The sequence below is a fragment of the Fusobacterium sp. genome (assembly GCF_030528405.1).
GTDB lineage: Bacteria > Fusobacteriota > Fusobacteriia > Fusobacteriales > Fusobacteriaceae > Fusobacterium.
The window spans coordinates 1-47029 of record NZ_JAUMYY010000011.1; the positions used below are offsets into that span (position 1 = coordinate 1).

Sequence of the window (47029 nt, forward strand, 5' to 3'; positions counted from 1 at the left end):
TTCCAAAGAAAAAGAATATAAACAAAGATATATAAAAAAACATTTAGTTATCCTTCCTTTTCAAATATTTAAAATAAATTTCTTTTAGGATCTGAAAGTAAATAATAAGTGTTATTATTTGCAATAAAAACCCTATTCCAATTGTTAAATAAAGGTTATTATAAAAAGTTAAAAATATTGCATAAGCTAATAATAAAAAAGTTAAAATATATATTCTTTTTAAATTAAAACCAAAGTTTATTAATCTATTTGAAAAATATGTTCTTGCACTAAAAAATACAATATAAGATATACCTGTTGAAATTGCTGCTCCTTTAGCTCCTAAATATGGTACCAAAAGAAAATTCCCTACAAGATTTGATAAGGATGAAATTATAGAAACATACAAGAAGTATTTAGTTTTTTTCTTGAATCCTATTCCTAACATAGTTGTTTCTGATAATAAGTACATTATAGGTACTAATACCAATGAAGGCATAACAAAAATAGAAAGATAAAATTTAGGACCTAATATAAACTCTATAACATTCCTAAATAATAATATATTTATTCCTAAAAGAAAAAATATTAAAGATAAATAATCATTTGCTTTTCTATAAAAAATAATATCTTCTGGGTTATTTTTATAATGTTCTAATGCTGTAGGTGTCCAAAAAGAAGTAAAACCACTTTGAATTACTGTTAGCAAAGAAATTATCTTGAAGGCACCAGAGTATATCCCAACTTCATTTAAATCTGTAAATATTTTTATTGTAATTTTATCTAAAGAAGCAAATATCCAATTTAAACCCATTGTTATAATTAAAGGAAAACTAAAATAAAGTAGTTCTTTATAGTCTGTTTTACATTTTTTTTCACTATATAATCCTTTTAAATTCCACATGTTTTTTTCAATTATAATAGCTATTAGTCCTACAACTATATTGGCAATCAAGCTTGCAAAAACTAAAGTTTTATAAGAGTTTCCTAAAAATCTAAATAATACTAAAATAAAAAGAAACTCTAATAGTTTTATAAAAGCGGTAAAAAAAGAAAATAATTTAGCCCTTTGCTTCATTCTTATAACTAAAAAGGAAAATAGATTTATAGTTCTAAAAAAAATTGAAGAAATCAAATATATCCACATGTAATTCTCTTTTCTATTGATAAGAAAAATAAATATATGATTTCTAAAAATAAAAATTAATATTGCTACTAAGCTCCCTAATATAAAAAATGGAGTCAATGACATATACAGCAATTTATTTCTATCTTTCTCCTCTTCTTCATAAAAAAATCTAACAAAAGCTTGCTCCATGGATAAAGAACTTACAATAACTAGTATTTGAACTGTTATCTCTATTATTGAAGCTACTCCATATTGCTCAGGTGATATGATTCTTGTAGTTATAGGAACTGTTAAAAAACCTATAATTAAGTTTATATATCCTCCAATAGAAAAAGATAGAAATTTTTTTATTAAACTATTAGTTTTCAATTCTTTCACCATAGAATTCTTTTATTTTTAATATTACTTTGCACACATCTTCTTCTTTAATACCAAAATAAAGTGGTAATCTTAAAAGTCTTTCACTCTCTTTAGTCGTATATTTATCTTCACCACAAAATTCTCCAAATCTTAAACCAGCTTCTGCTGAATGAAGAGGTATATAGTGAAATACTGTCCATATACCATTTTCTTTTAAAAATTTCATTAAATTTGTTCTTTCATTTAAATCTTTACATTTTATATAAAACATATGTGCATTATGTTTACAATGCTCAGGTATAAAAGGTAACTCTATACATTTTTTAGCTTCCAAAGCTTTTAAACCTTCGTTATAGATATTCCAAGTTTTCATTCTATCATTATATATCAATTCCGCATTTTCTAATTGTGCATAAAGATATGCTGCATTTAATTCACTTGGTAAATAAGAAGAGCCCATATCAACCCAAGTATATTTATCAACTTGTCCTCTGAAAAATCTGCTTCTATTTGTACCTTTTTCTCTTATTATTTCAGCTTTTTCAATATTTTTTTCTTCCTTTATAAGTAATGCTCCACCCTCTCCCATAGAGTAATTTTTAGTTTCATGGAAACTAAAACAGCCATAATCTCCTATAGTTCCTAAGGCTTTTCCTTTATATTCAGACATCACACCTTGGGCTGCATCCTCTACTACATATAAATTATATTTTTTAGCTATTTCCATTATTTTATCCATCTCACAAGAAACACCAGCATAGTGGACTGGAACTATAACTTTAGTTCTTTTAGTTATAGCTGCTTCGATTAGGTTTTCATCTATATTCATAGTCTTAGGATTAATATCAACAAAAATAATTTTTGCACCTCTTAAAACAAAAGGATTTACTGTTGAAACAAATGTGAAAGATGGAGCAATAACTTCATCACCTTCTTTTATATCTAGTAAAATTGCTGCCATTTCAGTTGCATGAGTACAAGATGTTGTTAAAAGAGCTTTTTTTGTATGAAATTCGTTTTCAAACCATTCATTACATTTTTTAGTAAAAGGTCCATCACCACAAATTTTCTTATTTTTTTCCATAGCTTCTTTTATATATTCCATTTCTTTGCCTATATACGGTGGTATATTAAACGCTATCATAAAAACATCCTCCTCTTTTTATAAGATTTCTTCTATTTCACCAGTGAAAATAAACTTATTAGCTTCAGCCCCGCAGTTAAAAATAACATCTAAAACACTAACATAGTGATTAAAATCTCCATATAATTGATTATACTCAGGGTATTTATAATTTATATAAGCTAATTTTATATTTTCTTTTTGAAATTTTTCATTTATTATATAATCTTTTGCAGCTGGGCCAGATAAATAATAATCTCCATTTAATGCCTTTACAATCTCTATTAATTTATCATCTTTAGTTCCATTTGTTTTCAAATCTTTTGAGTTAAAAAATTTAGTTTTAATTCCTAATTCTTTCGCTAAAAAGATACATGTTTCTATATTAAATTCAGATAAATTTCTCCATTCTTTTTCCAAATAAATTCTATCTAGAATATACTTATATTCATCAAAAAATTTAGCTTTCTTATAGTACTGAACTATAGTTTTATAATGTTTTTCTTGCCAATTTTCTTCTTGTGAAATTTCAATTTCATAAATTTTAGTACCCCTTGATGCTTTTTTTACTGGAACTGTTAGCCAAATTTCTCCTTCTGGAGTTTTAATTTTATTTCTTGTTCTCCAATCCCTCTTTGTAAAATCTACATCTTCAAAAAAAACAAAAGTATCTACCTTATTCATCATATCAAATACACCTTTCCAAGGTATATAATTTGATTGAAGTATTGCTATTTTTTTCATACTTATTCCTCTTCTAAAACTGCTAGACCTATGCCAGTCTTCCCATATCCATTCCCATTGTATAGCATATATAGCTTTTTATTGTATTCAAATACATAAGGATAACAAACCATTTCCGAATCCCATCCTGTTTCAGAAGAATAGAAATTACTTTCTTTTACTTTCCATTCATCTAAATCATCTGCTTCTGCATATCCTATCTTATATTTATCTTTATTTCCTCTATAAGAATACCACATTCTCCATTTATTTTTCCATTTAACAACCGTTGGTCTAGAAAAAGCTTGGGATTTACCAATTTCATATGGAACACATTTTTTTCTATTTTCAAAGTTTTTACCATCTTCACTTATAGCTAAATTTATGGTATGTACCATTTCTCCATTTCCAAAATCCCATGTATCTGTTGAGCCATACCACATATAATATTTATTATTTTCTTTTATTACAAATGGATATGATAAACTAACTTTATCAACATCATTATTTATAGACATTAAAAAATTATTATCTCTTTCCATAATATTATTTTCTAAATCTAATTCTGCTCGTGCTATATCTCCTCTCCAATGTTCATTTTTTGGGGTTTGCCAAGCCATATAATACAAATATTTCCTTCCTAGTATTTCTATTATATTTCCTATTCCTATACCACTAGAATCTATTTCATTTTCATTACCATGAAGCATAACAGGTTCTTCATTTATATTTATTATTTTATTTTCTTTCATTGAATAATCGAAAGAACCTACATTTGATTTTCCTTCTATATCTCTAGTTGAAAAATATACCCTTATCTCATTAGAATTTAACTTTATACAAACTGGATTTGCAGAATGACTCCTATTCCAACTTTTCTGATTTTTTTCATCTATCTCAAATATTTTTCCTAACTTTTTCCATTTCATAATTTTCTCCTTAAGAAATTTTTATTTCTGTACTTTTCTTATCTATTTTAGTTGATTGAGGAGGCAGATAGACACCATATTCTTCTGTATCTTTTGATATCCATACTCCTGCTGCTATTAAAGTCTTATATTTTACTCTAATATGATCTCTAAGTGTGCTATTAACCCCAAGAAAACAATTATCTTCTATTACACATCTACCAGAAATTACGACATGTGAAGTTATAAAACAGTGATTTCCTATAGTTCCATGATGCCCTATATGGCTTCCACTCCAAATTACATTGTTATTCCCTATTTTTACAAAAGGTTGAATAGTGTTGTCCTCTAATATAAAATTATTTTCTCCAATATCATTTGTAAAAACATTAGCTTTTGAAGAAATATAGTTTACAAACTTATACCCTCTTTCCTTAGCATTTTTATATATCTTCTCTCTAACCTCATTCATAGAAGTGTAACCAATGGCTATGAATAAACAAAATTTTTCTGGGGGATATTTTTTTTCTAGTTGTTCAAATTCAACAAGAGGTAAACCTTTAAATTCATCAGTTTCAATATATTCTTTTTGAACAGTAAAAGCTTCAACTTTATAAATATTTTTATACTTCTCATCATTTTCAAAATAATATCTCGCTAATTCTGCATTATCCCCAGCTCCAAATATAACAATTTTTTTCATTTTATCACCCATTCTTAACTATTAAATATTCTTTCCCATTGTTTGATTAATTCTTTTTCAGAAAACTTTTCTTTCATTATCTTTTTATTATTCTTTAATGTTTCTTCATCAAACATTTCTAAAGTATTAAGTTCATCAAAAGTTTTAACTTTGATTCCCATATCAGTTAAAGTCTCATAAGTTGAAGTTTCTTTCTTTAAATAGATTGTTTTTTCCATACTTAATAAAGAAGTTGTATTTCCAAAAGCTTGAGCTCTGTTATGTGCAAATATTGCTATATCAATATTTCCTAAGAATTCTAAATATTCATCATATGGCATAAACGAAGTAACAGGGACAAAATTTTCTTTAAAATACTCTCTTCCTTTTTTTATTACATTTTTCTTGTATTCTGTCAATTCATCTACATAAGATAAAATACAGAAACATTTTATTTTTAAATCTTTAAATTTTTTTATTTTTTCTAGGATTTCAAAATGGTTATTATCTGGATCTTCAGAATTTCCTAACTGTATCCATATTTCTTCTTTTTTTTGTTTTTTTAGATTTATTTCTTTATAAAAATTACTCGGATATGTGAAAGAAAGTTCAAGTTTTCCTTTTCCAGAGCAATATTCTTGCATTATTCTATAGTCACCTTTCATAAAAGTTATATAACTATTAAAACTCCCTTTTACTTTCTTATCAAAATAAAAATATATTTTCTTTTTTAATGTAAGCCTTGTATCTTTTTTAAAATAGTAATAATATAGATCCCCTCCCCACATTATCCATGAAGATTTCTTTAAAAAAAATCTAAAAATATATAAAAATAAAATATGTCTAGGCTCAAATAAGCCGTGAAAGTAAATTTTATCTGCTTTAACATAGTTAATGAATAGCTTTATGAATAAAAAAGGAAGTTGTAAAATCATAAGAATTATTTTCACATTTTTACTATTATTTTTCCCTATAGAAATATATCTTTCAGTATTTTTATAGTCTACTAATTCTATTTCTGTTGAACCATCTATTACAATAAATTTATTATTGTCGTTGGAAAAATTTTTATTTATAAAAGTTATAAAAGGGTTTATAAATTTATCATTTCTCATTATGTGTAAAAATTTCATTCAATTAGCCTCTCTATTGACAACTTCATTATAAATTTTCTCATATTTTTCTGCTATATACTTCCAATTAAATTTATTAACATACTCTTTTGTTTTTGCACTATATTTATCATAATTATTATATATTTTTATTATTTTTTCTATAATTTCATCTATGTCATTATATTTTACACTATACCCTACCTTCCCTTCTGGGATTTGTTTATCAAACCCTTGTCCTCTAGTGTAAATTATAGGCAACCCTTGTGATAAGGCTTCTGCATATACTAAACCAAATGTCTCGTATTTGGAAGGCATTATAAAAATATCACTTTCTGATAAATATTCTTTTATTCTCTCTTTAGAACAAAAAGGTATATATTCTATAAAAGGCTCTTTAATTTCTTTTAAATTTATTTCTAAATCTCCAATAATTGTAAATTTAACCTGGTATCCTTTTTCAATTAATCTCCTACAAGCTAGTATTGAAGTTTTGACATTTTTATTTTCATTAATACTCCCAACATATATTAATCTTAGTTCACTATTTCTTTTTTTATAATCAACTAGATTTTCTATCCAATATTTATCAATTCCATTAGGAATTACAATACTTTTTTTCTTAAACTCCTCGTATTTATCTTTAGGTATATATTTACTCAAACAATATTCTTCATAAGAAGGTGACAAAAAAATTATTTTATTGGCATTTTTTAAAATTTTTATCCCATATTTTCTTAAGAAAAAAAAATATTTAAAAAATACGTTAATATCCGTATTTCTAATAGCAACAATATACGGAATATTGTATTTTTTCTTTATTTTATATGCTACATAGCCATTTGTAAATAATGTATGAGCATGTAAAAGAGAAATATTTTTCTTTAGAATCTCTGTTTTCATTAGAGCTTCTAGTATTTTTTTATTTTTTTTAAAAAAAAAGAGTCTATCAGTACTGTTAAAACATTTTTCAATATAAATCTTATTATTCTCTTCTAGATCATCAGATATATTAATTTTTTCATTATTATTAATAGGCACAAAAATATAATTTCGAATACTTTTATTTAAATTATTAAACAAATTCTTATATAATTTACTTCCTAAATAATATGAGCATATATGTAATATCTCCATTAATTCTTCATCTCCATTGTCGAAAACTCTTTAAATTCGGCAAACTTAACAGGCATTCCTGTTTTTCTTGATTTATATGCAGCTAATATTATTTTTACTGCTAAAAGCCCAGCTTCTCCATCAACTAATGGTTTTCTATTTTCTTTAATAGAGTCTATAAAGTCTTTATAAAGTGCTTCATGTCCATATCCGTATACAGAATTAGGATCTCCACAATCTATTGACAAGTATTCCTCTTCTTTTTCTCCGTCAACTCTCCATGTATCAATTTTGTTAACAGCGGTTCCGCCAACAACAATCGTTCCTTTTTCACCTACTATTGTTAAAGTTTCCTCTAAGTTTTTAGGATAAGTTATAACACTTCCCTCAATTGTACCAATTTTACCATTTTTATATTTTATACAAATAACTCCATAGTCCTCTCCTTCAATTTTTCTTGAAAAAGTATTTGCTATAGAGTACACTGTATCTATTTCAGAATCCATCATCCAATTTAGTAAATCAATATTGTGAATACATTGGTTCATAAATGTCCCACCATCTAGTTCCCAACTTCCTCTCCAAGAAGCCTGCTTATAATAATTATCATCTCTATACCATAAAACTCTAGCTGTTCCAGTAAAAATTTTTCCTAATTTTTCATCAATAATAGCTTTTTTTAAAAGTTGAATAGGATAGTTAAATCTATTTTGATGACATGCTGCTAATTTTAATCCTTTTTCCTTTGCTTTATCAACAAGTTTTTGAGCACCTTGAATAGACATAGCAATAGGTTTTTCAATAATAACATTAATTCCATTTTCAAGAAAATATAAGCCTATTTCTTCATGACAACCACTCTCTGTTGCTATAATTGCTACATCTATTTTAACTTTATTTAAAATCTCTTTATAATTTTTTTCTTTTATTATCGAGATTTTATCTACTGTTAAATCTTCATATTTTTTTTCTATAAAATCCATTTTTGTTTCTACAATATCTGATAAAGCAACTAATCTCGCATTATCTGAATTTTTTATAATCCCATCAGTAATTTTACTAGCTATTCTTCCACAACCTATTATTGCAAAATTTAACATTTTCCACTCTCCTGAAAATATTCCAACATAATCTTAACTATTTTTTCAGTTGCATTTCCATCTCCAAATTCATTTCTAGGTGAATCCCATTTAATTTCATTATTATTAATAGCATCCTTCAAATTTTCAATATTTACAAAGTGATTCCAACCATCATGAACGGTTTCACTCCATCCTCCTCTTAATAATGTAACACAAGGAACTCCATGTAAATACGCTTCTTTATGTAATCCACCTGAATCTGTGACTATTTTTTTCGCTTTTTTACTAAAATATAGAGTTTGTAAATAAGATAATGGTTGAACAAAATATATTTTTTTATAATTTTTATAAATTTTTCTTATAATATTTTTTATACGAGGGTGTACACTGAAAATAACAAGTATACCTAATTGGTCTATAACATCTAAAATTTTTTTTATTTTCTCTATCGAATCAGTATTCTCTGGTCTATGTAGTGTAAATAAATAATAAGTTTCTATATTTTTTATTTTATTCTCATCATTATATAATGGTTTTAATTCATTTAGCATATAAAAAAAATCATTGTTTTCAACCAAAGTTGTATAATGCTTTAATGAATCATACATAATATCTCCTACTACAAAAGAGCGATTCTGAAGCCCCTCTGAAATAGCATCATTAAGATTTTCTTCTGTACTAAGAAAAATTAAATCTGATAAGTGATCTGTTAATATACGATTTTGTTCTTCTGGCATATCTTTACAATGAGTTCTTACTCCACCTTCAATATGAAAAATCGGAATATTCATTTTTGCTGCTACAAGAGCTCCAGCTAAAGTAGAATTAGTGTCTCCGTATACCAAAATAGCATCAGGATTTTCATTTTCTATAACTTTTTCTAATTTGATCATTATTTCTGCAGTTTGTTTTGCATGTGTATTAGAGCCAACCCCTAAATTATATTTAGGTTTTGTCATTTTTAATTCATCAAAAAAAATATCTGACATATCACTATCATAGTGCTGCCCTGTATGTACTAAAATTTCTTGAAAGTATAACTCTAATTTTTTAGAAACTATATTTGATTTTATAAATTGAGGTCTTGCCCCTACAATAGTAAGTATTCTTTTCATTTGTCTATCTCCCTTAAACATTACTTATATACTGAAATATTTTTTCAAGTTCCAATGATAAAACTTTCCAATCAAATTTCTGAATTGTTTTTTGAGTGTTTTTTTGTAACTCTTCATATTCATCTTTACTTAAAGTAAGAGCTGTATCAATAAGTTTTTCATACTCTTCAATTGTATGACACTGTTTAACTAATCCACATTTATGAAAATCTACTATATCATATTCTCCATATTTTTGATTACTAATAACAGGTTTTCCACTAGCCAAATATTCAAAAAGTTTGTTTTGACTACTTCCATATTTATTCACTAAACTTTCTTTGATTGGAAGATATGTCAAAATATTGAAATCTCCTTGCGACAAAATACTAGGGATTATCTTTTTTTCAACTTTTCCCTTATACTTAATATTCTTAATATCATTATCCAAAATATAAGTCTCTATTTCAGAAACCTCATCTCCTGAACCATAAAGTAGTAATAATGAATCTTTCCCAACTCTTTCAAACGCTTTTACTAACGTTAATACATTATTAGCTTTTCTAATTGATCCTGTATAAATAAATTTTTTCTTTTGAGACCTCAAATCAATATCATCTAGTTCAATAATAGACTTTCTGAATTCTTCCAAGTCTACCCCATTATTAATATAAAATATTCTTGACTTAGAAATTTTATTTTCCCAGTGTCTTTCCCTTATATATTCCTTACCTCCAGGAACGGTAAAAATAATCGCATCTGATTTTACATATATTATTTTTTCTATTATTGAGAGTATATAAATCAGAATATTATATTTAGATATTTTTTCACTATAGTCAACAATACTGTAAGGCCAAATATCTCTGACCTCTATAATAATTTTTGCTTTTTTTATTTTCCCTACTATTAATCCAAAAAAGCTTGCTATCAAACATGGTGAAGACAAGTATACTATATCTGGATCTCCATATTTTTTGGAAGCTAAAAATAAAATTTTGATAGAAAATTCTAACATATTTATTAGTCTTTTTACAGAATTTTTACCATAATCTATATTTTTTATAAAGTTAAATTTTACACCTTCATAATATAAAGTTTTTATAAATCTGTTCTTTTCTTTAATATTTATATTTGAATTATGAATTTGGCTAGAAGTAAAAATTTCAAAATTATATTTTTCTTTTAAAATTTTTGCAAATTGAAACTGTCGAACAAATGTCCCTAATTCAGGAGGAACAGCATAGTGATTAATCACCCATATTTTTTTCAAGGTCTTCTCCTTTTATATTTTCTTTAAATTCTCCATAAATTTAGAATGCTCTATAGCTAAATTTCCTGTAACAGTCTTTCCTGACTCAACACTCCTACTTACAACAGCACCCATGCTCACTCGAGATTCTTCTCCTATTTCAATTCCATTTCGTAAAGTTGCATTGATACTAATATATGACTTTTTGCCTATTCTAGTTCTTCCCCCTATAACGCTACCAGCAACTATAATTGCTTGATCTTGGATTTTAACATCATGACCTATTTGCACTAAATCATCAATTTGAACATATTTCCCAATGTACGTTTGACCAAAAACTCCCATTTCTACTGTTGAATTAGATTGTATATTAACAAATTCATCAATAAATATTTCTCCTATTGGTATTATAGGAATATTTTTATCTGAAAGTGTTAGCACTTCTAATGGTCTACTTCCAACAATTGTCCCTGCACCTATTCTTGTTCCTTTTCTTATAGTAACATTTGAATAAATAACAACATAATCATCAATAATTACATCATCTTCTATTACTATATTTTTCCCTCTGATTTTAACTGTGTCTGCTATATTTGCTTTTTTAGAAATTTTGTTTGCAACTATATTTTTATTGTAAAAATTAGTTTCAGCCAACTTATTATGAAGTTCAAAAAAATCAGTCTTAGGATTTTGTACAACTAAAATTCCTACATTTTTACTTATACAAGGTACTAACTCTTTAGTTGTAATAACTGCTGAGACACTTTTATTATTATTTAATTCATCAATATATTTATCAGATGTCAAAAATGTTAAATGTTTTTTTTGAAAATATTCCTCAGCTGTTAAACCTAACCAATTAAATTCAGCATCTCTTATTAGTTCTCCAAAAGATAAGTCAGATAATTTCATTTTATTCTCCTACATTATTTAAAATATTACTAATATGTTTAATTTCCTCTTCTTTTAATTCAGGATCTACCGGAATAGCTATTGTTCTATGTGATAAGTATTCAGCTATAGGCAGATCTCCCTCTTTGTAACCTAAATTATTATAAACCTTTTGTAAATGTAAAGGTACTGGATAATAAACTCCGTATCCTATACCATTCTTTTCAAGAATTTCAATAATTTTTTCTCTATTTTCAACTTGTAATATATACATATGGTATACATTTTTATTTTCATTATCTAATTTCATCTTTTTGTACTTTTTATTATCTAAATTTTTATCATAGTAATTAGCAATCTCTATTCTCTTCTGATTCCAACTATCTAAATAAGGAAATTTTATATTTAAAATTCCTGCATGAAGCTCATCTAATCTAGAATTATGTCCAATCAAATAATTATAATATTTTTTAGGATTATAAACAGTGTCATCTACACTAGCTTTGTTTTCTTTATTTATACCTACTTCATTTCCAGTTAATAATGAATATGCCTCTGCTCCTTGTTCACCACTTCCATGAGCTTTTAAAGCTCTACAAATTGTTGCCAGGCTGTCATTATTTGTAGTTATTAGCCCCCCATCACCATAAGTTCCCAAATTCTTTGTTGGAAAAAATGAAAAACATGCTAAATCTCCAATGCTCCCTACCATTTTATCCTTATATTTTGCCCCTATTGCTTGGCAAGCATCTTCTATAACAAAAAGATTATGTTTTTTAGCAATTTCATTAATCTTATCCATATTTGCTGGGGTTCCAAAAATATGTACTGGCATTATTGCTTTTGTTTTAGCATTTATTTTTTCTTCTATTTTTTCAGGATTTACATTAAAATCCGTTTCATTTACATCAACAAAAACAGGCTTTGCTCCAACAAAAGTTATTGCTTCAGCTGTTGCAAAAAATGTAAATGGTGTTGTTATAATTTCGTCATCTTTCCCTATATTTAATGCTTTTAAAGCTATTATTAAAGCATCTGTCCCATTAGCAACTCCAATAGCATGCTTAACTCCTAGATATTTCTCTAAACTTTTTTCAAAAGTTTTTACATTATTTGCATTTATATATGCTCCACTTTCTAAAATTTCAGATATTTTATCTTCTATATCTTTTCTTAAATAAGAATATTGTCTTTTTAAATTTAATAAAGGTATATTCATTATTCCCTCCCATTATAATCGCCAATAATCAAAAATATCTTCTGCATCTTTTTTACTATAAATTGACTTCACATCTATAAGTAATGGTTTTTTGTGGTCTTTTTTAAATAATTTTTTTAATTCTTCCAATTTCATTTCTCTATATTGTTTATGACCAACAGCTACAACAACAGTATCAACATCTTTTACATTTTCTAAATTTTCTAATTTTATTCCATATTCTTCAATTGCTTCTTCATTATTCGCCCAAGCATCGACAACTATAATTTCTACTCCAAACTCTTTAAGTTCTATTATCATGTCATTTACTTTAGAATTTCTCAAATCAGGACAATTCTCCTTAAATGTTAAACCCATTACTAAAACTTTAGAACCTTTTATAGTCATATTGTTTTCTATCATTTTCTTTATTATTTTTTGCGCAACAAAGTTTGCCATTCCATCATTAATTCTTCTTCCTGCTAAAATTACCTGTGCATGGTAACCTAATTCTGCTGCTTTGTCGGCTAAATAATATGGGTCAACTCCTATACAATGCCCACCAACTAGTCCCGGTCTATAAGGAATAAAATTCCACTTAGTTCCTGCTGCTTCTAAAACTTCTAAAGTATCAACTCCTATTTTATCAAATATTAATGACAGTTCATTAACAAAGGCAATATTTATATCTCTTTGGGAATTTTCAATTACTTTTGCAGCCTCTGCAACTTTTATTGAGCTTGCCTTATGAATTCCTGCCTCTATAATTTGACCATAAATATCAGCAATTATATCTGAGCTTTCTTTATCTATTCCTGAAGTAATTTTAACTATCTTAGTTAAAGTATTAACCTTATCTGCTGGATTTACTCTTTCTGGTGAATAACCTATTTTAAAATCTGAGCCACATTTCATTCCAGATTCTTTTTCCAGAATTGGTAAGCATACTTCTTCTGTTGCACCTGGATAAACTGTTGATTCATAAACAACTATTGTTCTTTTTTTCATATTCCTACCAATAATTCTTGATGCACCTATTAGTGGTCTAAAATCTGGAGCTTTATTTTCTAAAACAGGAGTAGGTACTGCTACTACTATAAAATCAGCCTCACTTATTTTTTTTTCATCTGAAGTGAAATCTATATTTTTTATATTTTTTATTTTTTCATTCCCTACTTCATTTGTAGGGTCAATCCCTTCTAAATATTTTTTTATTTTTTCCTGATTTAAATCAAAACCTATAACATTGAATTCTTTTTCAGCAAAGGCTATTGCTAATGGTAAACCTACATACCCCAAACCAACTACACATATTCTTTTCATCTTTTTCCCCTATTAAATTAAATTTTTAATAAAATATATACTTTTTTCCTCTTTTTTTTCAATTTCATATCCGCACTTTTTATAAAAATGTATAGCTCTTTCATTCTCACTTTTTACTGATAAACCGACTTTTTTTATATTATTTTTTATTAATGCTTCACAAAAAAATTTTTCCATATTGTATGCAATGTTTTCACCTCGAAACTCTTTTCTAATTGCTATAGAAAGTAGCCTTTGTGATTTACTTTCTGGTAGTTTTTTCTCTCCACTTCTAGAAAAAAACTTTATAAAAAAAGCCTCTTTTATGAAAGAAATTCTTTTCCAAATTCCTCCCCATAAAACTTTATTTCCTTTAAGTAATTCTTTTAAAATAATTAATGATATTTTATTAAAGTTCTCTTTAAAAAAATTTTTTCTAGAATTTGAATCACTGCTCCCTAGAATAAAACCTAATATTTTTTCTTTATTCTCTACAACAACAAAAATTTCCTTGTTTTCCAAATAACACTTATAAAATTTGTAAATTAATTCTTTTCCAAAAGCTGTTAAAAAATAATCTGAAAATTCCTGTATATGTATTTCGGCTATCTCATCTAAATCACACATTTTCGCTAATCTATATCTGTATTGATTATTCATAATTTATTTATAGCCTCCCATAAGTAATTTATTATATACTTCACATCCTCTTTACTTATAAAATCATGAATAGGCAGTGAAATTTCATTTTTATACATATTATATGCATTAGGATAGTTTTTAATATCAAAGCCTAAATTTTTATATGCAGTAAATAAAGCCAATGGTTGAAAGTGAACGTTAGTAGCTATACCTTCTTTTGCCAAATCCTCAATTACCTTATCTCTAAAATCTTCTTCTCTATCTTTTAGACGAATCATATACAAATGCCTACAGCTTTCATTATCATCTTCTTTAAAAATTGGAAGCTCTATTTTTTCTAATAGTCCTTTTAATTCTTTCTCATACCAAGAAACTATTTCCTTCTTTTTTTTCAAAATTTCATTATCATATCTTTTTAATTGTGCAAGTCCGATTGAAGCCATAATATCAGTCATATTACATTTATATCCTGGAATTAAAATATCGTATCTCCAAGCTCCTGCCTTCATTTTTGCTAAGGCATCTTTGTTTTGTCCGTGAAGAGCAAGCAACATTAATTCTTTATAAAGAGTTTCACTATCTTGCCATTCTTTGTTACACCAAGTTAAAGCGCCTCCTTCAGCTGTTGTTAAGTTTTTAATTGCATGAAATGAAAAAGATGTAAAATCTGCAACACTACCAACTTTTTTTCCCTTATAAATACTACCAAATGAGTGTGCTGCATCAGCTAAAACCATTATTCTTCCTAATTTTTCCTGATATGTTCCCTTTTTAGGATTAAATATGTTTTTTTTCTTTTCAACTATTTCAAAAATTTCTTCATAGTCTGCTGGGTATCCTGCTATATCAACTGGAATTATAACCTTTGTTTTTTCCGTTATTGCTTTATCTATTTCCTTAGGATCTATATTAAAACTTCCAGGTTTAGTATCTACTAAAACTACTTTCGCTCCGCAATGTAGTGCTACACTTGCAGAGGCTGAATATGTATAAACACTTGTTATAACCTCATCTCCAGGTCCCACATCAAATAATCTTAATGCTAACTCCATTGCCGCTGTTGCTGAATTTAAGCAAACTGTTTTATCTGAGTTACAATATTTGCTTATTTCCTCTTCAAAGATTTTAGTTTTAGGTCCTGTTGTTATCCAACCTGATTTTAGAGTATCTACTACTTCATCTATTTCTTTTTGCCCTATATCAGGTGGTGAAAATTGTATAATTCTTTTTTCCATATTTCCTCCCACTCACTTAGCTTTTTATTTCTACTCCAATTATTTTTAATATAGTTAAAACTATTATTTTTATATCCGTTATAAGTCCCATTTCTTCTATATATTTTTTATTTAACTCTATTTTATATGGCATTATATTTTTAATATAGTAATCTTCTGGATCCTCCTGTATGCCTAAAATTTCACTTTCATTTGAGAAATAAATTGATGCATAATCCGTTATTCCCGCTTTTACTTTCAATATTTCTTTTTGTTCTTCTGTATAATAAGCAACATATTTAGGAACTTCTGGGCGTGGCCCTACAAAACTCATCTCTCCTTTTATTATATTAATTAATTGAGGTAATTCATCTAATTTGGTTTTTCTCAAAAAATTTCCTACTTTAGTTACTCTACTATCTTGCCCTACTGTTATTTGTTTATTTCCCTCTGTATCTTTTTTCATGGTTCTAAATTTATAAATTTTAAACTTTTCTCCATCCTTAGTTATTCTTATTTGTCTAAAAAAAACTTCTCCTGATGAGTCTAATTTTATAAAGACTGCAATTATTAAAAATATAGGAAAGAAAAATATTAATCCAAGTATTGAAAAAAATAAATCAAAAACCCTTTTCCTTATCATAGCTCCCTCTTTTTAGCATATTCAACCTCTTTATAAGACCTTACTAAATCTTTCATTACACATTTAATTTCATCTATATTTGCTCTTTTTACACAATCTTCTAATAATCCATAAAAGTTTCTTATATCAACTTGACCATCCTCAATATTTGTTATAAATATTTTTTTATTTTCTGTTTTTATAGCTGAGTTTACATCATAAAGTAATTCCTCATACAACTTTTCTCCAGGTCTTAATCCCACTATATCTATTCCAATATCTGCATTTGAAAGTTTAATCATCGTCTTAGCTAAATCATATATTTTAACAGGTTTTCCCATATCTAGTATAAAAATCTCACCACCATTGCCTAATGCACCCGCTTCTATAACAAGCTGTGCTGCCTCTGGAATGGTCATGAAATATCTTGTAATATCTTTATGAGTAATAGTCAAATTTTTACCTTCATCAATTAATTTTTTAAATATAGGAATTACTGAACCATTGCTTCCTAAAACATTTCCAAATCTCACTGCCATATATTTAGTATGTTTTGAAATTTTTGTCATATCTTGAATTATAAGTTCACAAGCCCTTTTTGTTGCCCCCATTATATTTGTAGGATTCACTGCCTTGTCTGTAGAAATTAAAACCATTCTATCCACTTTATATTTATCAGCACATTCTGCTACATTTTTTGTTCCAAATATATTATTTTTTATTGCTTCTTCAGGATTATGCTCCATCAAAGGTACATGCTTATGTGCAGCTGCATGAAAAATTATATTGGGTCTATATTTTTCAAACAATAATTCCAACTTTTCTCTATCTCTTACACTACAAATTTCTGAAACTAAATCTAACTTAGGATAAAATCTTTTTATTTCTAGTTCTAAAAAATAAATAGAATTTTCATTTATATCAAGATTTATAAGCTTTTTAGGAGAATATTTAGCTATCTGTCTTGAAAGCTCAGAGCCTATACTTCCTGCTCCTCCTGTTACAAAAATTACTTTGTTTTCTATAAGAGTCCTTATATTTATATCATTTATCTCTACTTCATCTCTTCCAAGCAAATCTTCAACCTTAACTTCTCTAATTTGATGACTAAGATCTGTTTCACTTACCAAATTAGTAACTGATGGTAACATTTTAATTTTTATATTTCTGATTTCTTTTATTCTATCTATTATTTTTCTCAATTCAGAACTATGTACTGAAGGTAAAGTTATAATAATTTCATTTATCTTTTCCCTACTAACTATTTTTTCTATCGAATTTCTATCCCCTAAAACTTTTATATTATATATATATGTACCTACTTTTTTTGTACTGTCGTCTATGAAACCAACTATATCATAGGGAAATTTATTATTAGTTAACGATTCTTTTGCAAGCATTGCTCCTGCTTCTCCAGCTCCATATATTAGAACCCTCTTTTCAATAGCTTGACCTTTATTTCTGTTAGAATAATATCTTTTAACTCTAAACAAATATCTAAAAAACAATTGAAAAAAAACAGAAATTATCAGGTTAAGAAAAACTAATAACACAGGGTATCTAATTAATCTCACATATATAACCATTAAAAATACTATTGCTGATATTGAATTTAAAATTATCAATGAAAGAACATCTAAAATATTTGTATAAGACCAACTCTTTTCGTTCATTCGTGTATGAAAATATCCTACCAAAAATATTCCTAAATATAAAAGTATAAATCTCTTATCAAGATAACTAAACCATAAGTTATCATATTTAAAAATATAGGTTATAAGCATTCCTAAGACTATTGCAATTGAGTCTAAAAAAACTTTCACTACATTTCTAACGCTGATATATCTATCTATATAATACTCTTTTTTATCAAATATTTTAATTATTACTCTATCCAAAAATAGCTGAAATAATGAAAAAATAACAAATATCATAAAAATAGAAAGCGATCTATAATATATAAAAAATATTCCAAAAACAAAAGTATTTAAAAAAATACTACTGCATTTGGAATCTTTAGTAGTAAAATTTAAGTTTCCACATATAAAATATAAAAAAAACAGAGCAAACAAAAAAGAATAGATAATCAGGTTTCTATTTATGTTTACTATTCTAAAAAGCCCTTCATACAAAGCTATTAAAAGTCCAATATAAATTACTCTTGTACAAATTAATCTATTCCTTTTCATCAGTAACACCTTTTATTTCAATGGTTTAATTATATTATAATTTAGAATTAATCCTTGCTAAGTAGCAATTCTCAATATTATTTTCTCACTATATAAATAAAAAAATAATTACTTTTATATTTATTGTCTAAATATTTCTGTAATTATCTTTAAATTTTTTATAGCCTCCTCCCCTATAAAAATAGGAAGTTTATTTTAGAGATATTATAGCACTTTAAAACGTTTTTTTCAATTAAATTTTTTATATTTTTACTACATTTCTTATCGAATTTCAAAAAATCTACTATTTTTTTAATACAGTTCTGACATAAATCGATATATTTTCTATTAAAATTATCGTAAAAATAAGTATTAAAAGTAGAAACCAAACTTTCTCCCAGTTTCTATAATTAATATGATTTATTAAAAGCTCTCCTATTCCTCCAGCTCCTACCATTCCTAAAATACTTGAATTTTTCATATTGGATTCGAATCTATACAGTAAAATTGAAATGAAATTTGTATATGTCGATGGTATCCAAAATCTTAAATAAGTGTAGAATTTTTTTAAGCCTATACTTTTCCCATATAGTCCGTAATCAATTTCACTACTTTCTAAAATATCAGTATAAACTTTTGAAATAACTCCAGTTGTATATAAATAAAGGGCAAAAAAACCACTTATAAAGCTAGGACCAAAACCGGAGAAAAATATTATAGCTACTATTACAGGTGGAAAAGTTCTGATTAAATTTATAAAAAATTTAGCCAGTATTGATACTTTTGAATTTGAAATGTTAGAATTTGCAAAAAAACTTAATATTATAGCTGTAGGTGCTGCTAAAAAAGTTGCAAAGAAAGCTAAAGAAAAGCTTTCCAATAGTGCTAATATTGCTTTTTTATAATACGAAAAATCTATATGCCCCATCTTTTTTAAAAATTCAAAAAATCTTTCAAAAATTGTAGATAAAGATGGCATATCTGCAGATAAATAAAGTATTTTTAAAAAATAAAATAATATAAAAAATAGGAATAGTGCAAAAAATATCTTTATATTTTTTTGAATACTATATGCTCTATAACTACTAGTTTTTAAAAAATCATCTTTTTTTCTAAAAAAATAACTAATTGAATCCGTTATAAAAATAAAAAGCAAAAGTAGAACTATGATAAAAGATACTTTATCATATCTCAAATAATTTAAATTTTTCCATAGTTCCTGCCCTATTCCTCCAGCACCTACCATTCCCAAAACGCTTGCTCCACGCATACTTGATTCTAAACTTAAAAAAAATATAGAAAGTATATAGGGCTTAGATATTGGATAGACACAGGCTCTAAAAAAAGTAAATTTAGAAAAAGCTAAACTTTTAAAGGAGTTTATTCTTTCCTTCGCTATTTCTTCCAAATATTCTTTTATTAGCTTACTTGCTGAAAAGAAAGTAATTATAAAAAGACTTATAAAACCTGTAAAACTTCCTGTCCCAATTAAATTAACTAAAATAGCTGCAAAAACTAAAGCTGGAACTGTTCTAAAAATTGAGAAAATTGAATTTAAAATTTTTAAAATATACTTATTTTTTATTGTATAAGATGAAAAAAAAGGTGAAAATAAAGCTGCAAAAAGAACCCCAAAAAACGAAGATACAAAGGCTATAATGAAAGTTTCAAAAACTTTAAAAAGAACTTTTCCATAGTCTGAAAAATCTATCCTACTCATACCTTTTAAAATATAAGTTAATTTTATAAAACCTTGCAGAAAATCTTCAAAAGAAAGATTTATTTGTAGAAAAAAAAGCAATAAAAATATTGAATACAAACTACATTTTATTAAATTTTTAATTTTCTGAATTTTTATAAACTTTTCTAATGTCATCTTCACTTACCTTTTCACTTTCCTTAAAAAAGAATATTTTGCCATCTTTTAATGCTAAAATTTTATCTGAAAATCTCTTTGCTATATCTACATTATGCAAATTTAAAATTATAGTTTTATTTTTCTTATCATTTATTCTTTTAAATATTTCCATGATTTGTTTTGCATTTTTTTCATCTAAACTACTTATTGGCTCATCTGCTAAAATTAGATCAACATTTGGTGCTAAAGCTCTTGCAATTGCAACTCTTTGCTTTTCTCCACCCGATAAATACTTTGCCTTTGTATAAGCTAATTTTGTAAGTCCTACTTTTTCTAAACAATACATAGCTCTTTCATATTCATTCTTAGAGTAAGAATTAATTAAAACCTGAAAAGCATTTTTTTTAGCTAAAAAAGGAAGCATTACATTTTCTATGACATATAGGTTTTCTATTATATTAAAATCTTGAAAAACAAAAGCCATTTTTCTTTTCACTTCATTTTTTTCTTTTTCTTTTAAATTTGTAATTTCTTTACCATAAAATTTTATACTTCCAGAATTTATTTCTTCAAGTGCATTTAAACATCTCATAAGTGTTGACTTTCCAGCTCCACTTTCTCCTATTATTGAAATAAATGCTCCTTTATCAATAGAAAAAGAAAGTTCTTTTAAAATTTCTCTATTTCCATAGCTTTTAACTAATTTATTTACTTCTATAATTTTTTCCAAAATAACCCCTCACATTTATATAAATTTAGTTTACATGTTATTACTTTCTTCTTTACGATATTATACCGACTTTCTCTAAACTTTAAAAGCTACTTCTTCAAAATTAAATCTTAATATATTTTGTTGAACGACCATTTCCTATTTGTTTTATCTTTTTATTATCTTGCAATTCTTTTAAAGCTCTTTCTATAGTTCTTTGTGATATGTCTGGGCAAAGAATCATAATATCTTTTTTAGATAATGGTCCCAATGATCTTCGAATGATAAATAGTACCCTTTCAGGAGATGTCAATTTCTTTTCTCCAATCAATTTAAATCTGTCATCACATTCTTTATAGGCTTTTAGGATGATTCCAAGCATATATTTCATAAACGGAAGTTCATCATTTTCTCCTGTATGCCATTTTTCACTAGAATTTCTTAGTCCTTCATAATAAGAATCCTTGCTTTCCTCAATTAACATTTCCACACTGATATATCTTCCAACAAAATACCCAAATTTATATAATAAAAGAAGTGTTAGTATTCTACTCATTCTTCCATTTCCATCATCAAATGGGTGAATACATAAAAAATCATGAATAACAACAGGTATTAAAAATAATGGTGGAATATTTGCTTTCACTGCTTCATTATATGCTTCTACCATTTTATCAAAATATCTTTCAGTTTCAAAACTACTAACAGGCTGAAAACGAATTTTTTTATTGCCTTTTATATCAACTTCAACAATGGTGTTGTCAAATGTCTTGAATTTTCCCTTATTCTTTGCATAGGAATAAGAATATAGTTGATTATGCAAGGTTAAGATATCATTTTTATTAAACTCAATATATGGATAATTTTCATGTATAATGTCAAGTACATGTCTATATCCTGCTATTTCTTCTTCATCTCTGTTTTTAGGCTCTGCTTTTTTTTTCATTAATTTTTGTAGTCTTGTATCATTAGTATAAATTCCTTCAATAGCATTAGAAGACTTTGTACTTTGTACTTTTGCAACATAGATCATCTTTTCCAAAACATCTGGATAATTTTCTACATATAGCTCTTGTTTCCCTTTATATTCATGAATTTCTGCTATAATATGATAGATATTAGCTGGTAAAGTTAAATCCATAAGTTTTAAATAGTTAAACTTTCTCAAAATAACACCTCCTTTTTCATAGCCATTATATCATATATGGCTTATATAAATCAATAATGGCGAGATTAATCTCGCCATTATTTAATCTTTGACAAAGTATTTTAATTCAATACTTTCTCTCTTTATTTTATAAAAAACTTTTATATTTATTTTTTTAAATATTTTTAAAAGCTATATAATTGATATTATCTAAAAATATTATATTGCAATTCTATTTTTTTATTGATATAATTGTATTGACAATATATATACAAAATAAAGGAGGGAATATTATGGCTATTATAAATATTAGAGTTAATGAAGATATTAAAAAAGAAGCTGAAAATATTTATAAGGAAATAGGTTTAAATATGAGCACTGCTATAAATTTATTTTTAAGAAAATGTATACTTGAACAGGGTATCCCTTTTGACTTAAAACTTCCTAATAAAGATACTCTTGAAGCTATTGAAGAAACTGAAAAAATTTTAAATGAGGAAATTAAAAGACCTGTTTATTCAAATGTAGATGATTTATTTGAGGAGCTAAACAAAAATGTATAAATATTAAATAATAACTACTACAAAATTTGAAAAAGAATATAAAAAAATCAAAAAAAGAGGATATAATGAAAACTTACTAAAAAAAGTTATTGAGATTTTAGCTCAAGGAAAGGAATTACCTATAATCTATAAGGACCATGAATTAATTGGAAATTTTAAAGGATATAGGGAATGCCATATTTTAAATGATTGGCTATTAATATACAAAATAGAAAAAGAAAAGTTAGTTTTAGTTCTATCAAGAACAGGAAGTCATTCAGATTTATTTGGATAAGGTATATATCACTATAAATGGGGCTGTCACAATTATAAAAATTGCGGCAACCCCATATTTTTTTTAAAGTAACTTATCATTAAACCTTATATAATTTTATTAATATTTATTTTCTTCTACTAATTCGGGTAAATATGAAGTATTATTTAAATTATAATATTTTTCATCTTTTCCATTAAAATTATCATAATATCCAAATTTAAATTCTTGTTCATATCTATTACCAATTAAGTCATAGTATTCTATTTTAAATTTCAAAAAGTCATTCATTAGTTTTTCTTTTCTATCAGTCATCACTGAAAAACTTATTCTATCTCCTACCATAGCATAATATTTATCTATATATCTATAGATAGTATAGTTATTTTTACTATATCCTTCAGTTATAATTTCCTTTCTATTTTCCATTTGACATATTCCAATATTTGTTGCAGATTCTTTCCCTATATTAATTAATGAAACTTCTAAATATATTTTCCCATTTTCTTCTTTAATTTTTGAATCATCTAGAATTAGATTAAAATATGGAATTAAACCTGCTCTACTATTTAATTTCTTAAAAATATCATCAGTTATTTTTTCTTGTTGCCTTATCTTTTCTTTATTTTCTTCAAAATATACTTGCCAAGTTTTAAACATTAAGCCTATTTTATCTTGTTTTCTTGTATAAAAAAAGTTTATTATGCTTACAACTATTGAAACTATTGATAAAATCGTTGGATCTAAAAATTTTATATTCATTATTACTCCTTCTTAAAAAATCTTGTTTTTATAATTTTAATATTTCAATAATCAATTTACTACAATAAAATTACATTACTTTTTTTGAATAATTATTCAGGATATATATTTGTACTTTTCTTTTAAAATATTCCTTAAAATATCTTACCTTAAAAAAGTCTTACAAAAGGCGAAAACCAATATTGTTGTTCCTATTGGAAGCATCATTCTTATTACGATTAGAAACCTCGCAATTGTTAGCACTATTGTTCCAAGAAGCACCTATATAATATATACCCTATATTAAATTAAATTTTTTTATTAATTTTATTCTTAAATTTCTAGTATTATATTTTTCCAATAACCAAATATACTATTTAAAGTCTTGTATAATTCCTCTTCAGTAATCTCTTTATTTTGATATTCTTTGAGTTTTTGTTTTATTTTAGTTTGACTTATAGTAATACTCTCTCTTTTTATTCTTATAAGATTTTTAAATATTCTAACTCCACAAAAAGAAATCCCATTATCAACTTTATTAAAATAAGTAGCTTCCTTTTTTAAAGATAAATTTAACATATTTAAAAGATACTCTTCTATTTTTTTATTATTTACAAATTTATCTAATATTTCATTGTTAAATTCACATATTTTTTTATCAAAAGGAATCGTTATTATTTTAAATGCCATTTTTTCTCCAAAAAACTTTTATATTTATTTTTTTTTGATACTTTGGTATACTTATATTAATATAATTGTTACTCAGAAAGGAAGTTTTAAATGAATACAGAATTTTATCCAAGCATTGAACCTTTTAAATCTTACATGCTTGACGTTGATAGTACTCACAGTATATATGTTGAAGAGTGTGGAAATCCAAATGGGGAAGCTATAGTTTTTTTACATGGTGGACCGGGAGCTGGTTGTGGAAAAAAAGCCAGAAGATTTTTTGACCCAGAATTTTATCATATAATTTTATTTGACCAAAGAGGTTGTGGTAGGTCTAAACCCTTTCTTTGCGTAGAAAATAATACTATTTTTCATTTAGTTGAAGATATGGAAAAAATTAGAAAGCATATAGGTCTTGAAAAATGGTTACTTTTCGGTGGGAGCTTTGGCTCAACTTTAGCTTTAACTTATGCCTTTCATCATCCAGAAAGGGTGAAAAAAATGTTTTTGCAAGGTATTTGTTTATCAAACAGGGAAGATTTACTTTGGTTTTTCCAAAAAGGTGGACTATCTGAAATCTATCCTGATGAATTTAAAAAATTTGAAAGTTTTATACCAGTTGAAGAACGAGAAAATATGCTTAAAGCTTATTATAAAAGAATTCATTTAAATGAAGATGAAGAATCTAGAAAAACTGCTTGTAAAATTTGGAGTGATTATGAATTGAGAGTTATGGAATCTGAAATGCCTCCAATTAATCCTGAAATTTTGCCTCATGACTTATCTTTAGCTCTTATTGAAACTCATTATTTCTATAATGAAATGCATTGGAAAGATAACAACTATATTTTAAATAATGCAAATAAAATAAAAAATATTCCCTGTTCTATTGCACATGGACGTTTAGACTTTAATTGTAGACTTTATTCAGCTTTTAAGCTTACTGAAAAATTAGAAAATTTTGAATTAGTCGTTGTTGAAGGAGCTGGTCATTCTCCTTTCAGTGATAAAATGTCTAAAGTTTTAATAAAATTTTTAGAGGAGTATAAGGTAGAAAATGAAAGATAAAATACTCATTATAAATACAGGTGGAACAATTGGTATGGTGGGTAATCCTTTAAGACCTGCCTATAATTGGCAAGAAATAACTGCTGAACATCCAGTTCTTAAGCAATTTCCAACTGATTATTATCAATTTGAAACTTTAATTGATTCATCGGATGCCAATCCTAGTTTTTGGTTAAATTTAGCAGAGGTTATTAAAAAAAATTATGACAAATATATCGGCTTTGTAATACTACATGGAACCGACACTATGGCATATACTGGTTCAATGCTTTCATATATGTTTAAAAACTTAGCTAAACCTGTTATATTGACTGGTGCTCAATCTCCTTTAGTTTACCCAAGAAGTGACGGCTTACAAAATTTAATAAACTCTATTTATATAGCAGGACACAAATTATTCAATATCAGTCTAGTTCCTGAGGTCTGTATCTGTTTTAGAGATACTCTTTTAAGAGCAAATAGAAGTAAGAAAACTGATAGCAACAACTACTATGGTTTTTCTTCTCCTAATTATTTGCCCTTAGCTGAATTAGCTTCTGAAATTAAAATAATACATAATAGAATTCTTCCTCTTCCCAATGAAAATTTTTATCTTGATAAGAGTTTAAATTCTAATGTAATTATGCTAGAATTATTTCCTGGAATGAATCCAAAATATTTAAGAGAATTTTTTAAAATTGATTCAGATATAGAAGCTCTGATTTTAAAAACTTATGGAAGCGGAAATACACCTACTGATAGTTATTTTATAGATAGTTTAAAATCAATAGCTGAACAAGGGATTCCTATTTTAGATGTAACTCAATGTGTCTCTGGTAGTGTAAAAATGCCTCTTTATGAATCAACTGATACTCTATCTAAAATGGGTGTAATAAGTGGGAGTGACATTACTTCTGAAGCAGCTATAACAAAGATGATGTATCTACTTGGAAAAAAACTTTCTCTTGAAGAAATTAAAAAAGCTTTTAAGCTTTCCATATGTGGAGAACAAACTGTTTAAGAAGGGAGAACTATGAAAAAAATCTTGATGCTTATACTTTTTAGTCTTTCTTTTTTTAACTCTTGTAAAAAAGAAGTAAAAGAGAGTATTAGCATTTATACTGATAAAAATTTAATTATTCTTACAAATGATATTATTAAGAGCTATGAAAAAGAGAATAGAAATGTTAAAATAAATATTTTAAATGAAAAACCTAAAAATTTGAAAAGTTTAGATATAATTATAAGCTCTGATGAGAATTTTTTTACTACCATAGAAGAAACAGAAAAAATTTCTTATAAAGATGACTTTCATGAAAGCTTTTTTGCTGATGATACTATTTTATTAATAGGAAGAAGAAAATTAAACAGCCTAAATGATCTTCTATATAGTCATATAGCTTGCCCAAATTATGAGAGTAAAGTAGGTAAAATTTTCATTGATAATATTTCAAACTTAGATTTCTTTAAAGAAATATCAAAAAATATAGAATATGTGGACGATGCTATCTCTGCTATGCAAAGTGTTGACCTATATGAAAGCGATTATGCTGTAATAAATTCCCTACTTCTTAGTTCTACAAAAAATACTGAAATTTGTTTCACATTAAGTACTATTGATGAAAAGGGAGAAAGTACTGATGAAAAAATAGTTTATAATAGTTATGTAAAAAAAGAAACTTCTGAAAATGTAAAAAATTTTTATGCTTTTTTACATAGTAAAAAAGTTGAAAAATTAATAGAAGAACATAGAAAAAGATAGGAGGATTTATGTTAAAAAAATTATTAATCTTTTTAATTATAATTTCAAAGTTTAGTTTTTCAGATAATAATATTAATATAGTTGATAAGTATAACTCTTTTAATTTTAATAACAAATTAGAATATGAAATTTTTGAAAAGGCCTACCTTGGTTACTTACAAATTTCAGAAAAAACTTCAGAACTTTTAGCTATCATAGATTATTCTAAACCTTCTTCAGATGAAAGATTTTTCTTACTTGACTTAGCTAATAATAAAGTTTTATATAATACTCGTATAGCACATTCTAAAAATTCAGGTTTCGATATACCAATAAAGTTTTCAAATGACCCTAACTCCTTTGAAAACTCCTTAGGTTTTTATCTAACCCTTGAGGAATACAATGGTGCTTATGGAACATCTCTCAGATTAAAAGGCTTAGAAGAAAATATTAATTCTAACGCTGAAGAAAGAGCCATTGTTATCCATGGTGGGAATATTGCCGACGATAGTTATTTTGAAAAATATGGCTTTCTAGGTAGAAGTCTAGGCTGTCCAGTTTTACCTACAAATATAATAGCTAATGTCGTTTCTTTAATAAAAAATGGTACAGTTGTCTTTATAAATGGAAATGATGACTCTTATATGGAAGAAAGTAAATTTATGAAAAAACTTAGTTCATTTAACTTAAAATTAACCAATATTCCAAATTTATAAAAGAAAAGAGGCTGCTGCAAATTTGATTTTAAAATCTTAAAATGCAACAGCCTCTTTTTATGATGAAATTTTCCTAAAACATCTAAATTAATTATAATAGAGTTTACAAATATTTTTTAGAATACTCCTTTTTGAAATCTCCAATAGATGATTTCTTTTCTTTCAAAGCTGTATTCAAATGAGCTAAAAAAATATTTTGTATAGCCTCAAATTCTCCTAAACCTTTTAAAATAACTCTATTTACCTTGATACCATTTTCTTCTAATTCTTCTTTATAATCAATAGCCATATCATTTTTAGCATGTTCTCCTGCCACAAACATAAACGGTGCCATCGTTACTTCCTCTATGCCATCTTTTTTTAATTTTTTTATTAAAACATCCATAAGAGGATATTCTTTTGTGCTCACAACATAAACATTTTCATGCCCATATTCATCAAATACATACTCTATCATAGCATAAGCTGCTCCAACAGGAGAATCTGTACCATGACATACTAAAACTAAAGCTTCTTTTTTATTTTGAGGTACATATTCATCTTGAAGTGCTTCAACAATTTTTTTATAATCCTCTACATTATAAAGAAGAGGCTTCCCTATCTTTATCGTTTTAAATCTATGTTCGTAGCTTTTTAACTCATCCAATAAATTTTCATATTCTATACCAGGAATTATATATGAAGGTTGAACTATAAGATTTTCATAACCTTGCTCTGCTAACTTAGCCAAAACTTTTAGTGGATCTTCTTTTTTTATATTTCTGTCTTTCAATTTCTTTAAAATCATTCTAGAGGTATAAGCTTCATACATATCATAGTCTTTAAATTCTAAAGAAAATTTTTTATTCATTTTATCAATTGTCAGCTCTCTTGTGTCATCATGTGTAGTCCCAAAATGTACCATAAACAATGCATTCTTATGTTCCATAAATCCTCCAAAAAACTTTATTTTGTTTTGCAAATTAAAATTCTTATTTAATTATTACATTTTTTGTAAAAAATGTCAACAACAAAGATAAATTTTGCTATCCTTAACCACAAAATTTTTGAATTAAAGTTTTATTAATTCTTAAATTTATAAGCTAATCTTTAAATCTTTTAAGTATTTCCTCAAATCTTCCTTAGTTTCTTCATTTTTAAGACCATACTCTATATTTGCTATGAGCAAACCTATCTTATTACCTATGTCATATCTCTTACCTTCAAAATTATAAGCAAGTACATCTTCTCCTGCTCTAAGCATATTTAAAATTGAATCTGTTAATTGAATTTCTCCACCTTTACCAGGTTTTGCATTCTCTAAAAACTCAAATATTTTAGGTGATAATAAGTAGCGTCCTAGACAGGCCATCTTAGATGGTGCCTCCTCTATATTTGGTTTTTCAATGAAGTCATTTATTTCAAAAGTTCTGTCGTCTAAAGTTTTTTTAACTTCAACAATACCATATTTTGAAACATCTTCCTGTGGTACTTCCTGACAGCCTATTACAGATTTACCATATTTTTCATACTTTTCTATAAGTTGTTTAGATACAACTTTTTGAGAATTATATATGATATCATCTCCCAGTGCTATCAAAAAAGGTTCATCGCCTATGAAACTTTTTGCCTTAAGTATTGCATGTCCTAAACCCAAAGGCATATTTTGTCTGACATAATAAATATTTGCCATATTTGAAATATGAGATATTTTAGATAAAAGTTCAGCTTTATTTGAATTTTTTAAAGTTTCTTCCATCTCATAAGAATAATCGAAATGATCCTCTATTGAGTTTTTATTTCTTCCTGTTATTATTACTATATCAGTGATTCCTGCTTCCACCAATTCTTCAACTATATATTGTAATGAAGGTTTATCAACTATATTTAGCATCTCTTTAGGTAAAGCCTTTGTTGCCGGTAAAACTCTAGTTCCCAATCCCGCAGCAGGAATAACAGCTTTTCTAACTCTTTTCATAGTTTCTCCTTTATTCAATTATTTAATAATAGCACCTGCTTGAATATCTTTATCTATAAAAACCAATTTAACTCCATTTTTATCTTCAGTTGTAAGCAACATTCCCTGTGATAATTCACCTTTCAATTTAGTAAATTTTAAATTTGTTACTGCCATTACTTTTTTTCCAATAAGTTTTTTAAAGTCTGGGTAATATTTTGCTATTCCTGAAATAATTTGTCTTTCAAATTCTCCGTCAAAGATTTTAAACTTCAGAAGTTTATCTGCTCCTTCAACTTTATCGACATCTAATATTTCAACAACTTTTATTTCAACCTTACTAAATTCTTTTATATCAATTGGATTTGCCACTTTTAACTCTTTCTTATTTGTATCTTCTTCTTTTTCTATTTCTATTCTTGGAAAAATAGGATTTGCCTCTCCTAATTTATGACCCGACGGAAATTTATTCCATTGTCTTATATTCTCTATCCTTAAATCTTCAACTTTAACTTCAAAACCTAGTTGTTCATATATTTTTTTTGCTGATCCAGGCATAAAAGGTGAAATCATAAAAGCTATTTTATAAAGCGCTTCCGCTAAAATATTCATAACAGTTGCCAATCTTTGTTTTTTACCTTCATCCTTTGCTAATACCCAAGGCATAGTTTCATCTATATATTTATTTAATCTGGAAATGAATTTCCAAATCGATTCCAAAGCCTTTGAGTATTCAAATAAATACATATGTTCTTCCACTTCTTTTAACACTTCCTCAAAAAGTTTTTTAATTTGCTTATCAAGTTCCTCATCTTGTCCATTAGTAGCAATTACAGAAGAGAAATATTTTTTATACATTCCCAATGTTCTATTCAATAAATTCCCTAAGTCATTAGATAAATCTGAATTTAATCTATTTATTACAGATTTTGTTGAATAATCTCCATCGCTTCCAAAACTTGCTTCTCTCAATAAATAGTATCTGAAAGCATCAACTCCATATTTTTTAATTTCTTTATATGGATCTACAACATTGTTTTTCGATTTAGACATCTTCTCTCCCTCTGATGTCCACCATCCATGAGCCACTATACTATCAGGAAGTTTTTCCCCTGCAGATAGAAGCATACAAGGCCAAATAATAGCATGAAATCTTAAAATATCTTTTCCTATTAAATGAACAACTCTTGAATTATTCCATTTTTTATTAAACATTTCTAAATTGCTCTCATAGCCCACAGCTGTCATATAATTTGTAAGTGCATCAAACCAAACATACGTTATATGTCCTGGAGCAAAATCTATAGGTATTCCCCAAGAAAAAGTATTTCTAGAAATAGATAAATCCTGTAGACCTTGTTTAATAAAAGCTACTACTTCATTTCTTCTTGAATGCGGTAGTATAAAATCTGGATTCTTTTCTATATGTTGAAGTAATTTATCCGCATATTTTGACATTCTGAAAAAATAGGATTCCTCTTTTACTATACTTAAATCTTTGCCACAATCTGGACATTTATTACTACCATTTAATTGATTTTCTGGAAAAAAAGTTTCACATGAAATACAATATTTTCCTTCATATTCACCCTTATAGATATCTCCTTTTTTATTTACAACATCTAAAATCTTTCTAACAGCTAATTTATGTCTTTCCTCTGTCGTTCTTATAAAATCATCATATTTTATATCAAGAGCTGACCACATATTTTTAAAATTTGGAACCATATAATCAGTCCATGCCTGAGGGCTATAGCCTTTTTGTGCGGCCGTTTGTTCAACTTTTTGACCATGCTCATCTGTTCCTGTCAAAAAATATGTGTCATCTCCCATTGATTTTCTATATCTATTCATTACATCTGCTGCTATTGTTGTATATGCTGTTCCTACATGTGGATCACCATTAACATAATAAATTGGTGTTGTTACATAAAAATTTTTGCACTCTCTACACATTATTTTCCTCCAAATATTTTTCTGCTAAACTATTAGCCTCATTTATTTTCCCTTGAATATGTTCAGCTAATTTATCTATATCTTCATCTTCTCCTATCTTTATTTCCTCACCAATAAAAATACAAATTTTAGAAAAAGGTTTAGGCATTTCAAACTTATCCCAAGTCTTTTTAAATATCCATTTTTTTTCATAAGCAACTCCAAAAGTTACAAGTGGTATAGAACTCTTTTGTGCTAAATAAAGTAAGCCTTTTTTTGCCTTTTCTTTGGGTCCTTTTGGACCATCAAGAGGAGTTCCCATAGAATAGCCCTTCTTTAAATATTTCAAAAGACTTATTGTACTGGATACTGATTTTTTATCTGATGAGCCCCTAACTAATGTATAACCAAGTTTTTCAAGCGGAACACTTATTAGTTCTCCATCTTTTGTTGGGCTTGAAAGAGCAACCTTTTTTTCAAGACCTTTAAAAAATATGGAAGGTGTTGCAAGTTTATTATGCCAAAAAGCATATATATATGCTTTATTTGTGTCTATATTCGCCTTATTAACTACTCTTACTTTTAAAGTAAAAAATAAAAATTTTAGAATATAATAAAGGATTAACCCATAAAAACGATATTTTCTATTTTCTTCCATTACATATACCTCTATGAGAATTATTTTTGTTCCTTGGCTGAATCATAAAATCCTTATAAATTTAATATTTATATAAAAATACCCAAGAGAAAACATCTCTTGGGTTTAATTTTCTCAATCTATTTTTAAGATTTAGAATTTCTTAAGATTAAAATAGTCCTGGAATGTTTAGCCCACCTGTCACCTTAGACATTTCACTTTCAGCTAATTCATCCGCCTGTGTCATTGCATCTTTTATTGCTGATAGTATAAGGTCCTCAAGCATTTCTTTGTCAGTTGCTGCCTCTTTAACTATCTCATCACTAAGTTTAACTTCAATTAGTTCTTTTTGTCCATTTACTCTAACACTTACTGCCCCTCCACCAACTGAAGATTTAACTTCTTTATTTTTTAATTCCTCTTGAATTTCTAACATTTGCTGTTGCATAGCTTGAGCTTGTTTTACTATATCAGCTTGGTTTGCATTTCCAGCAGGTCTTGAACCTTTTAACTTTCTAACCATTTCTTCCTCCTAAAAGTTTTTGTACCTTGTTTATTATACCTTTATTTTTTTAATATTTCAATAGTGTATTTTATTCTAATATTTCATAAGGCATATATAAAATTGGTTTATTATACATATTTTCATCATATAACTTGTTTTTTATTAAATTTAGAGCATCTTTCTTTAGAAATCTTGAATATTTTTTATATAAATTTTTGACATCTAGTTTTTCTTCTAAAAACACTACTTCAAAATCTTCATCTAACTGTAAGTCTGTAACCATAGAAAAAATGCTATCAGAAAGTCCTCCTACTTCATCAACAAGCCCTATTTGAACAGCTTCTCTCCCAGTCCATATTCTTCCCTCTGCTATTTTTTCTAATTTTTCTCTAGGTATTTTTCTTCCTTCCGCTACCTCATTTAAAAAATCATCATACACTTTTAAATTAGATTTTAGAATTTTATTATATTTTTCTTCTGTCATTTGTTCTGAAGAATACAGATCTGCAAAATTTCCTTCACTTATCTTTTCATTATTAATTCCAACTTTTTTTAAAAGTTCAGAAAAATTAGGTATTATACTGACAACACCTATTGAGCCTGTTATTGTATTCTCATCTGCAAATATTTTTGTAGCATTTGAAGAAATATAGTATCCTCCCGAAGCTGCAACAGTTCCCATGGAAACATAGATAGGTTTCTTTTTAATAAACTCTTTTATTCTATTATTAATTTTATCCGAGGTAAGAGCTGAACCTCCTGGAGAATCAATTCTTAAAACAACCCCCTTTACAGTTCCATCCTTCTCAAGTTTATCTAAATTTTTAATTATACTTGTAGAACCTATAAACATATTATCAAAAATATCTTCATCATAATGAATTATTTCTCCTTCTAAAGCCAATACATATATTTTATTGTTACTTCTAGGATAACTATATACAGAATAATTTTTAGCATATTCACCTAGACTAACTATCCTCTCTTCACCTATATTTCTTAAAAGCTCATCCCAATAAATATATCCATTAATTATTTTTTTATCAAACAGATCCTGTGAAGAAGCTGCAACCAGTTCTCCTTCTTTTATTATTTTATCTAAACTTTCCCTATTATATTTTAAATTCTCACTCACTACATCCAGAAAATGCTGATAATTTTCATTCAATATTCTTGTTGTATCCTCTCTGTTCTCCTTTGACATCTGTGAACTAGCTAAATCTTCGCCATAGCTTTTATAGTCTCCCGTGTTAACTATATTGACCTTTAGCCCTAATTTGTCTAGAAGATTTTTTTTGTAAAAACTCTCCTTAAAATATGGAAAAATATTGACAACTGTTGAATGAGTTTTAGGCATATAGATTTTATCCACAAAACTAGCAATATATAGATTTTTTCTATTAACATCCTCCATATATGCTATAGTATCTATATTCTTATTTTCTTTTATCTCTGCTAATTCCTTTCCTAATTCTTCTAACTGAGCATAGCTTAAACTTACACCATTTAACTTCAATACAATACCTTTTACATTGTCATTAAAATTTATATCCATAACATTTTTTATTAAAGAATAAAAATTTATACTCTCTTCTTCAAAAATATGTTTACCATGCCCCTTTTCCCTAATTTTTTCTCCTAAATCTATAGTTACATAAATATCCTTTTTTATTTTAGGTCTTTCTTCTTTTTCAAGAATAGCTACGAAAATTATTATTATAAAAAAAAGAAATAAGGCAAATTTTATAAAAAAAGAAAATATTTCTTTAACTATAAATAAAATAATACTTTTTAAAAAATTAAAAAACCATTTTAAAATTTTCATTTTTCCTCCTTGTATTTTTATACCTATATTTTATATCATTTCTTATTTAGATTCAAATATTAAATTTTTTATTAAGTTTCAATTTGTGATGTTTAAAATTTTTCTTGTTTTTCATTAAATTTTACTTGATTTTTTATAAGTTTTATATTATTATGATATTATCAAAAATGTTTTTATAAAAAACACTACATTTAAAATGTAGACAAAAAAATAGGAGGTATTATGGTTAAAGAAAAGAAAAGTTTTTTAGAAAAATTTCTTGATTTTGTTGAGAAGGGTGGTAACAAACTTCCACATCCATTCACATTATTTTGGATTCTGTGTTTAATTATTGCTATTATTTCTGCTATTGCTGCTGCTGGAGGGACATCTGTTACTTACACTGCACTAGATAGAAAAACAATGGAAATTAAGGAAACAACTCTTGCAATAAAATCTTTATTAAATCCTGAGGGAATTAGATACATATTCTCTTCAATGGTTGGTAATTTTACAGGATTTGCTCCATTAGGAACTGTTCTTGTTGCCATAATAGGTATAGGAGTTTGTGAAAAAACAGGACTTATGGGAGCTGTTATGAGAAAAGTTGTTTTAGCTACTCCAAAAAGAGCTTTAACAGCTATGGTAGTTTTTGCTGGTGTTATGTCTAATATAGCTTCTGATGCTGGTTATGTTATTTTAATACCTTTAGGAGCTTTAATTTTCTTATCATTTGGAAGACATCCTCTAGCAGGTCTTGCTGCTGCGTTTGCTGGTGTTTCTGGCGGTTTTTCTGCAAACCTATTACTTGGAACTCTTGATCCACTTTTATCTGGAATTACAACTGAGGCTGCTAGACTATTAAGACCTGATTATTTCGTTAATCCTGCATCTAACTATTATTTCATGGTTGCTTCTACTTTCTTATTAACTCTTCTAGGAACTTATATAACTGATAAAATTATTGAGCCTAGATTGGGAGAATATAAAGGTGATGAAGTTGCAAACACTCATGAACTTAGTGATGTTGAGAAAAAAGGGTTAAGATATGCTGGTATCACTGTTATTTTATTTATAGCTCTTATGGCTTTCTTAACTTTGCCTGAAAATGCTGTTTTAAGAACTAGTGGAACATTAAAAGAATGGACTTCTAAAGGTCTGGTTCCAACTCTTATGATGTTTTTCTTATTCCCTGGTATAGTTTATGGGCTTACTACAAAAACTATAAAATCTGACAAAGATATAGCTGGAATGATGGGAACATCTCTTGCAACTATGGGAGGTTACTTAGCTCTTGTATTTGCTGCAGCTCAATTTGTTGCTTATTTTAACTATACTCACCTTGGAACATTTATTGCAGTAAAAGGTGCTGATTTCTTAGAAAGTATAGGTCTTACTGGTGTACCATTAATTGTTTTATTTGTTTTAGTTTCTGCTTTCATAAATTTATTTATGGGTTCTGCATCAGCTAAATGGGCTATTATGGCTCCTGTTTTTGTTCCTATGTTAATGAGATTAGGATATTCACCTGAATTTACTCAATTAGCATATAGAGTTGGAGATTCTACTACTAATATAATTACTCCACTTATGAGTTATTTTGCAATGATAGTTGCATTTACACAAAAGTATGATAAAAATGCTGGTATAGGTACTTTAATTTCTCTAATGTTACCTTACTCTATTTGTTTCTTAATTGGATGGATTATATTCTTGGTTATCTGGTTCTTAACAGGATTACCTCTAGGAATAGACGGAGTAATTCCATTTGTTTTATAAATTTAAATAATCTACAAACTAAAAAGGGCATAGTTTACAGTGCCCTTTTTAATATTAATTCTATATATTCTTTACTTCAAGCAATATTTTCTTAACTCTTCCGTCCTATTACATCTTTCCCAAGGAATATCTATATCCGTTCTTCCTATATGACCAAATGCAGCTAAATCTTGATATCTAAATTTTCCATCTCTCAGCTCTAAAGCTTTTTCTATACCTCTTGGAGATAAATCAAAAATATTGTTTACTGCTTCTGCCAATAAATTTTCATTTACTTTTGCTGTACCAAAAGTTTCTACCTTTATAGATACAGGATGAGTTATACCTATGGCATATGAAAGTTGAATTTCACATTTATCAGCTAAGTCTGCCGCGACAATATTTTTTGCTACCCATCTAGCAGCATATGCTGCTGATCTATCAACTTTAGATGGATCCTTTCCTGAAAATGCTCCACCACCATGTCTAAAATATCCTCCATAAGTATCTACAATTATCTTTCTCCCCGTCAGACCTGTATCACCATGTGGACCTCCTATGACAAATCTTCCTGTTGGATTTATATAATATTTTATACTTTCATTTTTTAAATTATATTTTTCTAAAATAGGATTCACAACTTTTGTTATAACAGTATCTCTTATAATATCATTTGTAACATCTTCATCATGCTGTACTGAAACCACTATTGAATCTACATGATCAATTTTTCCATTTTTATCATAGGCTAGTGTAACTTGAGATTTTGCGTCAGGTCTTGCCCAAGATATTTCTTTTTGCTTGGAAAGTTTAGTAAGCCTTACAAGAATCTCTCTTGCTAAAACTAAAGCAAGTGGCATAAGTTCTTCTGTTTCTTTAACTGCCCCTCCAAACATTATACCTTGATCGCCCGCACCTCCAATATCTACTCCCATAGCTATATCTGGTGATTGAGAATGTATTGTATTTAAAACACCACAATTTGAATCAAAACCCATTCCAGGTCTATAACCTATTTCATCTATTTTATCCCTAACAATTTCTTGTACATCTATGTAAGTAGAAGTTGTTATTTCTCCACCTATGACAACTAATCCAGTTGTACAAAAAACTTCACATGCAACTCTTGAATTTGGATCATCTCTTAAACAAGCATCTAAAATAGCATCAGAAATTTGATCTGAAACTTTATCTGGATGCCCTGGTGAAACAAACTCAGATGTAAAATATGTAAATTCTTTCATCTTTCCTCCCAAATTTTAAAAATTCAAAAAAAATCCCTTTCTGATAAACAGAAAGGGAAAAGTTTTTGTTCCATATCCATCTATCAGGACTTAGCACCACACAATAGCAGGTTGCTGAGATATCATTGGGCCTGTCCCTCCATCTCTCTTTATGGCTTGTATATGTTAACATTTTTTTTTCTATTTGTCAATGAAGATAATTTTAAACCATTGTTCCTAATTTTTCTCCACCTATTAGATGAAAATGAAGGTGAAAAACTGTTTGCCCTCCATATTCATTACAATTAGAAACAACTCTATAACCATTTTTATCTAAATTGAATTTTTTAGCAAGTTTTCCAATAACCAAATATATTTTTCCTATAAGATTTGCATCTTCTTCTTTAATATCATTCATTGTTGGAATTTCTTTTTTAGGAACTACTAAAATATGCGTTGGTGCCACTGGAGCAATATCTTTAAAAGCTATTACTTCATCATCCTCATAAACTATATCCGCAAGTATTTCTTTATTTATTATTTTTGTAAAAATTGTAGCCATAATTATCTCCTTCTATAGTTTTTAAAACAAATCACATCCCTCTATTGCTTCAACTCTTCTTATATGTCTTCCTCCTTCAAAAGCAGTTTTTAAAAACTCATCCACTATATCAAGGGCTAAAACATCTCCAGTGATTCTTGCTCCTAATGCTAAAATATTGGCATCATTATGCTGTCTTGTCAATCTTGCCATAGTTGTATTAGTGCAAAGAGCTGCTCTTACTCCACTTATTTTATTTGCAGCAATAGATATTCCTATACCAGTTCCACATATAAGTATGCCAAAATCAACTTCTTTTTCTACAACTGACCTAGCTACCATATGTCCGTACTTAGGATAATCAACACTATCTGTGTTATAAGTTCCCATATCTAAAACCTTAATATCCTCATTTTCTGATAAATGTTTTTTTATTTTTTCTTTTAATTCATATCCACCGTGGTCTGCACCTAAAGCTATTTTCATAATCTACTCCTTATCATGTTTATGGCAACAACAGTTTCCATCTCCATGCTTATGTTCGTGTCCATCTTTATGATTATGCCCATTGCAACATCCTTCATGTTCGTATTCTTCTATCTCCTCTTCTCCAAAACCTTCCAGATAGACAGCTCTATCTTCTAATTCATCTTCAGTAGCTTCTCTCACCCCTACAACTTGAATTTCAAACATCAAATCTCTTCCACAAAATGGATGGTTTGAATCTGCAAAAACTTTATCTTCATCAATTTCAGTAATCACAGACATCATTTCTCTTCCATCTTCTAATTCAACAATAAATTCCATTCCCTCATAGATATCATCAAACTCTTCAAAGTCTTTTCGTGTCAACTCTTCAACTAAATCTTCGTCATAAGGACCGTAAGCTTCTTCCATAGGAATTTCTATATTTACCTTATATCCTTCTGACTTTCCATCCAACGCTGCTTCAATTTTAGGTAAAAATTGCCCAAAACCTTGTATGTAAAAATAAGGTCCTAAATCATACGTATCTTCTAAAAGCTCTTTAGTTTTTGCATCATAAACTTTATACTCCAAACTTACAACTTTATTTTCACCAATTTTCATAATAATATCACCTCTTAAATTTTTTTATACTAAAAGAATACCATATATTTCGTAAAAATAGAATACTTAACTTTTTTTATTTTAAAAACATATTTTTTTTGACATGATTTACATTTCCTATATCTGTTAAAATTTCCAATAATTTCAATGCCATATCTATAGAATTTCCAGGACCAGAACAAGTAAATAATTTATCATCCTGGCATATTTCTACATCTATTGGAAAGACTTCATAGTCTTTTAATTGATTAAAATATCTTTTATTATCTAATAAGTATGTTGTAAGTTTTTTATTCTTTATATATTCTGTGGATATGAGATTTAAAACTCCACTACATATTGCAAAAATATATTTTCCGTTAACTGAAAAATGTTCTACCAGTTTTTTAAAATAAATATTATTTTTATCTTTAAAAAAGTTGTATTTTCCAAATCCACCTGGTATAACCAAAACATCATATTCAAAAAAATTTTCTATATTTCCTTCTCCTACAACTTTATTTACTTTTAACTCTCCCCCCCAACTACATCCTATGCTTTCTTTATAAGAAACTGTTTCTAAAATTATATCTTTTGTTCCAACAATACTATTCCAACCAAAAATATCTGTAAAAGTTGCTACTTCAAACAATTCTACTCCTTCAAATAAAAATAAAAGTATTTTTTTCATAATTTCTCCTAAGTGATTTTTTTTAAATTATATCATTTCTTTTAATTTTTATTTTACAATTTCTTTTCTTATTTGTATAATTAATTGTAGTTAAATTTTAATTAATTGGAGAGTGATATTGTGAGAGCTGATGTAAGAGATGCTATAAATGTTATTAACAGATATATACAAGAGATTAGATATATAGATGTTAGTGACAATACTGATAATGTAGTAGGTAGAATTTTAGCTAATAAAGAGGAAGATTTCATTGCTGAAGTCTTTGAGCATATGAATCTTATTATGAAAGAAATTTCTAAAGTTCATAATGAGGGTAAAGATAATCAATATACAGAAAGATATTTTTATCTATCTAATAAAATTTATACAAATATGAATGAATTTAAAAAAGATTTTCTTATTCCTTAATTTATTTTCTATTGATTTTCATAAAATAAGTGATATAATATATACGGTCCATTGTAAAATATGTGTCTTTTTGTAGCTTAATTAATATTTATTAATTATGATATCTTATTTAGTTAATTACATAAATGTAAAATTTGTTGGAGGTTTTTAAATGGCAAATTCAAAATCAGCTAAAAAAAGAGTATTAGTTGCAGAAAGAAATAGAGTAAGAAATCAAGCAGTTAAAACAAGAGTTAAAACTATGTCTAAAAAAGTTTTAGTGGCTGTTGAAAATACAGATGTTGAAGCTGCAAAATCAGCATTATCAGTTGCATATAAAGAACTTGATAAAGCTGTTACAAAAGGGATTTTAAAGAAAAATACTGCTTCTAGAAAAAAAGCTAGATTAGCAGCAAAAGTAAATTCTCTTTAATTAAATTATTAGAAAAGAAGTGGATACTCACTTCTTTTTTATATTCTATATTTATCTATATTTGGAAAAAAATCCCACCTTAAAGGTGGGATTTATATTTTTATTTAGTTCACTATCTAACTTCTTTAATTCTCGCTTTCTTAGCTGATAGTCCTCTTAAGTAATAAAGTTTAGCTCTTCTTACTTTACCTACTTTTAATACCTCAATCTTTTCAATTTTTGGTGAATTTATTGGAATTATTCTTTCTACACCTATTCCAGCTGTAACTTTTCTTACTGTAAAAGTTTTAGCTATTCCTCCACCACTAACTCTGATTACAACTCCTTCAAATAATTGAACTCTTTCTTTATTCCCTTCAGTTACCTTGTAGTAAACGCCTATAGTATCCCCTGCTTTAAATGAAGGAATATCACTTCTCAAATATTCTTTTTCAACCAATTCAATTAACTTTTCTTTCATTTTTCCTCCTATAAGTATTCATTTATTTTTATAAATAAAGCGGAATACAGAATTTTATACCTTTATTAGTATATCATATTTTTCTCTTTTGTCAAAGAAAAATTTTTTCTTTTTATTCCTGTTCTTTAGTTTTTGTATTTAATTCTTGTAATAGTTTTTCAATTTTCTTTTGTCTGCTATCTATATCATTTATCCTTATTTCAAGAGAATTCAATATCCAAAATTGAAAATGCATTGATTTACTACTCTGTTGTAACATCCAAATAATTTTAAAAATTCCCACTATTGCTATAAGTAAAAGAGTTGTAAATAAAGATATCTCTCCTAAAAATACTCCAGTAACTAATAAAATTAGTACAATTACAAAAAATAAAGTGCTGATTATCTTATAATTAGAATTGTTACTCCCGCTTATATTTCCTATAATCTCTCTTATTTCTTCTTTATCTTTTAAAAACTCTTTAAATTCTTCTTTTAATTGATTATGCATAAGAGCCCCCTTTAATTTAATTTTTTAATTTAGCTATAAGTGGCATTCTTCTTTTATACTCACTCTTATTCATTCTAGTAAAAATATTTTTTACAACTTCTGAATTAAATCCTTCATTTACTATTTCTATTTCTGTTTTATTCTCTTCTAGTATTCTATATAGTATTTGATCTGCTTCTTTATAAGTAAGTCCCATTTCCTGTTCGTCAGTCTGTCCTTCCCATAAGTCAGCACTAGGTTTTTTATCTATTAAAACGTCAGGAATTTTCAAATATCTAGATAATTCCCATACTTCTGTTTTATAAAGATCTCCTATAGGATTCATAGCACAGGCAGAATCACCAAATTGTGTACTGTAGCCTAAAAAGATTTCTGTTTTATTTGAAGTTCCAATTACAAGAGCCTCTTCCTTTGCTGAATAATCAAATAATATAGACATTCTCTCCCTCGCCATTTTGTTACCTTTTCTCAGCATAGTTGCTTCTTTTTCATTTTTAAAATAAGCATCTATCATATCTGTTATTTCAATTGTTTTAGCATTTATTTTTAAATCTTCAACTACTAATTTTGCATGTGCTAAACTATCTGGATTAGAACTTTTATAAGGCATCATTATTGCAATAACATTCTCTGCTCCCAAAGCATCTCTTAGAAGATAAGCAACAAGTGCTGAATCAATTCCTCCTGATAATCCTAAAACAGCTTTTTTTAAACCTGTTTTATATATATTTTCCCTCAAAAAATTAACTAATGTTTCATGGATATTTTTTAAATTTGACATCTCTATTCTCCTCCGTTTAACATATTTAGTAAAATTAAAGATTACTTTCTATCATTTTAAAATATGAATATCAGTCCAAATTATCTAGGGTAAATTTCCCTAATTTCGCTGCTCTGTAATCTCTTAATAAGGTATACGCCGCTTGTAATATGTTTAACTCTCCTCCTTTATTGAGCATTGACATTCTAAGGGCTATCTTAGATAGAATATTTTCCATTACTTCATCCTTATCATCATCAAGAAGTTTATATCTTTCTTTTAATATATCCCATTTTCCTAAAACAAGAACTTTTTTTATAAATTCACAGGCAACATCTTCTATTGGTAGTATTTCATCTCTTATTGCTCCAGATATAGCTAGTTTTATACCAACTTCTTGACTTTCAAATTTAGGCCATAATATACCAGGCGTGTCTAAAAGTTCTAAACCTTCCTTTATTTTAATCCATTGCTTTCCTTTAGTAAAACCAGGCTTATTTCCCACTCCAGCACTATTTTTACCAACTATCCTATTTATTAATCTAGATTTCCCCACATTAGGTATACCTAAAACTATTATCCTAATATTAACTTTTTTTAAGCCTTTTTCTAAAAGTTTTTCTCTTTTCTCTTTCGAAACTTTATCTATTGCTAAATAAAGTTGTTTTATATTAAAACCCGTTTCTGCACTTAACTCAACAACTTCATCTGCTAAGTTTTTATTTTTAAAATATGTTTTCCATTTAAATAGCTCTTCTTTTGAAACAAGATCTGCCTTATTTAAAACAATTATCCTCTTTTTATTCTTAGACAAATTAGCTATATCGGGATTCTTACTTGATATGGGAATTCTTGAGTCTACAACTTCTAAAACCACATCTATTAATTTTAAATTTTCTTTAATTAGGTCCTTTGTTTTTTTCATATGACCAGGATACCAGTTTATTTGCGTCATCGACATAAATTTCTCCTCTTATTCAGCAGGTTTTATAATTATAACTACCTCTCCCTTTATAGGTTTCTTCTCTAATTTCTCCAATAATTCTCTAGTATTAGCTCTCAAAACCTCTTCATAAATTTTACTTATTTCTCTTATAATAACTATTTCTCTTTTTCCCATATAATTTTCAATATCTTTTAAAGTTTTTTCAACTCTAAAAGGTGATTCATAAATTATAATTGCTCTTTCTTTCTCTGTAGCTAATTCTTTAAAAAGAGTTTGTCTACCCTTTTTTTTGGGAAGAAAACCTTCAAATGCAAATCTTCTAGTATTAACTCCAGATATAGAAATGGCTGAGGTCAATGCACTTGCTCCTGGTATTGCAATAACTTTTATTCCTTCTTTATGTGCTTCATCAACAAGTTCATAACCAGGATCTGAAATACAAGGTGTTCCTGCATCTGTAACAAGGGCAATGTTTTTTCCATCTTTTAATAAATTAATTATATTCGCTATTTGATGCTGTTTTGTATGTTCATCGTATCTATAGACAGTATTATTTATCTCATAGTGATCCAAAAGTTTTTTTGTAACTCTTGTATCTTCAGCAAAAATATAATTAACCTCTTTTAAAATTCTTATGGCTCTAAATGTTATATCTTCTAAATTTCCTATAGGCGTTGCTACTATATATAACATTATTTATTCCCCTTTAAAAACATGCCTTTTAATACTCCCTTACCTACTTCTAATTGTATATCTTTATGATTTTCTACCTCTTCAGCTGCCTTTTCTCCTTTTATTTCCTTTATTCTTTCCTTCTTATTATTTTTTTCTTCTTTTTCATCTACATTGGTAATACTACCTTCAGAAATCAGATAATAATCTTTATCTTCAACCTTGACATCTGGTTCAATTCCTGTTCCATTTATAGAAATTCCTTTTGGTGTATAGTATTTTGCTGTAGTTATTTTTATTCCATCTCCATCTGGTAGAGGAATTAAAGTTTGTACACTTCCCTTTCCAAATGTTTTTTCTCCAACTAACACAGCTCTTTTATGATCCTTTAATGCTCCTGAAACAATTTCAGAAGCTGATGCACTTCCTCCATTTATCAAAATAACCAATGGAAAATCTCCATAATATTTTCCTTCTCTATTAAAAAATACTTCTTCACCTTTTTTCGGTCTTGTACTTACAACTCTACCATTTTTCAAAAACATAGATGCTATTTTTATAGACTGTGTAAGCTCTCCACCTGGATTGCTTCTTAAATCAAATACTAAACCTTTCATTCCAGATTTCTTTAAATCTTCCAATGCTTTCTCTATATCTTTGTGAACATCTGTCCCAAATTGTGTAAGTCTTAAATAACCAATATTATCTTCCAACATTTTATGTTTAACATATTTAAGCTCTATCTCTTCTCTTTTTAGTTCAAAAACCTTAGTTGTATTATTAATCTCTCTATAAACTGTGACTTTTACTATTGTATCTTTTTTTCCTTTTAATTTTTTTACGCTTTCCTCACTTGTTAAGCTATAAATAGACTTTCCATCTATCTCTGTTATTTTATCTCTAGGTTTTATACCTGCCTTATATGCAGGTCCATCTTCTATAGGAGAAACAACTACAAGTGGCTCATTAACTTTTTTTTGAATTACCATCCCAACACCAACATATTTTCCTTTGATATCTTCTTGAAATTCTCTTAGCTCTTTTTTTGTAAAATAACTTGAGTGAGGGTCATCTAAGGATTCTATAATTCCTTTTACTGCTCCTTGCATTAAACTTTTCTTTGTTATTTCTTTTATCTCTTCTTTTTTTGTCTCTTCTGCTTTATCTTCTTTAGATTTTTCTTCATCTGTTTTTTCTTTAGCCTTTTTTGCATCCGAATTATCTACATATCTATCTTGAATTAAATCCATAATATCAGAAATTTCTTTTAATTCTCTCAAATTATATAGAAAACCTGTTCTATCCTCATCTGCAAAAGATAAATTAAAAAATAACATCAAAAAAATAATTATAATTTTTTTTAAATCCGCCTTCATTAATGCCTCCTATTTGTTTCTACTTTTATTGAGAGAGAACAAAGTTAAATATTCAATATTTCCTTTTGCTCCCTTTATCGGTGATTCTGTTAAATCTAGCATATAAAGCCCTTGATTCTCAAAACTCATCCTTATATCCTCTATAATTTTTTTATATACAGAAACATCCTTAACTATACCTTTTTCAAGAAAATTTTTTTCAACTTCAAATTGAGGTTTAATCAAAAATATTCCTAAACTATGCTGATTCATAAATTTTTTTAAACTTAAAATTACTTTTCTTATAGATATAAACGATAAATCCATTACTATAATATCTGGAAAACAGTTATCTATATCGTGTAACTCTAAATCATTTATATGTTTATTTTCAATACTTTTAACCCTAGTATCTTTTCTTAATTTCCAGTCAAGTTGGTTCGTTCCAACATCAACTGCATATACAAATTTTGCTCCATTTTGTAAGGCACAATCTGTAAAACCTCCTGTTGAGGCTCCAATATCCAAAACTATTTTATCTTTGAAGTCTATTTTAAAAGTCCTTATTGCTTTCTCTAATTTAAATCCTCCTCGACTAACATAAGGGCAATCTTTATATTTCACTTTTAAAGATTTTATATTGTTTATGTCTATAATTTCTCCAGCTTTTTCTCTTTTTATATCATTTATAATAACATTTCCAGCCATTATATTTCTTTTGGCTATATCTAAATTCTCAAAATATTCTTTTTCAACTAAATACTCATCCAACCTAAACTTATTCTTCAAACGCTTCATTGTCCATCATATACTCCATAAGTGGATTTTTCATAATTAAATTATAAAAACCTTTTTCATCCACTAATTTTTTTAATTTTTTAGTTTCTTCAGCCCTTAATACAAAAAACTTATCCCCTATAGGAACTCTTCCCTTTTCTTTATATATTTTTAAAAGTTCACTAAAAGTACTAACTTTTAATTCTTTTTTTGATCTCTTAATTCTATCTTTTATAACTGTCACAGAACAATTTAATTCCTGTTCAATTTCTTGCAACTTTTTTCCTTTAACAGATAAACTTAAAATATCATTTGCTTGAATCGGATTTATTCTGTGATATTTAGCTGATTCCATATCCGCTATATAAACTATCTCTGCCTCTTCCGTTTCTGGTTGAATTTTCCCCCATTTTCCATGGTGAGATAAAACAATATGTACTATATTATCCCTTGTCTTGGGAACTATTTTATATCCTGATTCTCTCTCTATCAATTCTAATACTTCTTCAACTTCTGCCACTATATATTCTGGATTTTTTATCATCATTTGGGAATGAGAAAGCTGTTCTTCATTTCTTCTTATACTTGACTTACTTATATCATGCATTAT

The 47029-nt window shown here is 27.2% G+C and carries 49 protein-coding genes, 1 pseudogene and 1 riboswitch; of the genes and pseudogenes, 9 read left to right on the forward strand and 41 right to left on the reverse strand.

All coding sequences use genetic code 11. The features are described 5' to 3' along the window. Nucleotides 1–43 precede the first annotated feature (43 nt). From Q4A58_RS02960 to Q4A58_RS03055, 20 genes are all read right to left on the reverse strand, one after another. A complete protein-coding gene (locus Q4A58_RS02960) occupies nucleotides 44–1486 on the reverse strand; it encodes an oligosaccharide flippase family protein (RefSeq protein WP_303116525.1) in 1443 nt (480 codons plus the stop codon). Then, nucleotides 1467–2612: a dTDP-4-amino-4,6-dideoxygalactose transaminase gene (gene rffA, locus Q4A58_RS02965; RefSeq protein ID WP_303116468.1), complete on the reverse strand. Its 1146-nt coding sequence runs from the start codon at nucleotides 2610–2612 to the stop codon at nucleotides 1467–1469. Before rffA ends, Q4A58_RS02960 begins: the two co-directional genes overlap by 20 nt. A gap of 18 nt (nucleotides 2613–2630) precedes the next feature. Then, nucleotides 2631–3335, reverse strand: a complete 705-nt coding sequence (locus Q4A58_RS02970) for a WbqC family protein (protein ID WP_303116469.1) — start codon at nucleotides 3333–3335, stop codon at nucleotides 2631–2633. A gap of 2 nt (nucleotides 3336–3337) precedes the next feature. After that, nucleotides 3338–4243, reverse strand: a complete 906-nt coding sequence (locus Q4A58_RS02975) for a hypothetical protein (RefSeq protein WP_303116470.1) — start codon at nucleotides 4241–4243, stop codon at nucleotides 3338–3340. Between the two features lie 10 nt (nucleotides 4244–4253). After that, nucleotides 4254–4925, reverse strand: coding sequence for an acetyltransferase (locus Q4A58_RS02980; protein WP_303116471.1), 672 nt, complete (start codon nucleotides 4923–4925; stop codon nucleotides 4254–4256). A gap of 14 nt (nucleotides 4926–4939) precedes the next feature. Further along, nucleotides 4940–6037: a TDP-N-acetylfucosamine:lipid II N-acetylfucosaminyltransferase gene (locus tag Q4A58_RS02985; protein WP_303116472.1), complete on the reverse strand. Its 1098-nt coding sequence runs from the start codon at nucleotides 6035–6037 to the stop codon at nucleotides 4940–4942. After that, nucleotides 6038–7153, reverse strand: a complete 1116-nt coding sequence (locus Q4A58_RS02990) for a glycosyltransferase family 4 protein (RefSeq protein WP_303116473.1) — start codon at nucleotides 7151–7153, stop codon at nucleotides 6038–6040. Continuing rightward, on the reverse strand, nucleotides 7153–8232 hold the full coding sequence (locus Q4A58_RS02995; RefSeq protein WP_303116474.1) for a Gfo/Idh/MocA family protein: 1080 nt from the start codon (nucleotides 8230–8232) through the stop codon (nucleotides 7153–7155). The genes Q4A58_RS02990 and Q4A58_RS02995 overlap by 1 nt, the downstream gene beginning before the upstream one ends. Next, the gene (wecB, locus tag Q4A58_RS03000) at nucleotides 8226–9329 is read right to left on the reverse strand and encodes a non-hydrolyzing UDP-N-acetylglucosamine 2-epimerase (protein ID WP_303116475.1); all 1104 of its coding nucleotides are present in this window, start codon (nucleotides 9327–9329) and stop codon (nucleotides 8226–8228) included. Before wecB ends, Q4A58_RS02995 begins: the two co-directional genes overlap by 7 nt. Before the next feature lie 13 nt (nucleotides 9330–9342). Beyond that, nucleotides 9343–10581 carry a glycosyltransferase family 4 protein gene (locus tag Q4A58_RS03005; RefSeq protein WP_303116476.1) on the reverse strand — a complete coding sequence of 413 codons (1239 nt, stop codon included), beginning with the start codon at nucleotides 10579–10581 and terminating at the stop codon, nucleotides 9343–9345. A 12-nt stretch (nucleotides 10582–10593) separates the two neighbouring features. Then, entirely contained in the window at nucleotides 10594–11472 is an 879-nt protein-coding gene (locus Q4A58_RS03010) for a UDP-3-O-(3-hydroxymyristoyl)glucosamine N-acyltransferase (protein WP_303116477.1), read from the reverse strand. A gap of 1 nt (nucleotide 11473) precedes the next feature. Next, the gene (locus tag Q4A58_RS03015) at nucleotides 11474–12670 is read right to left on the reverse strand and encodes a DegT/DnrJ/EryC1/StrS aminotransferase family protein (protein ID WP_303116479.1); all 1197 of its coding nucleotides are present in this window, start codon (nucleotides 12668–12670) and stop codon (nucleotides 11474–11476) included. 12 nt (nucleotides 12671–12682) lie between these two features. After that, complete coding sequence (locus Q4A58_RS03020; RefSeq protein WP_303116480.1) at nucleotides 12683–13972, reverse strand: nucleotide sugar dehydrogenase; 1290 nt, start codon at nucleotides 13970–13972, stop codon at nucleotides 12683–12685. 12 nt (nucleotides 13973–13984) lie between these two features. Beyond that, on the reverse strand, nucleotides 13985–14611 hold the full coding sequence (locus Q4A58_RS03025) for a GNAT family N-acetyltransferase (protein WP_303116481.1): 627 nt from the start codon (nucleotides 14609–14611) through the stop codon (nucleotides 13985–13987). After that, entirely contained in the window at nucleotides 14608–15828 is a 1221-nt protein-coding gene (locus Q4A58_RS03030) for a DegT/DnrJ/EryC1/StrS aminotransferase family protein (protein WP_303116482.1), read from the reverse strand. The genes Q4A58_RS03025 and Q4A58_RS03030 overlap by 4 nt, the downstream gene beginning before the upstream one ends. A 16-nt stretch (nucleotides 15829–15844) precedes the next feature. After that, nucleotides 15845–16450 (reverse strand): sugar transferase, encoded by a 606-nt coding sequence (locus tag Q4A58_RS03035; RefSeq protein ID WP_303116483.1) that lies wholly within the window; start codon nucleotides 16448–16450, stop codon nucleotides 15845–15847. Then, nucleotides 16447–18618, reverse strand: coding sequence for a nucleoside-diphosphate sugar epimerase/dehydratase (locus Q4A58_RS03040; RefSeq protein WP_303116484.1), 2172 nt, complete (start codon nucleotides 18616–18618; stop codon nucleotides 16447–16449). The genes Q4A58_RS03035 and Q4A58_RS03040 overlap by 4 nt, the downstream gene beginning before the upstream one ends. 283 nt (nucleotides 18619–18901) lie before the next feature. Further along, nucleotides 18902–20473, reverse strand: a complete 1572-nt coding sequence (locus Q4A58_RS03045) for an ABC transporter permease (RefSeq protein ID WP_303116526.1) — start codon at nucleotides 20471–20473, stop codon at nucleotides 18902–18904. Then, nucleotides 20436–21185 carry a phosphonate ABC transporter ATP-binding protein gene (phnC, locus tag Q4A58_RS03050; RefSeq protein WP_303116485.1) on the reverse strand — a complete coding sequence of 250 codons (750 nt, stop codon included), beginning with the start codon at nucleotides 21183–21185 and terminating at the stop codon, nucleotides 20436–20438. The genes Q4A58_RS03045 and phnC overlap by 38 nt, the downstream gene beginning before the upstream one ends. 103 nt (nucleotides 21186–21288) lie before the next feature. Further along, nucleotides 21289–22332: a Fic family protein gene (locus Q4A58_RS03055; RefSeq protein WP_303116486.1), complete on the reverse strand. Its 1044-nt coding sequence runs from the start codon at nucleotides 22330–22332 to the stop codon at nucleotides 21289–21291. Nucleotides 22333–22604: 272 nt separating this feature from the next. Here Q4A58_RS03055 and Q4A58_RS03060 point away from each other — a divergent pair, with 272 nt between their 5' ends. Together Q4A58_RS03060 and Q4A58_RS03065 are read left to right on the forward strand one after the other, a co-directional pair. Further along, nucleotides 22605–22874, forward strand: a complete 270-nt coding sequence (locus Q4A58_RS03060) for a type II toxin-antitoxin system RelB/DinJ family antitoxin (RefSeq protein ID WP_303116487.1) — start codon at nucleotides 22605–22607, stop codon at nucleotides 22872–22874. A gap of 7 nt (nucleotides 22875–22881) precedes the next feature. Further along, nucleotides 22882–23148: a type II toxin-antitoxin system YafQ family toxin gene (locus Q4A58_RS03065; protein WP_303116527.1), complete on the forward strand. Its 267-nt coding sequence runs from the start codon at nucleotides 22882–22884 to the stop codon at nucleotides 23146–23148. 99 nt (nucleotides 23149–23247) lie between these two features. Here Q4A58_RS03065 and Q4A58_RS03070 read toward each other — a convergent pair whose 3' ends face one another. Both Q4A58_RS03070 and Q4A58_RS03075 read right to left on the reverse strand, forming a co-directional pair. Then, nucleotides 23248–23889, reverse strand: coding sequence for a hypothetical protein (locus tag Q4A58_RS03070; RefSeq protein ID WP_303116488.1), 642 nt, complete (start codon nucleotides 23887–23889; stop codon nucleotides 23248–23250). A 312-nt stretch (nucleotides 23890–24201) separates the two neighbouring features. Continuing rightward, nucleotides 24202–24558 (reverse strand): hypothetical protein, encoded by a 357-nt coding sequence (locus Q4A58_RS03075; RefSeq protein ID WP_303116489.1) that lies wholly within the window; start codon nucleotides 24556–24558, stop codon nucleotides 24202–24204. A gap of 90 nt (nucleotides 24559–24648) precedes the next feature. Between Q4A58_RS03075 and pip the strand changes: the two genes are divergently transcribed. The 4 genes from pip to Q4A58_RS03095 are packed head-to-tail and all read left to right on the forward strand — an operon-like array spanning nucleotide 24649 to nucleotide 28041. After that, nucleotides 24649–25605 carry a prolyl aminopeptidase gene (pip, locus tag Q4A58_RS03080; protein ID WP_303116490.1) on the forward strand — a complete coding sequence of 319 codons (957 nt, stop codon included), beginning with the start codon at nucleotides 24649–24651 and terminating at the stop codon, nucleotides 25603–25605. Beyond that, the gene (locus Q4A58_RS03085; protein WP_303116491.1) at nucleotides 25595–26605 is read left to right on the forward strand and encodes an asparaginase; all 1011 of its coding nucleotides are present in this window, start codon (nucleotides 25595–25597) and stop codon (nucleotides 26603–26605) included. The genes pip and Q4A58_RS03085 overlap by 11 nt, the downstream gene beginning before the upstream one ends. Nucleotides 26606–26617: 12 nt before the next feature. After that, nucleotides 26618–27346, forward strand: a complete 729-nt coding sequence (locus tag Q4A58_RS03090; protein WP_303116492.1) for a hypothetical protein — start codon at nucleotides 26618–26620, stop codon at nucleotides 27344–27346. 8 nt (nucleotides 27347–27354) lie between these two features. Next, nucleotides 27355–28041, forward strand: a complete 687-nt coding sequence (locus Q4A58_RS03095; protein WP_368501059.1) for a murein L,D-transpeptidase catalytic domain family protein — start codon at nucleotides 27355–27357, stop codon at nucleotides 28039–28041. Between the two features lie 103 nt (nucleotides 28042–28144). Here Q4A58_RS03095 and Q4A58_RS03100 read toward each other — a convergent pair whose 3' ends face one another. From Q4A58_RS03100 to sppA, 6 genes are all read right to left on the reverse strand, one after another. Further along, nucleotides 28145–28969: a sirohydrochlorin cobaltochelatase gene (locus Q4A58_RS03100; protein ID WP_303116494.1), complete on the reverse strand. Its 825-nt coding sequence runs from the start codon at nucleotides 28967–28969 to the stop codon at nucleotides 28145–28147. A 147-nt stretch (nucleotides 28970–29116) separates the two neighbouring features. Continuing rightward, entirely contained in the window at nucleotides 29117–29998 is an 882-nt protein-coding gene (gene galU, locus Q4A58_RS03105) for a UTP--glucose-1-phosphate uridylyltransferase GalU (RefSeq protein ID WP_303116495.1), read from the reverse strand. Between the two features lie 18 nt (nucleotides 29999–30016). Beyond that, nucleotides 30017–31933 carry a methionine--tRNA ligase gene (gene metG / locus Q4A58_RS03110; RefSeq protein WP_303116497.1) on the reverse strand — a complete coding sequence of 639 codons (1917 nt, stop codon included), beginning with the start codon at nucleotides 31931–31933 and terminating at the stop codon, nucleotides 30017–30019. Further along, on the reverse strand, nucleotides 31926–32570 hold the full coding sequence (locus tag Q4A58_RS03115) for a lysophospholipid acyltransferase family protein (protein WP_303116499.1): 645 nt from the start codon (nucleotides 32568–32570) through the stop codon (nucleotides 31926–31928). Before Q4A58_RS03115 ends, metG begins: the two co-directional genes overlap by 8 nt. A gap of 148 nt (nucleotides 32571–32718) precedes the next feature. Further along, nucleotides 32719–33072 carry a YbaB/EbfC family nucleoid-associated protein gene (locus Q4A58_RS03120; protein ID WP_303116500.1) on the reverse strand — a complete coding sequence of 118 codons (354 nt, stop codon included), beginning with the start codon at nucleotides 33070–33072 and terminating at the stop codon, nucleotides 32719–32721. Between the two features lie 70 nt (nucleotides 33073–33142). Then, nucleotides 33143–34879, reverse strand: coding sequence for a signal peptide peptidase SppA (gene sppA / locus Q4A58_RS03125; RefSeq protein ID WP_303116501.1), 1737 nt, complete (start codon nucleotides 34877–34879; stop codon nucleotides 33143–33145). A 222-nt stretch (nucleotides 34880–35101) separates the two neighbouring features. Here sppA and Q4A58_RS03130 point away from each other — a divergent pair, with 222 nt between their 5' ends. After that, nucleotides 35102–36637, forward strand: coding sequence for an AbgT family transporter (locus Q4A58_RS03130; protein WP_303116502.1), 1536 nt, complete (start codon nucleotides 35102–35104; stop codon nucleotides 36635–36637). 71 nt (nucleotides 36638–36708) lie between these two features. Here the strand turns inward: Q4A58_RS03130 and metK are convergent, their stop codons facing one another. The 5 genes and pseudogenes from metK to Q4A58_RS03155 form a co-directional block, all read right to left on the reverse strand. Then, nucleotides 36709–37860 carry a methionine adenosyltransferase gene (gene metK / locus Q4A58_RS03135; protein WP_303116504.1) on the reverse strand — a complete coding sequence of 384 codons (1152 nt, stop codon included), beginning with the start codon at nucleotides 37858–37860 and terminating at the stop codon, nucleotides 36709–36711. Between the two features lie 67 nt (nucleotides 37861–37927). Further along, a riboswitch (SAM riboswitch) is annotated at nucleotides 37928–38018 on the reverse strand. 44 nt (nucleotides 38019–38062) lie between these two features. After that, nucleotides 38063–38401, reverse strand: a complete 339-nt coding sequence (locus tag Q4A58_RS03140) for a histidine triad nucleotide-binding protein (RefSeq protein ID WP_303116506.1) — start codon at nucleotides 38399–38401, stop codon at nucleotides 38063–38065. A 21-nt stretch (nucleotides 38402–38422) separates the two neighbouring features. Then, entirely contained in the window at nucleotides 38423–38866 is a 444-nt protein-coding gene (rpiB, locus tag Q4A58_RS03145) for a ribose 5-phosphate isomerase B (protein WP_303116508.1), read from the reverse strand. Between the two features lie 114 nt (nucleotides 38867–38980). Then, nucleotides 38981–39469: pseudogene (locus Q4A58_RS03150) on the reverse strand (peptidylprolyl isomerase); the annotation flags it as partial. Between the two features lie 76 nt (nucleotides 39470–39545). Continuing rightward, a complete protein-coding gene (locus Q4A58_RS03155) occupies nucleotides 39546–40139 on the reverse strand; it encodes a DJ-1/PfpI family protein (protein ID WP_303116509.1) in 594 nt (197 codons plus the stop codon). A 120-nt stretch (nucleotides 40140–40259) separates the two neighbouring features. On the opposite strand from Q4A58_RS03155, the gene Q4A58_RS03160 reads away from it, so the two are divergent. Further along, nucleotides 40260–40547 carry a hypothetical protein gene (locus Q4A58_RS03160; protein ID WP_303116511.1) on the forward strand — a complete coding sequence of 96 codons (288 nt, stop codon included), beginning with the start codon at nucleotides 40260–40262 and terminating at the stop codon, nucleotides 40545–40547. A gap of 151 nt (nucleotides 40548–40698) precedes the next feature. Next, nucleotides 40699–40959 carry a 30S ribosomal protein S20 gene (gene rpsT, locus Q4A58_RS03165; RefSeq protein ID WP_303116513.1) on the forward strand — a complete coding sequence of 87 codons (261 nt, stop codon included), beginning with the start codon at nucleotides 40699–40701 and terminating at the stop codon, nucleotides 40957–40959. Nucleotides 40960–41071: 112 nt separating this feature from the next. Here the strand turns inward: rpsT and rplS are convergent, their stop codons facing one another. The 8 genes from rplS to Q4A58_RS03205 form a co-directional block, all read right to left on the reverse strand. After that, entirely contained in the window at nucleotides 41072–41419 is a 348-nt protein-coding gene (gene rplS, locus Q4A58_RS03170) for a 50S ribosomal protein L19 (protein ID WP_303116514.1), read from the reverse strand. A 112-nt stretch (nucleotides 41420–41531) separates the two neighbouring features. Beyond that, nucleotides 41532–41909: a hypothetical protein gene (locus Q4A58_RS03175; protein ID WP_303116515.1), complete on the reverse strand. Its 378-nt coding sequence runs from the start codon at nucleotides 41907–41909 to the stop codon at nucleotides 41532–41534. A 16-nt stretch (nucleotides 41910–41925) separates the two neighbouring features. Further along, nucleotides 41926–42690, reverse strand: a complete 765-nt coding sequence (locus Q4A58_RS03180; RefSeq protein ID WP_303116516.1) for an NAD+ synthase — start codon at nucleotides 42688–42690, stop codon at nucleotides 41926–41928. A 70-nt stretch (nucleotides 42691–42760) separates the two neighbouring features. Further along, nucleotides 42761–43630, reverse strand: coding sequence for a ribosome biogenesis GTPase YlqF (gene ylqF, locus Q4A58_RS03185; protein ID WP_303116518.1), 870 nt, complete (start codon nucleotides 43628–43630; stop codon nucleotides 42761–42763). 12 nt (nucleotides 43631–43642) lie between these two features. Further along, on the reverse strand, nucleotides 43643–44308 hold the full coding sequence (gene rsmI, locus Q4A58_RS03190; RefSeq protein WP_303116520.1) for a 16S rRNA (cytidine(1402)-2'-O)-methyltransferase: 666 nt from the start codon (nucleotides 44306–44308) through the stop codon (nucleotides 43643–43645). Next, complete coding sequence (locus tag Q4A58_RS03195; RefSeq protein ID WP_303116521.1) at nucleotides 44308–45663, reverse strand: S41 family peptidase; 1356 nt, start codon at nucleotides 45661–45663, stop codon at nucleotides 44308–44310. The genes rsmI and Q4A58_RS03195 overlap by 1 nt, the downstream gene beginning before the upstream one ends. Nucleotides 45664–45672: 9 nt before the next feature. Beyond that, nucleotides 45673–46440, reverse strand: coding sequence for a TlyA family RNA methyltransferase (locus Q4A58_RS03200; RefSeq protein ID WP_303116523.1), 768 nt, complete (start codon nucleotides 46438–46440; stop codon nucleotides 45673–45675). Continuing rightward, nucleotides 46421–47029 (reverse strand): HD domain-containing protein (locus Q4A58_RS03205; protein ID WP_303116524.1); only part of this gene is annotated, 609 nt, incomplete at its 5' end. The genes Q4A58_RS03205 and Q4A58_RS03200, both read right to left, overlap by 20 nt.

Excerpts from the sequence above, each read along its gene's own strand:
- Q4A58_RS02990 (WP_303116473.1), bottom strand. The coding sequence starts at position 7,153 with ATGGAGATATTACATATATGCTCATATTATTTAGGAAGTAAATTATAT.
- wecB (WP_303116475.1), bottom strand. The coding sequence starts at position 9,329 with ATGAAAAGAATACTTACTATTGTAGGGGCAAGACCTCAATTTATAAAA.
- ylqF (WP_303116518.1), bottom strand. The coding sequence starts at position 43,630 with ATGTCGATGACGCAAATAAACTGGTATCCTGGTCATATGAAAAAAACA.
- Q4A58_RS03115 (WP_303116499.1), bottom strand. The coding sequence starts at position 32,570 with ATGGAAGAAAATAGAAAATATCGTTTTTATGGGTTAATCCTTTATTAT.
- Q4A58_RS03020 (WP_303116480.1), bottom strand. The coding sequence starts at position 13,972 with ATGAAAAGAATATGTGTAGTTGGTTTGGGGTATGTAGGTTTACCATTA.
- Q4A58_RS03060 (WP_303116487.1), top strand. The coding sequence starts at position 22,605 with ATGGCTATTATAAATATTAGAGTTAATGAAGATATTAAAAAAGAAGCT.
- Q4A58_RS02985 (WP_303116472.1), bottom strand. The coding sequence starts at position 6,037 with ATGAAATTTTTACACATAATGAGAAATGATAAATTTATAAACCCTTTT.
- Q4A58_RS03075 (WP_303116489.1), bottom strand. The coding sequence starts at position 24,558 with ATGGCATTTAAAATAATAACGATTCCTTTTGATAAAAAAATATGTGAA.
- Q4A58_RS03045 (WP_303116526.1), bottom strand. The coding sequence starts at position 20,473 with ATGACATTAGAAAAGTTTATAAAAATTCAGAAAATTAAAAATTTAATA.
- Q4A58_RS03100 (WP_303116494.1), bottom strand. The coding sequence starts at position 28,969 with ATGGAACATAAGAATGCATTGTTTATGGTACATTTTGGGACTACACAT.
- Q4A58_RS02980 (WP_303116471.1), bottom strand. The coding sequence starts at position 4,925 with ATGAAAAAAATTGTTATATTTGGAGCTGGGGATAATGCAGAATTAGCG.
- Q4A58_RS03025 (WP_303116481.1), bottom strand. The coding sequence starts at position 14,611 with ATGAATAATCAATACAGATATAGATTAGCGAAAATGTGTGATTTAGAT.
- Q4A58_RS03195 (WP_303116521.1), bottom strand. The coding sequence starts at position 45,663 with ATGAAGGCGGATTTAAAAAAAATTATAATTATTTTTTTGATGTTATTT.
- Q4A58_RS03085 (WP_303116491.1), top strand. The coding sequence starts at position 25,595 with ATGAAAGATAAAATACTCATTATAAATACAGGTGGAACAATTGGTATG.
- rplS (WP_303116514.1), bottom strand. The coding sequence starts at position 41,419 with ATGAAAGAAAAGTTAATTGAATTGGTTGAAAAAGAATATTTGAGAAGT.
- Q4A58_RS03155 (WP_303116509.1), bottom strand. The coding sequence starts at position 40,139 with ATGAAAAAAATACTTTTATTTTTATTTGAAGGAGTAGAATTGTTTGAA.
- Q4A58_RS03070 (WP_303116488.1), bottom strand. The coding sequence starts at position 23,889 with ATGAATATAAAATTTTTAGATCCAACGATTTTATCAATAGTTTCAATA.
- rpsT (WP_303116513.1), top strand. The coding sequence starts at position 40,699 with ATGGCAAATTCAAAATCAGCTAAAAAAAGAGTATTAGTTGCAGAAAGA.
- Q4A58_RS03140 (WP_303116506.1), bottom strand. The coding sequence starts at position 38,401 with ATGGCTACAATTTTTACAAAAATAATAAATAAAGAAATACTTGCGGAT.
- Q4A58_RS03200 (WP_303116523.1), bottom strand. The coding sequence starts at position 46,440 with ATGAAGCGTTTGAAGAATAAGTTTAGGTTGGATGAGTATTTAGTTGAA.
- Q4A58_RS03180 (WP_303116516.1), bottom strand. The coding sequence starts at position 42,690 with ATGTCAAATTTAAAAAATATCCATGAAACATTAGTTAATTTTTTGAGG.
- galU (WP_303116495.1), bottom strand. The coding sequence starts at position 29,998 with ATGAAAAGAGTTAGAAAAGCTGTTATTCCTGCTGCGGGATTGGGAACT.
- Q4A58_RS03035 (WP_303116483.1), bottom strand. The coding sequence starts at position 16,450 with ATGATAAGGAAAAGGGTTTTTGATTTATTTTTTTCAATACTTGGATTA.
- Q4A58_RS03095 (WP_368501059.1), top strand. The coding sequence starts at position 27,355 with ATGTTAAAAAAATTATTAATCTTTTTAATTATAATTTCAAAGTTTAGT.
- metK (WP_303116504.1), bottom strand. The coding sequence starts at position 37,860 with ATGAAAGAATTTACATATTTTACATCTGAGTTTGTTTCACCAGGGCAT.
- rsmI (WP_303116520.1), bottom strand. The coding sequence starts at position 44,308 with ATGTTATATATAGTAGCAACGCCTATAGGAAATTTAGAAGATATAACA.
- Q4A58_RS03015 (WP_303116479.1), bottom strand. The coding sequence starts at position 12,670 with ATGAATATACCTTTATTAAATTTAAAAAGACAATATTCTTATTTAAGA.
- metG (WP_303116497.1), bottom strand. The coding sequence starts at position 31,933 with ATGTGTAGAGAGTGCAAAAATTTTTATGTAACAACACCAATTTATTAT.
- Q4A58_RS02970 (WP_303116469.1), bottom strand. The coding sequence starts at position 3,335 with ATGAAAAAAATAGCAATACTTCAATCAAATTATATACCTTGGAAAGGT.
- Q4A58_RS03090 (WP_303116492.1), top strand. The coding sequence starts at position 26,618 with ATGAAAAAAATCTTGATGCTTATACTTTTTAGTCTTTCTTTTTTTAAC.
- Q4A58_RS02975 (WP_303116470.1), bottom strand. The coding sequence starts at position 4,243 with ATGAAATGGAAAAAGTTAGGAAAAATATTTGAGATAGATGAAAAAAAT.
- Q4A58_RS03030 (WP_303116482.1), bottom strand. The coding sequence starts at position 15,828 with ATGGAAAAAAGAATTATACAATTTTCACCACCTGATATAGGGCAAAAA.
- Q4A58_RS03120 (WP_303116500.1), bottom strand. The coding sequence starts at position 33,072 with ATGGTTAGAAAGTTAAAAGGTTCAAGACCTGCTGGAAATGCAAACCAA.
- Q4A58_RS03175 (WP_303116515.1), bottom strand. The coding sequence starts at position 41,909 with ATGCATAATCAATTAAAAGAAGAATTTAAAGAGTTTTTAAAAGATAAA.
- Q4A58_RS03130 (WP_303116502.1), top strand. The coding sequence starts at position 35,102 with ATGGTTAAAGAAAAGAAAAGTTTTTTAGAAAAATTTCTTGATTTTGTT.
- rffA (WP_303116468.1), bottom strand. The coding sequence starts at position 2,612 with ATGATAGCGTTTAATATACCACCGTATATAGGCAAAGAAATGGAATAT.
- sppA (WP_303116501.1), bottom strand. The coding sequence starts at position 34,879 with ATGAAAATTTTAAAATGGTTTTTTAATTTTTTAAAAAGTATTATTTTA.
- Q4A58_RS03040 (WP_303116484.1), bottom strand. The coding sequence starts at position 18,618 with ATGAAAAGGAATAGATTAATTTGTACAAGAGTAATTTATATTGGACTT.
- rpiB (WP_303116508.1), bottom strand. The coding sequence starts at position 38,866 with ATGAAAATAGCTTTAGGTGCAGACCACGGTGGATATGAATTAAAAGAA.
- Q4A58_RS03010 (WP_303116477.1), bottom strand. The coding sequence starts at position 11,472 with ATGAAATTATCTGACTTATCTTTTGGAGAACTAATAAGAGATGCTGAA.
- pip (WP_303116490.1), top strand. The coding sequence starts at position 24,649 with ATGAATACAGAATTTTATCCAAGCATTGAACCTTTTAAATCTTACATG.
- Q4A58_RS02995 (WP_303116474.1), bottom strand. The coding sequence starts at position 8,232 with ATGTTAAATTTTGCAATAATAGGTTGTGGAAGAATAGCTAGTAAAATT.